Source organism: Leifsonia sp. 71-9 (genome assembly GCF_001898805.1).
Taxonomy (GTDB): Bacteria; Actinomycetota; Actinomycetes; order Actinomycetales; family Microbacteriaceae; genus Leifsonia.
Genome location: NZ_MKVJ01000019.1, coordinates 124,191 through 181,861, shown reverse-complemented (window position 1 = coordinate 181,861; position 57,671 = coordinate 124,191). Strand labels below are relative to the sequence as shown.

50 protein-coding genes, 1 tRNA gene, 1 other RNA gene and 1 pseudogene (2 of these 53 cut by a window edge) are annotated in these 57,671 nt (G+C 65.7%); 43 read left to right on the top strand and 10 right to left on the bottom strand.

Features of this window, described 5'->3' with window-relative positions:
* The 7 genes from BGO91_RS14900 to BGO91_RS14870 all read left to right on the top strand — a co-directional run.
* Window positions 1-685: the 3' portion of a complex I subunit 1 family protein gene (locus BGO91_RS14900; RefSeq protein WP_290473516.1), read on the top strand. It extends 278 nt beyond the left edge of the window; only the last 685 of its 963 coding nucleotides appear in the window; its start codon lies off the left edge, out of view; it ends in the stop codon at window positions 683-685.
* 6 nt (window positions 686-691) lie between these two features.
* Entirely contained in the window at window positions 692-1,255 is a 564-nt protein-coding gene (locus BGO91_RS14895) for an NADH-quinone oxidoreductase subunit J (RefSeq protein ID WP_290473515.1), read from the top strand.
* Window positions 1,252-1,557, top strand: coding sequence for an NADH-quinone oxidoreductase subunit K (locus BGO91_RS14890; RefSeq protein WP_290473514.1), 306 nt, complete (start codon window positions 1,252-1,254; stop codon window positions 1,555-1,557). Before BGO91_RS14895 ends, BGO91_RS14890 begins: the two co-directional genes overlap by 4 nt.
* Window positions 1,558-1,563: 6 nt before the next feature.
* Window positions 1,564-3,426 (top strand): proton-conducting transporter membrane subunit, encoded by a 1,863-nt coding sequence (locus BGO91_RS14885; RefSeq protein ID WP_290473513.1) that lies wholly within the window; start codon window positions 1,564-1,566, stop codon window positions 3,424-3,426.
* Window positions 3,423-4,961, top strand: coding sequence for a NuoM family protein (locus BGO91_RS14880; protein WP_290473512.1), 1,539 nt, complete (start codon window positions 3,423-3,425; stop codon window positions 4,959-4,961). The genes BGO91_RS14885 and BGO91_RS14880 overlap by 4 nt, the downstream gene beginning before the upstream one ends.
* On the top strand, window positions 4,958-6,397 hold the full coding sequence (locus tag BGO91_RS14875; protein WP_290473511.1) for an NADH-quinone oxidoreductase subunit N: 1,440 nt from the start codon (window positions 4,958-4,960) through the stop codon (window positions 6,395-6,397). Before BGO91_RS14880 ends, BGO91_RS14875 begins: the two co-directional genes overlap by 4 nt.
* Before the next feature lie 106 nt (window positions 6,398-6,503).
* Window positions 6,504-7,403 carry a fructose bisphosphate aldolase gene (locus BGO91_RS14870; protein ID WP_290473510.1) on the top strand — a complete coding sequence of 300 codons (900 nt, stop codon included), beginning with the start codon at window positions 6,504-6,506 and terminating at the stop codon, window positions 7,401-7,403.
* A gap of 181 nt (window positions 7,404-7,584) precedes the next feature.
* Here BGO91_RS14870 and BGO91_RS14865 read toward each other — a convergent pair whose 3' ends face one another.
* Window positions 7,585-8,301, bottom strand: a complete 717-nt coding sequence (locus BGO91_RS14865; RefSeq protein ID WP_290473509.1) for a hypothetical protein — start codon at window positions 8,299-8,301, stop codon at window positions 7,585-7,587.
* 1,481 nt (window positions 8,302-9,782) lie between these two features.
* Here BGO91_RS14865 and BGO91_RS14860 point away from each other — a divergent pair.
* The 20 genes and pseudogenes from BGO91_RS14860 to BGO91_RS14765 all read left to right on the top strand — a co-directional run bounded on the left by BGO91_RS14860 (window position 9,783) and on the right by BGO91_RS14765 (window position 31,550).
* A complete protein-coding gene (locus BGO91_RS14860; RefSeq protein ID WP_290473508.1) occupies window positions 9,783-10,145 on the top strand; it encodes a hypothetical protein in 363 nt (120 codons plus the stop codon).
* A gap of 823 nt (window positions 10,146-10,968) precedes the next feature.
* A complete protein-coding gene (locus BGO91_RS14855) occupies window positions 10,969-12,738 on the top strand; it encodes a F510_1955 family glycosylhydrolase (RefSeq protein ID WP_290473507.1) in 1,770 nt (589 codons plus the stop codon).
* Between the two features lie 68 nt (window positions 12,739-12,806).
* Window positions 12,807-14,036: a M23 family metallopeptidase gene (locus BGO91_RS14850; protein WP_290473506.1), complete on the top strand. Its 1,230-nt coding sequence runs from the start codon at window positions 12,807-12,809 to the stop codon at window positions 14,034-14,036.
* Window positions 14,037-14,094: 58 nt separating this feature from the next.
* A complete protein-coding gene (locus BGO91_RS14845) occupies window positions 14,095-14,661 on the top strand; it encodes a TlpA disulfide reductase family protein (protein WP_290473505.1) in 567 nt (188 codons plus the stop codon).
* A 57-nt stretch (window positions 14,662-14,718) separates the two neighbouring features.
* Window positions 14,719-15,687, top strand: coding sequence for a prolipoprotein diacylglyceryl transferase (gene lgt, locus BGO91_RS14840; protein ID WP_290473504.1), 969 nt, complete (start codon window positions 14,719-14,721; stop codon window positions 15,685-15,687).
* A 4-nt stretch (window positions 15,688-15,691) separates the two neighbouring features.
* Complete coding sequence (locus BGO91_RS14835) at window positions 15,692-17,374, top strand: cytochrome c biogenesis protein ResB (protein WP_290473503.1); 1,683 nt, start codon at window positions 15,692-15,694, stop codon at window positions 17,372-17,374.
* On the top strand, window positions 17,371-18,369 hold the full coding sequence (gene ccsB, locus BGO91_RS14830; RefSeq protein WP_290473502.1) for a c-type cytochrome biogenesis protein CcsB: 999 nt from the start codon (window positions 17,371-17,373) through the stop codon (window positions 18,367-18,369). Before BGO91_RS14835 ends, ccsB begins: the two co-directional genes overlap by 4 nt.
* Window positions 18,370-18,412: 43 nt before the next feature.
* Window positions 18,413-18,691 carry a hypothetical protein gene (locus tag BGO91_RS14825; RefSeq protein WP_290473501.1) on the top strand — a complete coding sequence of 93 codons (279 nt, stop codon included), beginning with the start codon at window positions 18,413-18,415 and terminating at the stop codon, window positions 18,689-18,691.
* Between the two features lie 46 nt (window positions 18,692-18,737).
* On the top strand, window positions 18,738-19,481 hold the full coding sequence (locus BGO91_RS14820) for a cytochrome c biogenesis protein CcdA (RefSeq protein ID WP_290473519.1): 744 nt from the start codon (window positions 18,738-18,740) through the stop codon (window positions 19,479-19,481).
* A gap of 35 nt (window positions 19,482-19,516) precedes the next feature.
* The gene (locus BGO91_RS14815; protein WP_290473500.1) at window positions 19,517-19,921 is read left to right on the top strand and encodes a DUF3566 domain-containing protein; all 405 of its coding nucleotides are present in this window, start codon (window positions 19,517-19,519) and stop codon (window positions 19,919-19,921) included.
* Window positions 19,922-20,622: 701 nt separating this feature from the next.
* Window positions 20,623-21,912: a hypothetical protein gene (locus tag BGO91_RS14810; protein WP_290473499.1), complete on the top strand. Its 1,290-nt coding sequence runs from the start codon at window positions 20,623-20,625 to the stop codon at window positions 21,910-21,912.
* A gap of 430 nt (window positions 21,913-22,342) precedes the next feature.
* Window positions 22,343-23,204 (top strand): annotated as a pseudogene (locus BGO91_RS14805) (IS5 family transposase).
* Between the two features lie 8 nt (window positions 23,205-23,212).
* Complete coding sequence (locus BGO91_RS14800) at window positions 23,213-23,395, top strand: hypothetical protein (RefSeq protein WP_290473498.1); 183 nt, start codon at window positions 23,213-23,215, stop codon at window positions 23,393-23,395.
* A gap of 74 nt (window positions 23,396-23,469) precedes the next feature.
* Window positions 23,470-24,126, top strand: coding sequence for a DUF305 domain-containing protein (locus BGO91_RS14795; RefSeq protein ID WP_290473497.1), 657 nt, complete (start codon window positions 23,470-23,472; stop codon window positions 24,124-24,126).
* Window positions 24,127-24,251: 125 nt separating this feature from the next.
* Complete coding sequence (locus BGO91_RS14790; protein ID WP_290473496.1) at window positions 24,252-25,766, top strand: multicopper oxidase family protein; 1,515 nt, start codon at window positions 24,252-24,254, stop codon at window positions 25,764-25,766.
* A 131-nt stretch (window positions 25,767-25,897) separates the two neighbouring features.
* Complete coding sequence (locus tag BGO91_RS14785) at window positions 25,898-26,107, top strand: heavy-metal-associated domain-containing protein (protein WP_115697591.1); 210 nt, start codon at window positions 25,898-25,900, stop codon at window positions 26,105-26,107.
* 204 nt (window positions 26,108-26,311) lie between these two features.
* Window positions 26,312-28,624 carry a cation-translocating P-type ATPase gene (locus BGO91_RS14780; protein WP_290473495.1) on the top strand — a complete coding sequence of 771 codons (2,313 nt, stop codon included), beginning with the start codon at window positions 26,312-26,314 and terminating at the stop codon, window positions 28,622-28,624.
* 39 nt (window positions 28,625-28,663) lie between these two features.
* The gene (locus tag BGO91_RS14775) at window positions 28,664-28,918 is read left to right on the top strand and encodes a YHS domain-containing protein (protein ID WP_290473494.1); all 255 of its coding nucleotides are present in this window, start codon (window positions 28,664-28,666) and stop codon (window positions 28,916-28,918) included.
* Between the two features lie 239 nt (window positions 28,919-29,157).
* Complete coding sequence (locus BGO91_RS14770) at window positions 29,158-31,221, top strand: heavy metal translocating P-type ATPase (RefSeq protein ID WP_290473518.1); 2,064 nt, start codon at window positions 29,158-29,160, stop codon at window positions 31,219-31,221.
* A 26-nt stretch (window positions 31,222-31,247) separates the two neighbouring features.
* Window positions 31,248-31,550 carry a metal-sensitive transcriptional regulator gene (locus BGO91_RS14765; protein ID WP_115697587.1) on the top strand — a complete coding sequence of 101 codons (303 nt, stop codon included), beginning with the start codon at window positions 31,248-31,250 and terminating at the stop codon, window positions 31,548-31,550.
* 53 nt (window positions 31,551-31,603) lie between these two features.
* On the opposite strand, the gene BGO91_RS14760 is transcribed toward BGO91_RS14765, so the two are convergent.
* From BGO91_RS14760 to BGO91_RS14745, 4 genes are all read right to left on the bottom strand, one after another.
* Window positions 31,604-33,091: a hypothetical protein gene (locus BGO91_RS14760; RefSeq protein WP_290473493.1), complete on the bottom strand. Its 1,488-nt coding sequence runs from the start codon at window positions 33,089-33,091 to the stop codon at window positions 31,604-31,606.
* A 117-nt stretch (window positions 33,092-33,208) separates the two neighbouring features.
* Window positions 33,209-34,093, bottom strand: coding sequence for a M15 family metallopeptidase (locus BGO91_RS14755; RefSeq protein WP_290473492.1), 885 nt, complete (start codon window positions 34,091-34,093; stop codon window positions 33,209-33,211).
* Between the two features lie 83 nt (window positions 34,094-34,176).
* Complete coding sequence (locus tag BGO91_RS14750; RefSeq protein ID WP_290473491.1) at window positions 34,177-34,893, bottom strand: glutamine amidotransferase; 717 nt, start codon at window positions 34,891-34,893, stop codon at window positions 34,177-34,179.
* Window positions 34,890-36,158, bottom strand: a complete 1,269-nt coding sequence (locus tag BGO91_RS14745) for a Mur ligase family protein (protein WP_290473490.1) — start codon at window positions 36,156-36,158, stop codon at window positions 34,890-34,892. Before BGO91_RS14745 ends, BGO91_RS14750 begins: the two co-directional genes overlap by 4 nt.
* A gap of 982 nt (window positions 36,159-37,140) precedes the next feature.
* On the opposite strand from BGO91_RS14745, the gene BGO91_RS14740 reads away from it, so the two are divergent.
* The 3 genes from BGO91_RS14740 to BGO91_RS14730 all read left to right on the top strand — a co-directional run bounded on the left by BGO91_RS14740 (window position 37,141) and on the right by BGO91_RS14730 (window position 39,318).
* Window positions 37,141-37,545 (top strand): four-helix bundle copper-binding protein, encoded by a 405-nt coding sequence (locus BGO91_RS14740; RefSeq protein WP_290473489.1) that lies wholly within the window; start codon window positions 37,141-37,143, stop codon window positions 37,543-37,545.
* Window positions 37,546-37,834: 289 nt separating this feature from the next.
* Window positions 37,835-38,209, top strand: a complete 375-nt coding sequence (locus BGO91_RS14735) for a metalloregulator ArsR/SmtB family transcription factor (protein ID WP_290473488.1) — start codon at window positions 37,835-37,837, stop codon at window positions 38,207-38,209.
* Entirely contained in the window at window positions 38,206-39,318 is a 1,113-nt protein-coding gene (locus BGO91_RS14730; RefSeq protein WP_290473487.1) for a cation diffusion facilitator family transporter, read from the top strand. Before BGO91_RS14735 ends, BGO91_RS14730 begins: the two co-directional genes overlap by 4 nt.
* A 947-nt stretch (window positions 39,319-40,265) precedes the next feature.
* Here BGO91_RS14730 and BGO91_RS14725 read toward each other — a convergent pair.
* From BGO91_RS14725 to BGO91_RS14715, 3 genes are all read right to left on the bottom strand, one after another.
* The gene (locus tag BGO91_RS14725) at window positions 40,266-40,556 is read right to left on the bottom strand and encodes a hypothetical protein (RefSeq protein ID WP_290473486.1); all 291 of its coding nucleotides are present in this window, start codon (window positions 40,554-40,556) and stop codon (window positions 40,266-40,268) included.
* Between the two features lie 113 nt (window positions 40,557-40,669).
* A complete protein-coding gene (locus BGO91_RS14720) occupies window positions 40,670-41,323 on the bottom strand; it encodes a hypothetical protein (protein WP_290473485.1) in 654 nt (217 codons plus the stop codon).
* Complete coding sequence (locus BGO91_RS14715; RefSeq protein WP_290473484.1) at window positions 41,316-41,501, bottom strand: hypothetical protein; 186 nt, start codon at window positions 41,499-41,501, stop codon at window positions 41,316-41,318. The genes BGO91_RS14720 and BGO91_RS14715 overlap by 8 nt, the downstream gene beginning before the upstream one ends.
* A 108-nt stretch (window positions 41,502-41,609) precedes the next feature.
* Here BGO91_RS14715 and BGO91_RS14710 point away from each other — a divergent pair, with 108 nt between their 5' ends.
* Window positions 41,610-42,797 carry a site-specific integrase gene (locus BGO91_RS14710; protein WP_290473483.1) on the top strand — a complete coding sequence of 396 codons (1,188 nt, stop codon included), beginning with the start codon at window positions 41,610-41,612 and terminating at the stop codon, window positions 42,795-42,797.
* A 68-nt stretch (window positions 42,798-42,865) separates the two neighbouring features.
* Here BGO91_RS14710 and BGO91_RS14705 read toward each other — a convergent pair.
* Window positions 42,866-42,953: transfer RNA gene (locus tag BGO91_RS14705), tRNA-Ser, on the bottom strand.
* Between the two features lie 99 nt (window positions 42,954-43,052).
* On the opposite strand from BGO91_RS14705, the gene ffs reads away from it, so the two are divergent.
* From ffs to BGO91_RS14655, 10 genes are all read left to right on the top strand, one after another.
* Window positions 43,053-43,149, top strand: an RNA gene (gene ffs, locus BGO91_RS14700) — signal recognition particle sRNA small type.
* Between the two features lie 100 nt (window positions 43,150-43,249).
* On the top strand, window positions 43,250-44,596 hold the full coding sequence (locus BGO91_RS14695) for a DUF1254 domain-containing protein (RefSeq protein ID WP_290473482.1): 1,347 nt from the start codon (window positions 43,250-43,252) through the stop codon (window positions 44,594-44,596).
* A 3-nt stretch (window positions 44,597-44,599) separates the two neighbouring features.
* Window positions 44,600-46,723 (top strand): phosphate acetyltransferase, encoded by a 2,124-nt coding sequence (gene pta / locus BGO91_RS14690; protein ID WP_290473481.1) that lies wholly within the window; start codon window positions 44,600-44,602, stop codon window positions 46,721-46,723.
* Entirely contained in the window at window positions 46,720-47,916 is a 1,197-nt protein-coding gene (locus tag BGO91_RS14685; protein ID WP_290473480.1) for an acetate kinase, read from the top strand. The genes pta and BGO91_RS14685 overlap by 4 nt, the downstream gene beginning before the upstream one ends.
* A 15-nt stretch (window positions 47,917-47,931) precedes the next feature.
* Complete coding sequence (locus BGO91_RS14680) at window positions 47,932-49,320, top strand: acyl-CoA thioesterase/BAAT N-terminal domain-containing protein (RefSeq protein ID WP_290473479.1); 1,389 nt, start codon at window positions 47,932-47,934, stop codon at window positions 49,318-49,320.
* Window positions 49,317-50,561 carry an acyl-CoA thioesterase/BAAT N-terminal domain-containing protein gene (locus BGO91_RS14675; RefSeq protein ID WP_290473478.1) on the top strand — a complete coding sequence of 415 codons (1,245 nt, stop codon included), beginning with the start codon at window positions 49,317-49,319 and terminating at the stop codon, window positions 50,559-50,561. The genes BGO91_RS14680 and BGO91_RS14675 overlap by 4 nt, the downstream gene beginning before the upstream one ends.
* A gap of 46 nt (window positions 50,562-50,607) precedes the next feature.
* Window positions 50,608-53,160 carry a DNA polymerase III subunit gamma and tau gene (locus BGO91_RS14670; RefSeq protein ID WP_290473477.1) on the top strand — a complete coding sequence of 851 codons (2,553 nt, stop codon included), beginning with the start codon at window positions 50,608-50,610 and terminating at the stop codon, window positions 53,158-53,160.
* Window positions 53,161-53,163: 3 nt separating this feature from the next.
* On the top strand, window positions 53,164-53,760 hold the full coding sequence (gene recR, locus BGO91_RS14665) for a recombination mediator RecR (RefSeq protein ID WP_290473476.1): 597 nt from the start codon (window positions 53,164-53,166) through the stop codon (window positions 53,758-53,760).
* A gap of 95 nt (window positions 53,761-53,855) precedes the next feature.
* Complete coding sequence (locus tag BGO91_RS14660) at window positions 53,856-55,142, top strand: aspartate kinase (protein ID WP_290473475.1); 1,287 nt, start codon at window positions 53,856-53,858, stop codon at window positions 55,140-55,142.
* 96 nt (window positions 55,143-55,238) lie between these two features.
* The gene (locus BGO91_RS14655) at window positions 55,239-56,309 is read left to right on the top strand and encodes an aspartate-semialdehyde dehydrogenase (RefSeq protein ID WP_290473474.1); all 1,071 of its coding nucleotides are present in this window, start codon (window positions 55,239-55,241) and stop codon (window positions 56,307-56,309) included.
* Window positions 56,310-56,382: 73 nt separating this feature from the next.
* Here the strand turns inward: BGO91_RS14655 and BGO91_RS14650 are convergent, their stop codons facing one another.
* Entirely contained in the window at window positions 56,383-57,024 is a 642-nt protein-coding gene (locus tag BGO91_RS14650) for a MerR family transcriptional regulator (protein ID WP_290473473.1), read from the bottom strand.
* Between the two features lie 86 nt (window positions 57,025-57,110).
* Here BGO91_RS14650 and BGO91_RS14645 point away from each other — a divergent pair, with 86 nt between their 5' ends.
* Window positions 57,111-57,533, top strand: a complete 423-nt coding sequence (locus BGO91_RS14645; protein ID WP_290473472.1) for a hypothetical protein — start codon at window positions 57,111-57,113, stop codon at window positions 57,531-57,533.
* A 63-nt stretch (window positions 57,534-57,596) separates the two neighbouring features.
* Window positions 57,597-57,671: the beginning of a DUF1801 domain-containing protein gene (locus BGO91_RS14640; protein WP_290473471.1), read on the top strand. 369 nt of this gene lie beyond the right edge of the window; only the first 75 of its 444 coding nucleotides appear in the window; the start codon lies at window positions 57,597-57,599; the stop codon falls past the right edge of the window.

The window sequence follows — 57,671 nt, the reverse complement described above, 5'->3', positions numbered from 1 at the left end:
ATTTGACAGTCAGCCGCGGGGTCCCCATGCGATCAGCGATCTTTCCATTGGCGTGGTCTGGTTCAACGCGATGGAGGTGCTTGCGTGGGTGGCGGTCTGGATGGTCGGTTGGGGTTCGAACTCGGCGTGGGGAGTGGTCGGCGCGAATCGTTTCCTCGCCCAGGGTCTCGCCTATGAGTTGCCGCACATGTTTGCCCTGGTTACGGTGGCTGTCGGCGCCGGCTCCCTGCGGGTCAGCGACATTGCCGCGGCACAGACCGGAGGACTCTGGTTTGTGGTGGTTATGCCGGTGGCCTTTATCGTGTTCCTGCTCTCGGTGATGGGGTTCTCCTTCTGGGGGCCATTTGATCAAGCTGTTGGTCGTGACATCGCCAGTGGAGTGGCGGCGCAGTTGTCCGGCGTCGATCGGTTGGTCTTCCTGGTCGGTCGGTATCTGATGTTGACGGTGGGCAGTGCGATGGCGGTTCCGCTTTTCCTCGGCGGTGATGCCGGACCGGTGCTGCCGGGGTGGGCGTGGCTGCTGGTGAAGACAGTGGCCGTACTGGCGGTGTTGGTGTGGGTGGGGCAGCGGTGGCCGACGATCCGGATGGAGCGGTTCACCGAGATCAGCTGGATTGTGCTGCTGCCTGCGGGGATTCTGCAGGCGCTGGTGGTCTCGATCTTCGTCTTAGTCGGATGGATGTGAGCGCTGATGGTCGAAGCGATTGTTTTCGGGGTGTGTGCTCTGGGGTCGGTGGCGTGCGGCGTCACGGTGTTTCGGGTGAATTCGATGGCGCGTGCAACGTTCGCGTTGCTGGCCTCGTTCGTTCTCGCGGCTGTGCCGATCCTGTTGCTGGGGCTGTCGTATCTGGGTGTGCTGGTCATCTTGATGATGGTGATGGAGATGATGATCATGTTGGTCTTCATGCTCATGTACATGATGAATCCGGCCGGTCTGATGCCGATGAAGATGGTCCACAACAACCGGATGTCACTGGTCATCGCGGCCGTCGTCTTTGTCGTCCTCGCTATGGGCGCGCTGATTACCCCGTGGCCGCGGACGGGCCGCGCGTCCGCGCTCGAGCCGACTAAGGATTTGGGGCTAGATATCATGGGCCCTCACATGCTGGTCATGGTAATCATCGGGATCGTCCTCTTCGCGACGATGGTTGCGGTGATCGTGCTCTCCTCCGCGCGCGGCCGGTACGACCGGTTTGGTGACGACCTGAGTATCCGGCCACCACAGGATCCGGTGAAAGGGGGCTTGGGCCGATGACGCTGCCCCTGTTCCTGATCTTTGCTGCCGCCCTGTTCGCGGTCGGCCTGTACGGGCTGCTCAGTCAGCAGTCGATCGTGATGATCATGATGGGTCTCGAGCTCACCATCAACGGCATCATTGTGGCGGCAGCGGCTGTCTGGTACTTCATTAGCCCGGGACGCCCGGACGCGCAGACCGTCATTCTGGTGGCGATGGCGGCGATGGCGGTGGAGATGGCGATGGGTTTCGCCGTAACGACCGCGATCTTCCGCACCCGGGACGTGGACATGGTCGACTCCGCATCCGATCTGAAGGGCTAGCCGCCGGTGATTCTTCTCATTCTCGCTGTGCTGCCCGCGACGATGGCGATTGTGCTGCTTCTCGCCGGTCGGCGGGCGGATGCGATCGCTCCGGCGGCCGCGGTCACGGTGGGGTTCGTCGAACTGGGCTTGGCGATCGATGCGGCGATTATGAGACCGACGTTCCACGTCGCAGCCCTAGACGGCGTACCGGCCGCTCTCGCGGTGGATGGGCTAGCTGCGATCGCCGTGATCACGGTCGCCGGTGTGTTCCTGGCTGTATCTGTTTTCGCGGTCGGGGACATTGGACGCGGCGAGGCTCGGGCCCGCTTCTTCGGCACGCTGCTGCTGTTCGTCGCCGCCATGTTGGTAACCGTGACCGCCACGAACGTGTTCACGCTGCTCGCAGCCTGGGAGATCATGGGCGCCACCTCCTACGCGCTGATCGGATTCTGGTGGCCCGACACAGATCGGGTGCGGTCGGGCGGAATCGCGTTCATCACGACACGATCCGCAGACGTCGGCATGTATGTAGCGGCCGGGGCTGCGCTGGCCGGTGGTGGGGCTGGCCTAAATCTGACGCAACTCGGAAGCATCCCCGGCGGCTGGCGCGATGTGATCCTGGCCGGTTTGGCCCTGGCGGCTCTCGGCAAATCGGCGCAATTGCCGTTCAGTTTTTGGCTCTCGCATGCCATGGCCGGCCCGTCCCCGGTGTCGGCCCTGCTCCACTCGGCCACCATGGTTGCCGCCGGAGGGTACCTCCTGCTACGGATCGAACCCGGCATGGCGGCCACCGGCTGGCTGGGCCCCGTGGTGGCCTGGGTCGGCGCGTTGACGGCACTGATGCTTGGGGCTGTTGCGGTGGCGCAACGCGACCTGAAGCAATTGTTGGCGGCATCGACCTGTTCCCAGATTGGCTTCATCGTGCTGGCTGCAGGCGTCGGTGGCATCGTCGGCGGGGCAGCCCAGTTCGTGGCGCACGCAGCGGTGAAGAGTCTGCTATTTCTGGTGGCTGGCGCCTGGCTTGCCCTGTTGGGCACAAAGGATCTGTTGCGGTTGCGCGGTGCTGCCCGCATGCATCCCGCAGCCGGTGTCACGTTTACGATCGGGGCACTGGCCTTGGGAGGGCTGCCGCCGCTGTCGATCTGGGTGGCCAAGGATCAGATTCTCGCCGCGACACTTCCGAGCTCCGCAGCCCTGTACATCATCGGTCTCGCCGCGGCCGGGTTAAGCGCGGCCTATGCGGCCAAGGCGCTGGCCGTCGTCTGGACGAAACCCGTAACCGATGATCCGCTGGCCTCAATCAGGGCGGGGCATATGCCGGTCAGTGAGCTGCTGCCGTTGCCGGGATTGGCCGCCGCGGCAGCCGTGCTCGGTGTTTCCGGTATCCCGTCGTTGTCCGCCGCATGGGCGCGGGCGCTCGGTCTACCACAGCCCATTGTGCCTGCCCCCTGGGAGCTAGTGGTGTCGGCGTTGCTGGCGGTGACGGTGATCGTCGTCGTGGCGCGGTGGCAGCATCGGCGGCTGGAGGGTGCGAACGAGCTGGTCGCCGAGTTCGGGTGGTTGCGAGATTGGCTCGGGCTTGAGGCTGAAATCAACGCCGTCATCGTCCGTCCGGTCACCGCGCTGTCCGTGTGGTGCGCCCGCTTCGACGACCGGGTCATCGCGCACGTCGGGGATGCCCTTGGCGCCGGCGCACTGCGCCTGTCTCGCTTTGTGGATTCCCGCCTTGAGCGCGGCCTCAGCGGGGCGGTCGGTGCTGTTGCCGGCGGCGCGCGCAAGCTTGCCGCATCCGCTGTTCGCCCGCAGACCGGGCTGATTTACCAGTATTACGTCCAGGCGATCATCATCCTGGTCGTGCTTGCCGCCGTCTTCGTTCTCGTGGGGTGACCGTGCTCTCTGGCCTCGTATTCCTGCCCACGGTCGTGGCTGCTCTGCTGATGGTGGTGCCGCGAACCCGGGTGCGGTTCTTCGCGTGGGCCTGGGTGGTGTTGGCGTCCGTTGAGCTTGCGCTGATCGTTCTGCTGTGGATCGGGTATATCGGCGGCGGGAGGACCGGGTTCGCTTACGAGGAGAACATTCGCTGGCTGCCGACGCTCGGCTCCGGTTATCACATCGGCGTCGACGGGTTTTCGCTGCCGCTGGTCGCGCTGACCGGGGTACTGTTCCTGGCCTGCGCCATCTACTCACTACGCGAACAGCGCAGGACCCGCGCCTGGGTGGTGTTGTTCCTGTTTCTGCAGACCGTCTCCTTTGGCCTGTTCGTGTCGCTGGATCTGCTGGTGTTCTTCGTCTTCTTCGACCTGTCGATCGTGGCCATGTACTTCATCATCGCCGGATGGGGTCACGCCGGCGCGGCGCGGGCGGCCCTTCAGTTCTTCCTCTATACCTTCATCGGATCTCTGGCGCTGTTGCTCGGTTTCATCGGCCTTTATCTGGCCAGCACACCGCACACCTTCGACATTCCGGAATTGGTGCGGCAAGACCCGCTGAAATCTAGTCCGGTGCTCGCCGGGGCCATCCTGTTCGCCATCAGCCTTGGGCTTGCCATCAAGACCCCGACGGTTCCGTTCCATACTTGGTTGCCGCCGGCGCACACCGAAGCGCCGACTGCGGGTTCGGTGATCCTTGCTGGCGTGCTCCTGAAGATGGGCACCTACGGCTTCGTGCGGATCGCGATGCCGATCCTCCCCAACGCGTGGCGCGCTTACGCGATGGTTTTTGTCATCGTCGGGGTGATCTCTGTGCTGTACGGTGCGCTGGTGGCGATGGCGCAGACGAACCTGAAACGCATGATCGCCTACACCTCGATCAACCATATGGGCTACATCATCCTCGGGTTGGGCGCTGCGGGACTCGCAACCGGATCAAACGTGCAAGCTTCAGTTCTGGCGGTCAGCGGTGCGGTGACACAGATGGTCAGCCACGGCCTACTGACCGGGGCACTGTTCCTGCTCGCCGGGGTGCTCTACGCCCGCGGGGCAACCTTCGATATCGACGCCTACGGCGGACTGGCGACACGGGCGCCGGTTTTCGCCGGGCTGATGGTGGTGGCCGTGTTCGGATCCCTGGGACTGCCTGGGCTCTCCGGCTTCATCGCCGAGTTCCAGATCTTCACTGGCAGCCTCGGGGCGGCGCCGATACCAACAGCTTTATCCGTGGTCGGGATCGTGATCACCGCCAGTTTGCTGCTACGCATGTTCCAGCGCATCTTCCTCGGCCACCAGCGGCATCCACTCGAAACCGATCGGGTGCTTACCACGTCGGATGGCGCCGACACACCCATCAAGGACGTCTTCTCACGCGAGTTCGCCTCCATCGCGCCACTGCTACTGCTGTCGGTGATCATCGGCGTGGTGCCCAGATTCCTGCTGGGCGTGATCGAGCCTGCCGCCCACGCCCTGATAGCTCTGGTCGGCCGATGAACGGTATGCAGGCCGGGCAGGAGATCGATCTGACCGTCCTCGTCCCGGAACTTGCGGTCACCGTGACAGCAGTGCTCGGTCTCCTGGTGGGCAGTTGGCTGCCCCGGCGAAGGCAATGGCTGGTCCGCGTCCTCGCGTTAGTCGGCATCCTCGTCGCCGTGCTCGCCACCGTTGTCGCGATGACACAGCCGCCCGTGGTCACGGCCGCGGGGACTTACACGATCGACATCGCACTGAACGCGGTACGCCTTGCGGTGCTTGTGGGCACAGCAATCGTGATCGGGCTCGCCAATGACCAGATTGCCGGCATGAAGCGAGAATCGGAGTTCTACGTGCTGCTGCTGCTCGGGGCACTCGGCACCACCGTGGTCGCTGGTGCCAGCGACCTGCTCGTGCTCGCGTCCGGATACCTGCTGGCCAGCATCCCCCTCTACGCACTGGTCGGGTTCGCAAAAGACCGCCTTGGCACCGAAGCCATGCTGAAGTACTACCTGATGGGCGCCCTATTCGGAATGCTCATACTGGTCGGTGTCGTACTGCTCCTAGCCACCGGCGGTAGCACCTCCTATGCGGAACTCGGCCGCAGCCTGCCACGCGGACCGATGGGAGCAACGGCGATCGGAATTCTCGCGCTGGCCGCCGGGCTGCTGTTCAAAGCCGGCGCCGTTCCCGCCCACTTCTGGGTGCCCGACGCCATCGAGGGCGCCACGCCGGCGGTCGCCGCGTTCATCGCCACCATCCCCAAGATCGGCGCGCTCGTAGCACTCTTCCGGCTCAGCACCGACGTCTTCGCACACGTCCCCCTGAACTGGACCCTCATCCTCGCCCTGCTCGCCGCGGTCACAATGACACTGGGTAACCTCGCCGCCTTCTTCCAAACCAGCGTCAGCCGGCTGCTGGCCTACTCAACCATTAGCCAAGTGGGCTACCTGCTGATGATCGTGGCCGCATATCAGCAACCCACGCGCGCTCTGCCGAGCCTGCTCTACTACCTCTTCGGCTACACAATCACCAACCTCGGCGCATTCGCCGTCGTTTCTGCATTCGCCAGCCGACGCGCCTTAGTCGACTACACCGGACTCTTCCGCCGCCACCGCTGGGCCGCACTCAGTCTGACCATCTGCCTTCTCGGGCTGGTTGGCACACCGCCGACCGCGGTATTCGTAGGAAAACTGACGGCCTTCACCACCGCATTCGAGGCCAACCTGGACTGGCTTGTGATCCTCGCGGCAGCCAACTCAGTGGCCAGCCTCTTCTACTACCTTCGCTGGATCTTCCCCCTGTTCCAGCGAGGCGTAACTGACATCGGGCAACCGAACACCGCGGCCGTGCCGGAATCCGTCGGCGCTCACAGCCTCCGCCTTACGATTGTGCTCGGCGCTGTGTCCCTCGCCATCGGTATCGCAGCAAATCCACTCCTACAACTCTTCAACTGACCGCACCCGGGGTTGGCAGTGAGCGCAGAGTCTGCTCTTTTGTCTAACCGCTCGGCAGCGTATAGGTGGTCTTGCACGGACTCCGGGGCCGGATCAGGATGAACGCATGAACGTGACGCAGTTGGAGCAGGTCCGTTCCGGTCGCGGTTTATTTGCCGCACTGGACCAGAGCGGCGGTAGCACTCCAAAGGCGCTGGCCGATTACGGCATCCCCGAGAGCCGATACGAATCCCAGGCGGAGATGTTCGACCTGGTCCACGAAATGCGCTCCCGCGTCATCACCAGCCCAGCGTTTGATGGAAGGCGCGTACTCGGTACGATCCTGTTCGAGCAGACCATGGAACGCGATATCGGCGGCGTCCCGACAGGGCGCTATCTCTGGGCCGAAAAGCGAGTCGTACCGTTTCTCAAAGTGGATAAGGGGCTTGCCGACGAGCGGCACGGGGTGTCGTTGATGAAGCCGATTGACACGCTCGATGACCTTCTTGAGCTGGCTAACCGGAACCACATGTTCGGCACGAAAATGCGCTCCCTGATCGACGACGCGGATAAGGGCGGCGTGAGCGCCATTGTCGACCAACAATTCGAGTACGCCGCAAGGATCGCGAGGGCAGGGCTCGTGCCGATTCTCGAACCCGAGGTCAGCATCCACAGCCCACATAAGAACGAGGCAGAGGCACTGCTTCACAACGCTTTGCTGGCTGGCCTGGAGGCGCTGCCAGACGACGCCGCGATCATGCTGAAACTGACGATCCCGACGCTAACGGGCCGTTACACCGATCTGGCCGCCGACCCGCGGGTGCTGCGAGTGCTCGCGCTCTCCGGTGGGTACAGCCGTGACGAGGCATGCGACCTGCTGGCCAAGGAACCGGGCATGATCGCAAGCTTCGCCCGCGCATTGCTCGAAGGGCTCGCCGCCGAACAAACCAGTGAGCAATTCAACGCGCGCCTGAACGCATCGCTCGCGCAGGTCTACGCGGCATCCGTGCACAAGTCGCCCGCCTAATGTCGATCTCCATGCACTCGTGCAGGGCGATCACATTCACGGGCCTGATCTTCAGGCCGTTCCCGCACACCGGAACAGCCAATCAGCGCCGCCTTCGCCCCTCACTTTGGCCTGAGGCGAGAGTCACTTCAGGGCTGGCACTCAGCTTCAAAGAAGCGCTGACCCAGGCTCGTTGTCCGGTCTAATACAGGGCTGTCTTGAGGAGGATCACGAGGATGCCGAAGAGCGCACTGGTGAGCGCTGCCGCGATGCGCGCCCACCAAGGTCGAGAGCGCACCGACAGGACGAGGTAGCCCAGCAACGCAAGCATCACTACTGCCAACCAGAGCGCGACTGATATTGCGGTGTCGATCGTCACTAACCCGAGCGCGGCCAGCAGAAGCGGAGCGGATGGAACGACGGCTGCCTCTGGCATCCCACTCGATTCCTGCAAGGCCTGCCTAAGTGAATCCCTCACTCTGTCCCGAAGGCGGTCGGCATCTCCTTGGAAACCGAGAGCGGTCGAGAAGACGTGCGCGACCCAGAACACGATGACGCTGACCACGGCGAAGATGAGCACCTGCCATGCCGCGCTTGACTCTTTGAGACCGATCGACGTCGCAGCGACCACGCTCGCGTAGACGATCGTGCCGTAGATCGCCGCAGGGGTACCAATGTGCCGCCACAGCGCGCGGTGCACATGATCGGTCGGCACCCCCCGGGGTTGACTCAGCGAGCCAGATCTAGTCATGTGCCACATCATCCGCACCTTGGGCCGTATCCGCAAGGAAACCACCGAGCCTGAGATCCCGAACGCGTGATGCACACGGGGTCTCACACAGTTCAACTGGATCGCTGAGCCCAGCAACTGGAGGTCGGGACTGCGCGCCGTGCGCGTCGTGCCGGTCGTCCTGCTCATTCTCGCCGCTGCGCTGATAGCAGGCGTTGGGGTTTGGTCACGCCTCCGACGCTGCACAAGCGACCATGCGCGAGTCGAAGACACGCGCTGCCCGACCCAGGGACGCCGAGTTCTGCGCGGCACTGTGCGCTACGGCAGGCGCATCGGCGCCGGTACACGAATCGACTGTCATGATCGGCTCGCTACGGCGTTGATCTTGCTCGGCCTCGTGGTCATCGACAATTTCATTGCTGACCGCGGCGGATTGGCTGATATGTGCGCCTCTCAGTTGACGATGGGCGAATCTGTCTTATTGGATTCGCGGCCCAATGGCTACTCGCGCACCTTTGCGCCGGTGGCCCGACCGTGCCGATTGCGGGACCGTTATGCCGATCCGCGCGGTCAACTGGCCGGCTACCCGCAGGCCGCCGGCCGACCCTCCAGACGATGCGCAACCGTTCGAGGTCAGCGGCACGAGGATGCCGATCTCGTTATTGCCCGTCCGCGACGAATGCGACGAAGATGGCAACGCGCCGGCTGCGGCTGTATCCGCTAGGGCGACGACCATGAACGGTGCGACAACGCCGTCGGCGGTTCCGGCCTGACTGCAGGCTCAGACACAGAATGTGACAAGTTGGTAACGAGCGCATACCATTACCGGGTATTCCCATTGCGAACTCTGGATCACCTGGTCCGTTCGCATCCCCCCCGGCGAAAGGCATTGCGTGGCACGCTCGAGCACGTCTGCTGGGGACTTCTCCCTGTCACAGGACGCCGTCGAGCCGGGCGGCCTGCCGCGATCCGAGCCGACGGAAAGGCGCTCGAACCATACGGCTGCAGTGGACGCTTTCTCGTCTCGACGCGAAAGACACGCGTTCGAACGCCGCGAAATCGAGTTGACTCCTCCCCAGACGCTGGATCGGCGAGCATCAAGCCGCGTATCCGCGTCGGTCCGGCAGGGCAAACGTCGGGTCGCGGCATCCCACGGGGTTCGAGAGGACTCATTTCGCGCCGTAGGCAACGACCCATCGGCGCCCACTTCGCGCCGACGTAGCAACGTGCGGCCGGCTTGTGCCCCATTTGCGTCTCGGTCCTCAATCGAAGACCGTTCGCAAAACCGGCGGCTGCGCTCGATCTGGGCGAAGGTTGTTGTGGTTGCAGCGGCGAGTGGGCTCGTCGGCACGGCGGCGTTGCCCGCGTATGCGACTTCTGCCGATGGCGCCGCTACTGCGTCTCGAGCGGGCGTCGCTGTACAGACGTTGCTGAGTGGCGGAGCTGCCGTTCCAGCGGCGGCCCGAGAAGCCTTTTCGATCACTGAGAACAGCGCGAAACTGGACTCCACGGTGGAGTCGACCGTATCGCCGACGGTACAGCGGTTGGCGCAGACTCTTATGGTCGCTGTTGGGCAAGGACGGTTGACGGGGTACACCCCCGACCACATCCCGGAGATCAGGAACCTGGCGGAGGGTCGCGCCGTTCCTGGATGTGGTGTGGACTATCGGGTGCTGCAGACCATCGAAGTCGCATTAGCGAACTTCAACACCGTCAGCGTCAGTGACATCAACCGACGGTGCACCGGTCAGATCGAAGGTGCGGGTAGTGCGTCCTCGCATTACGCCAATGGCGGAGGTCATGCCGTGGACTTTTACTTGCTAAATGGTCGCCCGCTCACGGGCGGAGATCCGGGGTCGCTGAAGCTAATTCGCGCGCTTGACCCTGTGATGCCTCCGAATACAGATCTGGGCCAGGTGGGCTGCCGGGGGAGCGTGGCCGTCACCAATTTCCTGCCGTTCGACGACACTTGCGATCACCTCCACATTGACTTTCGGCAAGCGCAGGGCACCACGCTCAAGCTCTCCACCTAACCTATAAACGCAGACACATCATCCGGTTTGCTGCTCCCGCCCATCACCCCTCGCTAAGATGCGGGTGCCCCAAACCATCAACCCAGGACTGAAACATGACGCTCCCGCGACTCGACCCGAACCGGGTCGTTGCTATGCGCCGGCATCGGATCCTGCTCGCAATTCTGTCGCTGATGGCGTTGGTGGTCGGGATGTTTGTGATGACATCCATGAACTCGGCACACCCGCATGAGTCCGTCGCGACTGCGGTTGGCAGCCAACCTAACGCCCACTCTGTCGCGACCCAACCACACATTGAGCCGCCCATTGTTCCGGTTTCGCCAGTCGCAAGCGCACCCGAAAGCCTTCAGAGCTCCCCGGGACCGCAGTGCGACACGGTCTGCGAGCTCAGTTGTGCGATCGCAGGCGCCGCGTGCGTTCTGGTCGTGATCGCCGTCGCCGTCTCGCTCTTCGCGGTAAGTAGAGGGCTCGCGCTTGTTGACCTTGTGCAGCGAAGCGCGCCTGTCGCCATAGCGTCAATTACGTCTGTTCGAGCGCATGGACCGTCGCTAGTCGCGCTCTCCATAAGCCGCACCTAGACCGGCACCTCTGGACCCCACGGCGCAACGCCGACTTGACTAGCAAGCACTAGCGGTTGGCTGGCGTGGGGTTTGCGCTCCCTGCTGTGACGTGATCGACGCTTCTCTTCGGATGGTCTCCGTCACAACACCCTCCCCAGTTTATTTGGCGATGAATGTGGCCTCCGGTCGGCATTTCTCGTCGTTACCCTTCTGAGCCGACCTACGGGTCTTCTCACGCCAAAACGTCGGAGCCTTTCGCCACGATGCCCGCACACTCTCGCCACCGACAAAGCGCGAACGCGCTTCCCGCGGCCGCCTACCAGCACGAATCACGCCGCGCCCGACGCGACGCCGAGCGGCGTCGACCGGTCACGCGTCCCGAGGCAAACACTCGGCAACGACGTACCCGCAAACGATGGGCGCCGATTGCTGCGCTGGCGCTGGCCGGAACCTTGTTCGGAACCTACGCCCTCCCGGCCTATGCGATCGTGCCCGGCGAACGGCAACAGATCGCAACGGCACGACCGGGAGAGCTGCAAACGGTAACAGTCGCCGCTACCGACCCGGCACCCGTCACACGCGAAGAAGTCGCTGTGACCGCGCCGCCGCCGCCGAAACCGAAACCAAAAGCCGCAGTCACTACTCCGAACACCTTCCTGCGGACAGCGAACACGTTCACAAACGACCCCGCCTCCCCGATCCAGTGGCCATTCGATGTCGGCGTGCCAATCAGCGACGGATTCGGCTACCGAGTCGCGCCGTGCTCTGGTTGCTCCTCCTATCACGAGGGCATCGATATGAATCCGGGCGCCGGAACCCCGATCCAGGCGATAGCGGACGGCGTCGTCCGCGAGGTGGGCAATCCGTCCGGAAGCCTGGGCGTGTACGCCATCATCGACCACCAAATCGAGGGACAAACTGTCAGCAGCCTCTACGCCCACATGGCCTACGGTTCGCTCGCGCTCAGTGTGGGACAAACCGTCAAGGTCCGACAACTGGTCGGGCCTGGTCGGCAGCACAGGGGCCAGCACCGGCGCCCATCTGCATCTCGGCATTTCCGTCAACGGAACCCCGGTCGACCCCTATGCGTGGCTTACGCAGAAAGTGAAATAAGCATGCCATCGCGCATCCGTCGGCACACCTCGGCCCTCATCGTCAGCACCCTCGCGGTCACTGTCCTGCTCAGCGGTTGCAGCGCCGCAACACCGGCGGCTCCGAGAATGAACGAGCTCGGACACGTGCATGGCCTGGATGCCACGCACGGTCGCATCTTTGCCGCGACCCACCAGGGGGTGTGGGCAATCGACGCGGCGAAACTAGGAGATGGTTTCGCCACCGATACCACCGCCCGGGTCGGCGTTAGTAGCCAGGACACAATGGGGTTTACTGTCGCCCGTTCCGGCGTCATGTTCGCATCCGGGCACCCCGACCCCGGCAACAACCCGCAGCAGCTACCCGCGAACCTAGGTCTGATCCAGAGCCTCGATGCCGCACAATCCTGGAAGCCTGTTTCGCTAGCCGGTCACACCGACTTCCACGACCTTGTTACCGCCCCGACAAGTGACGCCCGCGTGCGGATCTACGGCTACGACGCGGCCCAACAACGCGTCCGGATCAGCGATGATGGCGGTCACACCTGGCACGATGGCGCGACCCTCTCGTTGCGGAAGCTCGCGGTCAACCCAAACGCACCGGACACGCTCCTTGCCACAACCCAGGCCGGCGTGCAGATCAGCCGGGACGCCGGTTTGACCTTCACTGCCCTGCCCGGACGGCCGATCCTGTACTTGGTCGCCCCGGTGGACGCAGCACCGGGACAATTCGTCGGCGTCGACGTCAGCAAGAAGATCTGGGTAACCACAGACGACGGTTCCACCTGGGCGCGGAAAGGAACGTTTGACTCTCTGCCCGAGTCGCTGGCAACAGTGCAGGGCGCGTCAAAACTGTGGATCCTCGGTGCCCATGCCCGCGGAATCGTCGCAACCGCCGATCACGGCACCAGCTGGGTCACCTTGATCGAGGGCACCCTATGAGCGCAACACGGGGCTCGACGAAGAGCACGCGTCGAGTCCAACCAATTCGAGTGCGGTGGCCAGTGGCTGTGCTGATCCTGACCGTCCTACTCAGTAGCCAGCTGGTGGCAGCAGGCCCGGCACGAGGCGCCGACTATCCGTCCTGGGCGGAGGTTGAAGCCGCACGCTCAAGCGAGAGTGCGAAAGCAACCGAAATCAATCGGATCACCAATCTTCTGCGCACACTGGAAGACAACGTCCGCACCGCCCAGGCGGCAGCAGCCGACCGTGGCAGCGACTACGAGAAGGCGCAAGCACGACTCGATCTAGCAAATTACCGAGCACAAACGCTGCGTACTTCGGCCGATGCGGCGCAGGCGCGCGCGAACGCATCCCAAGCACGCGCCGGCCAACTGGTCGCCCAACTCGCACGCTTCGGCAACGGCGAACCGACCACCCTGTTCCTGCTGAACGGGCAACGAGCTGAGACGCTGCTGTTCCAACTCGGCACCATGAGCCAACTCACGCAACGCTCCAATCGGGCCTTCGCCGCCGCTACCACCAGCGCAAACACCGTCCGATCACTTACCCGCCAGGCGGATGCCGCCCAAGCCGCTCTAGCGAACCTTAGCCGCGCTGCCGAAAAGACGCTGCAGGATGCGGTCGCTGCCAGCCGTACTGCAGCGAACCAGCTGGCTGAACAGCGACAGACACAGGGAACCCTGCAAGCCCAACTGGCACTGCTGGTCGAGAACCGCAAAGCGACCGAAGCCGACTACCGCAAAGGGGAAGAGGCCCGACGTCAGCAAGAAGCGGCCGCCGCAGCCGCAGCCGCAGCCGCTGCTGCCGCGGCTGCGGCAGGTGGTGCACCGGTGCCCTCAGGGGACGGTGGGCAACTCGGTGGACAAGGTTGGGCGAAACCGGTGTCCGGATGGATCAGCGACCGGTTCGGGCCACGCCCGGACAAACCGGTCGCCAGCTCGGGCGCATTCCACTACGGCACAGATCTTGCCGCCGGGTGCGGCACCGCGATCTTCGCCGCCGCCCCCGGACGCGTCGTATACGCAGGCTGGCTTGGAACCTACGGCAACTGGGTGCTCCTTGACCACGGCTCCGGGGTGATGACCGGGTACGCGCACATCCGCGAGCGCGGAGTCCTGGTCAACGTGGGCCAAACCGTTCAAGCCGGCCAGAACATCGCCCAGGTCGGTACGACGGGCGGCTCCTCCGGCTGCCACCTGCACTTCGAAGTCCGCGTCAACGGTAACCGGATCGACCCGCAACCATTCATGAGCGCGAGAGGAATCACACTTGGCTAACCCCACCCCGCGAACCATCAGGCTCCGTACCGCCGTCACCTCGGTAGCGACAGCTGTCATGCTCGTCGTCACGCTGGCGGGGTGCAGCAGCAACAACGATGCCCTCGCTCAGCAGTACAAAGACGGATCCGGGAAGAACTACGTCGCCGGCGACGGCACCATCACCGAAATCAAACCCCAGAATCGTGCGGCACCTGTCGCATTCGCGGGAAAGCTCGAGGATGGCAAACCGACCACTTCAGCGATGTACGCCGGGAAAGTTCTGGTCGTCAATTTTTGGTACGCCGGATGCGCCCCCTGCCGGGCGGAGGCACCCGCACTCGAAAAGACGTACACAAAGTTCGCCGGACAAGGTGTTGAATTCCTCGGTGCCAACGTCAGGGACCAAGCCGAAACCGCCCGCGCGTTCGCCCGCACCTATGGAGTGACCTACCCCAGCGTGCTCGACGCCTCCGACGGTGCCATGCAACTGGCGTTCAGCGGGATTGTTGCGCCCAACGCGGTCCCCACCACACTCGTCGTCGACAAGGACGGACGCGTCGCCGCTCGCATCCTGGGCCAACTGCCGGACGCGTCCGTGCTCAGCGCACTAATCAGCACCGTTCTGACAGAACAGGGACCGTGACACCCTTCCTCGAAGTTAGGAGCCTCCACCCGCACACCCCTCACCGAAAGCCCTTTCATGAACCGCCACCTCAGCATTCCCAGCCCCGACCCCGTGTTCGCCCAGTTCGCGGTTGGTCCACTGACCATCCACACCTATGCGCTGTGCATTCTCGCCGGAATCGTCGCAGCCACGATGATCACCTCCAAACGACTCGCCCAGCGGGGCGCCCGCGGCCCCGTCGTTCTCGACATCATTCTCTGGGCGGTGCCGTTAGGCATCGTCGGTGCCCGGTTCTACCACGTCTTCACCCACACCGGCGACTACTTCTACCCCGGCGCGAACCTGTGGAAGGTGTTCGCCATCTGGGACGGCGGGAACGCCCTCTATGGATCCCTCATCGGCGGAGCCGTCGGCGCCTACATCGGGTGCCGGCAAACCAAAATCCGGTTCTGGTCCTTCGCAGACGCGCTGGCACCGGCCCTGCTCGTCGCGCAATCGCTTGGACGGTTCGGCAACTACTTCAACCACGAACTCTTCGGCCTGCCAACCACGTTGCCGTGGGGCCTGCAGATCGAAGCGAGCAATCCCAAATTCCCTGCCGGCCTCCCTGCTGGATCGCTCTTCCACCCGTTGTTCCTCTACGAGATCATCTGGAACCTGATCGGGGTCGGCATCATCCTGGTGTTGGAACGCCGCCTCAACTTGCGATGGGGGCGAGCCTTCGCCGTGTACCTGATCTGGTACGGCCTAGGCCGGAGCTGGCTGGAAGCAATCCGGATCGATCCCACCAGTAACACGTTCCTCGGTATCCCCGCCAACGTGTGGGCCTCCTTCGTCCTGGTCGCGCTCGGCGCGGCGCTATTCCTCGTGCAAACCAAACGCCACCCCGAACCCGAAGACTCGCCGTACCGTGACGGGCACCAACCCACACCTCTCGACGACCCGAACCCCGCCGTCACCACCACCCCAGCCGTCGACGATGCTGCAGGAGCCCCCGAAGACGTACCCCGGTCGAACTCGATGCGAAAGCGGTCCGATGTCTAGGCCCTTGGACCACATCGAGGTCGACGTCAGACCACCCGACCCGGGCAAAATCACCGAACCGGCACTCGGGTTCACCGGATGGATGCGCTGGATGTGGCGACAGCTGACCAGCATGCGCGTCGCCCTGTTCCTGCTGCTGCTGCTCGCTCTGGCCGCCGTCCCCGGATCCCTGGTCCCGCAACGCAGCTCCGACCCCAACGGTGTCGTTCAATACTTCAAAAACAACCCCGGCCTCGCGCCAGTGCTGGACAAACTCCAAGCCTTCGACGCCTACACCTCGTTCTGGTTCTCCAGCATCTATCTGCTGCTGTTCATCTCTCTGATCGGGTGCGTCCTGCCACGCACGGTCCACCACCTCCGCTCCCTCCGCGCGACACCACCAAAAACGCCCGCCCGACTATCACGGATGAGCGGCCACATCTCCATCGAGTTGTCAGCTGGTCGGGGAGCCGCCTCGGCGGCAACGGCCGCAACGGCAATCAGCACGGCGGCAACAATTCTCCGCAAACGCGGCTACCGGATTGCCGCCTTCTCCGGCACGCAGGCCGCTGGTCGGCGGGAGCTGTCGGTCAGCGCCGAACGGGGCTATCTGCGCGAAGCGGGCAACCTGACCTTTCACATCGCCTTGGTCGGGATCCTGATCACGGTGGGAATCGGCGGCGGGTTCGGGTTCAACGGCAACCGGGTGGTTGTCGAGGGGCAAAGCATGATCAACACCCTCGCCGCCTACGACTCGTTCAACCCCGGCCGCTTCTTCAGCCCCACAGAGCTGGCCCCCTATTCGCTCACCCTGAACAAGCTCGCGGTCACCTACGAAACCCAGAACAAGCGGGCACGCGGACTCCCAACCGACTACACCGCGACCGTCACGACCCAAACCCAAGGCTCGCCAGACAAGTCGAGCCGCACGATCAAAGTCAACGAACCCCTCACGATCGGTGGCACCGACGTCTATCTGCTCGGAAATGGGTATGCCCCCCGGATCACAGTCCGCGACCCGCAAGGCCACGCCGTGTTCAGCGACGACATCCCCTTCCTCCCACAAGACGCGAACCTCACCTCCCTCGGCGTCGTGAAAGTCCCCGACGGACTTGCCAAACAAGTCGGTTTGATCGGTTTCTTCTATCCCACGAAGTCCACCGCAAGCACCGGAGCGTTCTATTCCTCGTACCCCGACCTCACCAATCCCGTTCTGACGTTGAACGCATACTCCGGCGACCTCGGCATCAACACCGGGGCACCCAAGTCCGTGTACGCACTTGACACCACGAAGCTCACCCAACTCACCGGCGGCACGACCGGGGTCCGGTCAATTGAGCTCAAACTCGGTCAGACGCAGCAACTTCCCGACGGTCTCGGCTCGATCACGCTGGAGCGCGTGTCCCGGTTCGCGTCCTTTGAAATCCATCACGACCCGGCCCAGGGGTGGGTGCTGTTCTTCGCCATCGCCGCGCTCGGCGGCCTTCTCACCTCCCTGTTCGTGCCACGCCGACGCCTGTGGGTGAAAGCGATCGTCGACGAAGCCAAACCCGTCCGCATCGAGTACGCCGGACTCGCTCGAGGCGACGACCCCCAACTACACGACGCGGTAGCCGACTTGGCGTCCGCCCACCAAGCAGCCTTGCGCAGCACAAGTGAAGCCGATCAGGACTCACAACGAAACACCGACCTGAAGGGAACACCGTGACCGACTCTTTGTCACAGATCTCCGTCATCTTGCTGATCTGCTCGATGGTCCTCTACGCGGCAGCGTTCATTGCTTTCGCGCTGGACCTCGCCCGGCGCAGCGCTCACGCGACCGCCTCTGTTCCTAGTGCCGTCGCCCGGCGCGCGCAAGAAGCGGAGGCCAGCAACACGCCCGGTCCGGCACGAACGACAACCCTCATCCGCGGATTGGTGGACCAGGCCGACTCCTCGAGGTTGGGGTCGGCGAGCTTGCGCACCGGATACTCACTCACCGTTCTTGCCTTCATCGTTCAACTCGGCGCCGACATCTTCCGCGGCATCGCCGCCGGACGCGTGCCGTGGGCAAACATGTATGAATTCTCGATGACCGGCACCCTGCTGATCGTCGGCGTCTTCCTCGTTGTCACGCTCAGGTACGACCTACGATTCCTCGGCTCCTTCGTCACCGGGCTTGTGCTGATCCTCCTGGGGATCTCTAGCATGCGCTACTACGTCGAGGTTGCACCGTTACCGCCTGCGTTGCAGTCATACTGGCTCGTCATCCACGTGATGGTCGCGATCATCGCTACCGGCTTCTTCGCGATCGGCTTCGCGCTCTCCGCCGTACAACTGCTGCAGACACGCAGAGAGACGCAGATCGCCGACGGCCGACCGGCCCCGCTGCGGTTCCTGGCAACCCTCCCCAGCTCGGGCACCCTGGAGAACCTGGCGTACCGGATCAACATCGTCGGTTTCATCCTCTGGACCTTCACGCTCATGGCTGGTGCGATCTGGGCAGAAAAGGCCTGGGGGCGCTACTGGGGGTGGGACACCAAGGAAGTGTGGACCTTCATTATCTGGGTCGTCTACGCCGGTTACATCCACGCTCGCGCCACCCGCGGCTGGCGCGGATCCCGCTCGGCCTGGCTGGCGATCATCGGCTTCTCCGCCGTCATGTTCAACTTCGGCATCGTCAACGTCTTCTTCAAAGGCCTGCACTCCTACAGCGGCCTCTGAACCAAGCACCCGATCGACCACAACAGCAGCAGAAAGGCAAACCATGGCCCGCAAGAACGCAGAACCCCCTCGGCGACGTTCCACTCATGAGGACGCCAAACCAACCCCGGAGCAATTGCGTGCACGCTACCTACGCAAACGCCGGTTCCTGCGCGTTGGCCAACTGATCATGCTGATCGGACTCCTGGTCGGCCTGCAACATTGGCTCGCCCACCTCGGCGTCTTCGGCACACAGCCCCCCGGCTGGGTCGACCTCGCCGCCGGATACCCGATGGCCGCAGCCCTCATTCTCGCCGGTGCCATCACTGCTGGCCAGAAATGACCAGGCTCCTCCCGCAACCCAGTTGGCGCCGATCGGCGGCGACCTAGTGGGCGCACAATTCGCCTCCATCATCGCCAACGGTGGACTGCTACTGGCCATCCCGATCGCGATCTTCGCCGGCCTGGTTTCGTTCGCCTCCCCATGCGTGCTCCCCTTGGTGCCCGGGTATCTGGCCTACGTCGGCGGAGTCACCGGGTCCACGGGGCGCGTCAGCCGACGTCGAACCGTCACCGGAGTCGCGCTTTTTGTCCTCGGCTTCGCCATCGTGTTCATCGCCTACGGTGCCCTTTTCGGCGCCTTCGGGTCCTGGCTAGTGCGCTGGCAAGACCTCATCACCCGTCTGCTCGGCCTTCTAGTGATCGTGATGGGCCTGGCCTTTGTCGGCACCTTCTCGTTCTTCCAACGCACCCTGAAAATGCCCATCCGCCCCTCGACCGGCATCATCGGCGCACCCCTGCTCGGAATCGTCTTCGGGCTCGGCTGGACACCCTGCATGGGACCCACCCTCGCCGCCGTCCTCTCGCTCAGCCTGTCCAGCCAATCCGCCGCGCGCGGCGCCATCCTGACCGGCTTCTACTCAATCGGCCTCGGTATTCCCTTTGTCCTCCTCGCCCTCGGAATCGGTTGGGCGACCGGCGCCATCAGCTTCCTCCGCCGACACATCCGAGCCATCAACATCGCCGGCGGCACCGTCCTGATCGTGATCGGCCTCCTGATGGTCACCGGAGTCTGGACCGCGTGGATCTATAGCCTCCAAGCCCTCATCGGTGGGGTCACGCTCCCGATCTGATCAATCCGCCCGACAAATGCCCCGAAGGAGTTCCTATGAACAGACAACACAACATCGGCGAAAGCGCCGAACGCTACGACGCCCGACTTCACCTTGTCTACACGGGTGTGTGGCCGATGGCGAAGGTGTCCCTCCTTGTCGGCCTGATCATGGCCGCAGTCACCGTACTTGCCAGCGCCCTCCTCTGGACGATCCTTGACCAAATCGGCGCGTTCCAACAAATCGATTCCCTCCTCTCCGGCCCGGCGGGTGAAACCACGGCATCCTCCGCCTCAAGCGTTGCCAAAGTAATCAACCTCGGAACCGCGCTCGTCGGGTCGGTCGTGGTAGGGCTCGCCGGTGCGCTCGCCACCATGGTGGGCGGGATGTTTATCGCTCTGCTTTACAACCTCAGTTCCAAAGCGACCGGCGGACTCTTCATCGGATTTAGACAGGACTGACGCCCCAGGCCCCGCTAGACAGCTCGGCAAGAAGGAGAAAGGTGCCAGACGATCAAAATGAGCGGCCCTGGTGGGAAACCGGAGCTGCACCTGAACCCGTGCTCCCGGCGAAGGCCCGTAGACATCGCCTCCTTATCGGCGGTGCCGTAGTCTCTGTCGCCGCTAGCGCGCTCTACCTCTTCCTCTCTATGTTTTCAATGAGAATGTGACGACACAGTGCGCTTCCGCGGACACCGCAGAACAACGTTACGTCGTGTCGATGGTCAGGTGCCATCACGGGCCTACTCGATCCCGTGGTGGTGGTGCGGTGATTGAGCTGGCAGCAAATCACCCATTTTGCGGGCGGGGCCTCTCAGAGGACCGTCATCGCGCCGCCCGGGGGCAATGTTGATGGTGTCCACAGCAAACCGCGCCGACGGGGCAAGATCTCCCGGTCGTACGAGAGCACCCCAACGCGGCACGATGAATCGACGCTCCGTTCACTCGCAAGCAGTATTGGCGGGGCGTCGCCAACTCCTGCGAAAGAAGATCCCGCGTCGAACCTGCTCGAATTCGGTGACGGCGTGTTGCGGGGGAGGGAGAAGCGGTCACAGGTTAGCGTCGGGGAGCCAACGACCCATCTCTTTCCGAAGGCTACTTCTTCGCACATACGATTCGGACCTTGAATGCAACGACGTCACGTCTCAACTCTCACGCGCGGCATGGGCTCGTGGAGACTTTGGGCTGGACTGGTAATTGCAGTCCTTATCACCGCATCGGGCGGCATCACCGCCCCCAAAGCGATGGCCGATTCTTATCCATCGTGGGGTGACGTTCAAGCCGCACGTTCAAGCGAGGCGGCAAAACAGGCCCAAGTCAATGCGATCACCGCCCTGCTTTCGAATCTCAAGACGCAAGTAAAAGCGGCCGAGGACGCCGCAGTCGCCCGCGAAAGAGACAACGAAGCAGCCCAGCTCGCACTCACAGCGGGCCAAAACAAGGCAGATAGGCTCACGGCCGCGGCCGCCCAGCTGAAGGTCAAGTCCGAAACCTCCCACCAGCAGGCGGCGACAGTGATGGCGAAGTTCGCCCGCACGGGCGGTCCCAATCTCACCGGCACGCTACTGATCAGCAAGTCCTCAGACCGAGCGGGCCTGCTCTATCGCCTGAGTAGTCTGGGCAAGCTGGCGTCGACCATCAACCGGCTGTACTCGCAGGCAGCGCAGGACAGCAACAACGCAAATGCCGCCAGCGATCAGGCCGTTGCCGCGAAGGACGCTCTCGCCACGCTTGCCGTCACCGCGAAGACCGCGTTGGCCAAAGCGGTCCAGGCACAGAAGGACATGATTGCGTCGCTGGCTACACAAACCGCCCACGAGAACGAGCTGCAGGCCCAGCTTGCGTCGCTGACCAGCGCCACCGCTACGACGGAACAGCAGTATCAGGCCGGCGTTGCGGCACGAGCGGCAGCGGAAGCCGCCGCCGCGGCCGCCGCACGCGCTGCGGGATCCAGCGCCCCGGTGTCCTCTGACGCCCGCGCCCTCGCCCAAGAGCTTATGGGGTACGTCGCGGCTGGCCAACTTTCCGGCTCTTCCCCCGACCACATCATGGAGATCCGATGGATCGCGGAGGGCCGCTCGGTCCCGAACTGCGGGATCGACACCCAAGTTCTGCAGGTCATGGTGATCGCCTTGCACACCTTCGCAACCGTCGGCGTCAGTGACATCAACCGGCGCTGTACCGGCCAGATTGAAGGTGCTGGGATTTACTCGCAGCATTATGCCGGGGGCGGTGGCCACGCGGTGGACTTCTACCGCCTCGGCGGTAGCCTAGCGACCGGCGCAGACGGCAATTCCCTGGCGCTGATCCGCATACTCGACCCGAGGATGCCGTATGGTTCGGGCCTTGGCCAAAATAACTGTCGAGCGAGGGCGGGAAACGAACCTGCCCTGCGCAACTTTCAAGACTTCTACGACACCTGCAACCATCTTCACATCAACGACCCAATGTAACCAGCCCTGTCGACACAACGTCGACGAAGCTGGACAGAGCACCAGCAGTGCCGCAGAGGCCGGGTCTGAAGTACGGAGCTGAGAATGCCCCGCACCGGTTTCCCTGCGATACCACTGGTGGGTATTCTTGAGGAGATGGACAGGGACAGCGCACGGGTCGGGTACTGATGGTGCTCGCACTCATCTCCGGAATCGCTGCCATGCATACGGGAATCGACACGCCCATGACGGCCACTTCCACCGCAGACTTCGCCCATAGCGACCTAACGAGCATGGCCTCTTCTCTGGCGGGGCCCACCCCCCAACATCCCTCGGTCGCGGCGGACGTGGCACGCACCTCCACGACGGCCCTAGGGTGTGTTGATAAACGACTTTTGGTCTTCGTTCGGCGAGGCTGGGTGTTGTGTCGCGTGATGTGATCTCGGATGAGATGTGGGCGGTGATCGGGCCGCTGTTCCCGAAGGCCGCGGCCACGGGCCGGCCGCCGGTCGATCCGCGCCAGGTCGTGGAGGCGACGGCCTGGCGGTATCGAACGGGGGCGCCGTGGCGGGATCTGCCGGAGCAGTTCGGGAAGTGGAACACGGTCTATAAGGTGTTCGACCGGTGGGCCAAGTTGGGTGTGTGGGCGAGGGTCCTGGAGCAGGTGCAGTCACAAGCGCACGCCTCTGGCGAGTTGGACTGGGTGGCCTCGATCGATTCCACGATCGTGCGTGTGCACCAGCACGGCGCCACGCTGCCGCGCCCAAAAAAGGGCCCGATCGAACTACACGAAGTTCGGGACGGAGCCGCCTGATCATGCGATCGGCCGCTCCCGCGGGGGCCTGACGACCAAGTCCCACCTGGTCTGCGACGGCCGTGGCCGGGCGTTGGCGTTTGTGCTCACCGGCGGCCAGGTCGCCGACACGATCATGCTCCCGGCCACTCTGAGTGAGATCCGGGTGCCGACCGCCGGGCGCCCCAGGCTGCGGCCGGAGCGCGTCCTGGCGGACAAGGGCTACCCCTCCAAAGCAAACCGGGCCTGGCTGCGGCAGCACCAGATCGCGGCGACCATCCCCGAGCGAGACGACCAGATCGCGCACCGCCGCCGGAAGCCGGGCCGGCCCATCGACTTCGGGCCCGAGCAGCGGGAACGCTACCGCGGACGCAACGTCGTCGAACGCTGCTTCAACCGGCTCAAACAATGGCGGGGCCTCGCGATGAGATCAGACAAGACCGCCCGCAACTACCACGCCGCCCTCTGCCTCGCCGCCACCCTCCACTGGCTCAACACCGGGTTTATCAACACGCCCTAGTCGCACCGATGAGCCACGACACCATGCACGCCTGCCTCTTCTTGCTCGGCGCCACCCTGCTTTTCCTGCCCGCTTCCCCGTTGGGGAACAAACTTTCCTTCGGCGCGCCTCGATTGATCGCGCAATGGCGACAAGAGATCGCGGTGCGTGCTAGCGATCGCCCGCTGGTTCTCCAGGTTTTGCGGATTTAAAGGCTCCTGGGGAGAGCTCTGCTTCTCTCATCGGATACAACCTCGAAATCCCAAACCAATCCTTTGGAGTACTGATGAAAATCGCACCTCGTCTTGTCCTTGCCGGCGTGGTCTTGGCCGCTGGTGGCCTCCTCACCGCCTGCACCGGTTCCGGCATGGGAGACATGTCCGGCATGTCCGGTATGTCCTCGACACCCACCGCGGCGCACAACGCGCAAGACGTCACATTCGCGCAGATGATGATCGTGCACCACGAAGGCGCCATTGAAATGGCCGACCTCGCCCCATCCCGTGCCGCTTCAACTCAGGTCAAGGACCTGGCCGAGAAGATCAAAGCCGCCCAGCAGCCCGAGATCGAACAGATGAAGTCCTGGTTGAAGTCTTGGGGTGAACCGGTCACTATGCCCGGAATGGGCTCGAGCTCGCCGACCCCCGACGACATGTCCGGAATGAATATGTCCACGCCGATGCCTACCGATTCCTCCAGCATGGGTTCGATGCCTGGGATGACCGCGCAGGACATGGACAGCTTGAAGGCCGCAACCGGAACTGCGTTTGATAAGCAATTCCTCACCCTGATGATCCAGCACCACGAAGGTGCGATCACCATGGCCAAGCAGGAACAGTCGGGTGGCAAGGACGGTGCCGCCGTGAAGCTCGGCGACAACATCGTCAACTCCCAAACTGCGGAGATCGCCGATATGAAAGCCATGCTGGCGGCCCTCGGCTAGCGTGCGCGGGTCGCGATCTTTGACTCACGCCTGCATTGACCCCGGTGGGGTGGGATCCACATTCCCCCTGCGCCACCTCACCGGGCCCCTCTCCTTTTGCTCTGCTCTGCCTCATGAGGTCTGCCATGCCGCTTTCTGCCCAACCCCCACGCCCACTCAGCCGACGTACCTTCCTCAGCGCGAGCATCGGTGCCGCCACCCTGGCCGCGCTTGCTGCGTGCACCCCGGCAACACCCGCTCTGATATCCCCAACGTCCGCTGCAGTTGCGGCGGCGGAGAAGGCGCGCCGGCGGACCGGCCGGGTCACTGCTGTGGCGTTGGATGCCCAGCCCTCGCAACTCGATCTTGCGGGTCGGATCGCTGACACGTGGACGTTCGGGTCAACACCGGCTCCCGTCATCCGCGCTCGTGCCGGTGACACTATCCAGGCGAACGTCTCGAACCGGTTACCTGCGTCCACCTCGGTGCATTGGCATGGCGTTGCTCTGCGCAACGACATGGACGGTGTGCCTCCGCTGACCCAGAACCCGATCGCTGCCGGAGACGCCTTCCGCTATAGCTTTACTGCCGAGCACCCGGGCACCTACTGGTTCCACCCGCACGTCGGCGTGCAAATCGACCGGGGCCTCTATGGAGCGCTAATCATCGACGATCCGCGAGAACCCCTGAGCTACGACCAAGAATGGATCGTCATCCTCGACGACTGGCTCGATGGAGTAACCAGCACACCGGACCAAGTGTTGAACGATCTCTCCAAAGGGATGGGGGCAATGGGGATGAACGGAATGCTCATGAGGATGGGAAACATGCTGATGGGCACCAACTCGGCATTGCTCGGTGGTGACACCGGCGACGTCTACTACCCGCTCTATCTGATCAATGGCCGGCCCGCTGCTGACCCGGAAACCTTCACAAGCAAGCCTGGATCGAAAATCCGGATCCGGTTCATCAACGCTGGCGCCGATACTGCATTCCGGGTCGCTATCAGCGGCCACACCCTGACAATCACCCACACCGACGGGTACCCCGTCCGGCATAGCGAGGTCGATAGTCTCCTGATCGGGATGGGGGAGCGCTACGACGTCATCGTCACCGCCGGCGACGGAGTTTTCCCACTCGTTGCCTCCGCTGAGGGCAAGGACGCCGCCGCATACGCCATCCTCCGTACCGGCACTGGCGCCGCGCCAGCGCCCCTGAAGACGCTGCCCGAGCTGAACTCGCCGCGGGTGGGGGTGGCCGAAGATCTGATCGCGGACGACGCGGTGCAGCTGAAGTCACGCGCCGTCGACCGCACCGTGCAAATGAAGCTGTCCGGCAGCATGAACTCGTACAAGTGGGCAGTCAACGGCCGGCAGTTCAATCCGGACCGGCCCTTGCAAGACGCCCTCGCGGTTCACGAGGGGGAGCGGGTGCAACTGGAATTCGTCAACGACACCACCATGTGGCATCCGATGCACCTGCACGGGCACACCTATCAACACCCCGGCCGCGGTCCCCGCAAAGACACCTCGATCGTCCTTCCGGGCAAGACTCTTCGTGTCGACTTCGACGCCGATAACCCCGGCCTCTGGCTAAGCCACTGCCACAACATCTACCACGGCGAGTCGGGCATGATGACCGTGCTCGCGTACCAGAAATAGCAGCCGCGTCGACTGTCCGCACGAACATCGGGCACATTCGTGGCGCATGCTCACTTTGGTGGAATACGGGCAGGGGGTATCATGTTGTTGAGGGAAGGATACCCCTTGCCCGTATTTCTGGAGGAATGACAATGTCGACGACTGAGTATGAAGTCACCGGGATGACCTGCGGTCACTGTGAGATGTCGGTCCGCGAAGAAGTGGAACAGATCGCAGGTATCGAAAACATCGACGTGTCCGCAACAACCGGCAAGCTGGTTGTGACCAGCGCGACCGACCTTGATGACGCACAAGTCTTCGCCGCGGTCAAGGAGGCGGGCTACTCAGCCGTTCGTGTCTGAGCTGAGCTCACCCATCAAACAGGTTGGAGTGGGGCTGGATGCCTCCTTTGGCGCCAGCCTCACCATCGTCCGGCTGCTGTTCCCGGCAGACGCGGTGGGATGTTCACCCACTCACGCTGAGCAGTCGCCCGTGAGTTACACCGGCCCCTCGCACCGCCAATCCATTCATCCGCCTGTTGGCGCTGCCCGATCCCGGAGGATCACATGGCCACAAACGAAGCGCTCGTACCACCTCCTGCCGCGAACATCGAACTCGAAATCGGGGGAATGACCTGCGCATCGTGCGCGATGCGAATCGAGAAGAAGCTGAACAAGCTCGACGGGATCAACGCGACGGTGAACTACGCCACCGAGAAGGCGCGGGTGAGCGCCCCGGCCGAATTCGATCCGCAGACGCTGATCGCCGAGGTGGAGAAGGCAGGATATAGCGCCACGCTTCCGGTCGTGGCTCCGCAAAACGCAGCGCCCGAGGACGCCCCCGACGCGGAGCACATTGCGCTGCGACAGCGACTGGTCGGGAGCATCGCGCTTTCTGTTCCGGTGATCGCGCTGGCAATGGTTCCGGCGTTCCAGTTCACCGATTGGCAATGGTTGTCATTGACGCTGGCCGCCCCGGTGATCGTGTGGGCCGGTTGGCCGTTCCACAAGGCCGCGTTCATCAACCTCCGGCATGGGGCAGCGACGATGGACACGCTTGTCTCCGTCGGCACGTCCGCTGCCCTGCTCTGGTCTCTATATGCCCTGTTCTTTGGCACGGCCGGAATGCCAGGGATGACCCACGGTTTTGAATTTTCGGTCGCCCACAACACCGGCGCCGGCAACATCTATCTCGAGGTCGCTGCCGGAGTGACGATGTTCGTCCTAGCCGGCCGATACTTCGAGAAACGTTCGAAGCGCCAGGCTGGTGCAGCATTGCGCGCCCTTCTGGCGCTCGGCGCCAAGGACGTGGCCGTGCTCCGTAACGGCATCGAGACGCGCATCCCCACCGATCAGCTCGCCGTCGCGGACGAGTTCGTGGTGCGCCCAGGGGAGAAGATTGCCACCGACGGTGTCGTCGTGGACGGCACGAGCGCGGTCGACGCGTCCATGCTGACCGGCGAATCTGTCCCAGTCGAGGTTGGTGTGGGCGACAGCGTGGTGGGCGCAACCGTGAACGCCGGCGGACGGCTTGTCGTCCGCGCGACGAGAGTCGGAACAGATACCCAGTTGGCACAGATGGCGGAGCTCGTTGAGGATGCACAATCGGGCAAGGCCGAAGTGCAGCGCCTGGCGGACAAAATCTCCGGCGTGTTCGTCCCCATCGTGATCGCAATCGCCGTCACCACACTCGTCGTCTGGCTGGCAAGCGGATTCCCGATCGAAGCCGCCTTCAGCGCCGCTGTCGCTGTCTTGATCATCGCCTGCCCGTGCGCGCTCGGGCTGGCGACACCGACCGCGCTGCTGGTCGGAACCGGCCGTGGCGCCCAGCTCGGCATCCTCATCAAGGGACCGGAAGTACTCGAATCCACCCGCAAGGTGGACACGATCGTGCTCGACAAGACGGGCACGGTCACCACCGGCAAGATGACCCTCGTGGCCATTCACACGGCCGAAGGGGTCGAGGAGGCCGAACTACTGAGACTGGCAGGCGCCGTCGAAGACGCCTCTGAGCACCCCATCGCGCAAGCCGTCGCCAAGGGAGCCACGCAACGCGTCGGAACCCTTCCCACGGTCGAGTCGTTCGCCAACATTGAAGGAATGGGCGTGCAGGGCGTCGTCAACGGTCGCCTCGTATTGGTCGGGCGTAATTCGCTGCTGACAGAATGGTCGGTTCCGGCCGATTCGACGCTTGTCACTGCCAAGGAAGCTGCCGAAGAGGCAGGGCAAACCGCGATCGTCGTCGCCTGGGACGGAACCGCGCGTGGCGTTCTCGTCGTAGCGGATGCGATCAAAAACACCAGCGCCGAGGCGATCACACAATTCAAACGACTGGGCCTTACGCCCGTACTCCTCACCGGCGACAACGAGACTGTCGCCAACCAGGTTGCCGCACAGGTTGGGATCGAGCAGGTCATCGCCGAGGTATTTCCCAGGGAGAAAGTCGCTATCGTGACCCGGCTGCAGGCCGAAGGCAAAGTCGTTGCGATGGTCGGTGACGGCGTCAACGACGCCGCCGCCCTGGCCCAGGCCGATCTCGGCTTGGCGATGGGTACCGGCACGGACGTCGCCATCGAAGCCGCGGACCTCACCCTGGTGCGCGGCGACCTCCGCTCCGCCGCAGACGCAATCCGTCTCTCCCGGCGCACCCTCAGCACAATCAAAGTCAACCTCTTCTGGGCGTTCGCCTACAACGTGGCAGCCATCCCGTTGGCTGCTCTGGGCCTGCTGAATCCCATGCTCGCGGGCGCCGCGATGGCGTTCTCCAGCGTCTTCGTCGTAAGCAACAGCCTCCGCCTCCGCTCGTTCGAGTCGAACGCAAGCAACACAGAGAGGCTCGTACAGCGCGCGACCGCCAAGCAGGCCCCTCAAAGCGCCTGAACCCACCCACCAACCCAACCGTCGAAGGAAGAAACTGCCATGACCGACAACCACCACCACACCCCCAGCGCACCCGATCACCATCACGGGGCGCCCACCGGGACCCAGAACCTGCTCGGACCGGCCGCCACCGACCTGGCAGAATGCCCGGTCATGAAGGGCAGCCTGGTCGTCAAGGCGGACGCAGAAGCGGCTGGCCTTTACCGCGACTACGAGGGCACCCGCTACTACCTCTGCTGCGCCGGATGCGGACCCAAGTTCGACGCCGACCCCGCCCGCTACGCCACCGCCTGACGCAACCGCGACTGGCATTAGGCGTCGTCTCGACGCCAGAGCTGATCTCGACAGAAACCTGCAACCGTTACAGGGTAGGAACCATGACCAATCACGCCGGGCGGGACAACCACTCCGTCCCCGCGCACACCGTGCAGACCGGTCCGGATGCGCACGCCCACCACGACACGACCCGACCGGAGGAACCGAAGACGTCCACCCACGCCGGCCACGACATGGCGGGCCACGACGGTCACGATATGGCTGGGCATAGTGGGCACGACATGACTGGGCATGCCGGTCACGGCGACCACGTCGGGCAATTCCATCGCCTGTTCTGGGTCATGCTGGTCGTGGCCGTGCCGGTCGTCGTCTTCTCCCAAATGTTCGCGATGATCCTCGGCTACCACCTCCCCGACGCTGCATGGATCGGCTGGATCTCGCCGGTCCTGGGCACGGTCATGTACGTGTGGGGTGGGAGGCCTTTCCTCATCGGTGCCGCCGCTGAACTTCGTTCCCGGAAACCCGGGATGATGCTGCTGATCGCTTTGGCCATCACGGTGGCGTTCTTTGCATCGTGGGGCGCGAGCCTTGGGATCCTCGACCACCAGCTCGACTTTTGGTGGGAACTCGCCCTGCTGATCGTGATCATGCTTCTCGGGCACTGGATCGAGATGCGTTCCCTCGCCCAGACAACCTCCGCCCTCGACTCCCTGGCCGCGCTCCTACCGGACGAGGCCGAACGGGTCGACGGCGAGCGGACCATACCGGTACCACCGTCCGAGTTGCAGGTCGGGGACATGGTCGTGGTCCGGCCCGGTGGCCGCGTCCCGGCCGACGGAAAGATCGTGGACGGTTCGGCGAGCATGGACGAGTCCATGATCACCGGTGAATCGCGCACCGTCCGACGCGGTTCAGGTGACATCGTCATCGCCGGGACGGTCGCCACCGACTCCGGCCTGCGGGTAGAGATCACCGCTGTCGGCGATGACACCGCCCTGGCCGGCATCCAACGCCTGGTCACTGAAGCCCAGAACTCTTCCTCCCGCGCCCAACGGATCGCCGATACCGCTGCTGGATGGCTTTTCTGGTTCGCTCTCGGCTCCGGCATCATTACAGCGATCGTCTGGACCCTGATCGGGCTCCCAGACGACGCGGTCGTGCGTACCATCACCGTTCTGGTGATCGCCTGCCCGCACGCACTCGGCCTCGCGATCCCGCTCGTCGTGTCGATCGCGACCGAGAGAGCGGCGCGTGGCGGCGTGCTGATCAAGGACCGGCTGGCGCTGGAGAGCATGCGGACGGTGAACACCGTCTTGTTCGACAAGACTGGAACGCTCACCAAGGGCGAACCGACCGTGTCCGCGATCGAAGCGACCGACGATTACGACAAGGCTCGTGTGCTCGCTCTGGCCGCCGCTGCAGAGAGCGACTCCGAACACCCACTCGCCCGAGCGATCGTGAACGCGGCAAACGACTGGCAACTCACTGTTCCGAGAGCCACCGGGTTCGAATCGTCCCCGGCGATCGGTGTAACTGCAATTGTTGACGGTTCTCGAGTCCAGGTCGGCGGCCCGCGCCTCCTGGAGCAGGAGAACGGCTACGAACTCGATGTCGCCTATGACTGGCGCGAAGAGGGAGCGATCATTTTGCACGTACTGGTCGACGGGCAGGTCGTCGGCGCGCTCAAACTCGCCGACGAAGTGCGCGAAGAGTCCAGGCAAGCCGTCGAAGCGCTTCACGCCCAAAACGTAGACGTCGTCATGATCACCGGTGACGCTGACGCTGTCGCCAAATCCGTTGCCACCGAACTCGGAATCGACCGCTACTTCGCTAGCGTCCGCCCGGAAGACAAAGCCGCCAAGGTGAAAGAACTGCAGGCCGAAGGCCGCAAGGTGGCGATGGTGGGTGACGGTGTCAACGACGCGCCCGCGCTGGCCCAGGCCGACGTCGGGATCGCGATCGGCGCCGGCACTGATGTCGCGATCGCGTCCGCTGGCGTCATTCTCGCCAGCGACGATCCCCGCTCGGTGCTCTCGGTCATCCAGCTGTCCCGAGCCAGTTACCGCAAAATGAAGCAAAACCTGTGGTGGGCGGCCGGCTACAACTTGATCTCGGTGCCGCTCGCGGCGGGTGTTCTGGCTCCCATAGGATTCGTGTTGCCGATGTCGGTCGGCGCGATCTTGATGTCGCTGTCCACGATCGTCGTCGCACTGAACGCGCAGCTGTTGCGTCGCCTGGACTTGCGACCAGAAGTGAGCACCCGTGCCATGCTCGATCGAACCGATCAACCTGCTCCGCCAGAGCTGGCGCGACAAGCGTAAAAAAGGCAACCGAAGAAAGACAGACGATGGACACCGCTACCGAATCAACGCATGGCTACATCACCGATAAGGACAAATACCTCAACCGTCTGAAGCGGATCGAGGGCCAGACCCGTGGGGTGTATCGGATGGTCGACGAGGAGCAGTATTGCATCGACATCCTCACCCAGATTTCCGCGCTCACCTCGGCGCTGCAATCGGTGGCTCTTGGACTCGTCGACGACCACCTCAAACACTGCGTCACAGACGCGGTCAAGCTGGGCGGCGCGGAAGCGGACGCCAAGATCAAGGAAGCATCGGACGCGATAGCGCGGTTGGTCCGGTCGTAAGCACCCGGGCAGGCGGCCTAGACGAGGGCGACCGGGAGCAGCTTCAGTCCTCATCAACCAGGCAATGATGGGGGAGGGCCGCTCGTGTAAGACCGCCGCGTGGCTCCCGAGGTCGGGACTCGGCGTACGCAGACGATCAACCAGACCACGAGCACCGCTCCGATCGCGACAAGTGACACGGCAAAGAGGTATTGCGGCGGGGACCATTCACGAGTTTCCGTCGGTTGATATAGGGGCCGAGTTTGGTTGATGGTTCCAGTGAAGTCCTGGGAGATCGGAAGCCACACCTCAAGCTTCCCGACAGAGGATGAAACGTCGGCGTAGACGAACCACAGGCCTGGACGTGGAAGTGAGATTCGACCGGTCGCCCGACCGGACCTGCTCACCGACCCGGCCGCCAGCGGTGCCGTAATCGTTTGGCCGGCCCGCCGGGCAACCAGCCACGCCCGACCCGCCATTGTCGCCGTGGTGCGGAAGTCGTCCACGGTAACGGTAAGCTCGCCCCACCCGTCACCCTGGACCGAAAGGGCCGCCGTTCCGAAGGACGGCCCCTGCCCGGGATCATGCGCGCTAGCCGGCTCCGGTGTGAGCAGCGCAAAACTCAACCCGAGCAGGAGAACGATCGTCGCTGTAACAGCGCGATTCCTGACGCCGACCACAAAGACAGCGACGAGAGCCGCGCCCACCACTGCCATCGTCCACGGCAGAATCGACTCTATCTCCACGCTGCTGAGCCCGATTGCAGAGAGGAAGGATTCAAGGGCGGCCACGATACTGGCGGCGACCAACCATCGCAACCGTGGCAGGCTCTGAAGAAGATCAACGGCCGCCAGCCCGAGAAGCGCAAGCGGCAGGTCCGGCGCCAACCAACCCGCCCCGGTGAGCCCGGCGGTCAGCGCCGCGCGCAACAGGAAATACGCGACGATCGCCGTTGTGAGGGCGAATGGGAACCCGGTCGTGCGAATGATCACCCACCCAGCGCTCAGCAACGAGAGCAGAGCAACAGGCAGATAGAGCTTCTCACTGAACTGAGGGACATCCGTGTCGTACTCCATCACAAGGATCTGAGCTGCAGCCAGCACGACGGCGGATAGCCCGATCTGCAACTGGCGCCACGGTCGATCCGAAACGCTGACCAGCATCGCACCCAAGAGGACCGTCGTTGAAATCACCGACAGCAGGTGCGGAGGCGACCACAAGACTGCGTCGCGACCAAAAGTACTGTGCCAAAAGGCATCAGCGGGAGCGGCGATCGCTGTGGCAGTAGCGCTTGCCGCGGCGAGGATTAGCCCCGGCGCGCGAACAAGGGCATTCAAGGAACGAGTAACGCGAAGTATCCGCACCGCCCAGAGACCCAAGATTAAGCCAACCGCGACGATCGATGCGTACAACAGAAGATGCGGAGGAATCAGGGCACTATCTCGGCCGAGCGTGGAATGCCACGAGTCGTCCCAATACGCCGACGCGAGCCCCAGCCCGCTCGCGCCGACAATCATCCACCCACTCGGGCGCCCAACACCGGTCGGCAAGGCGGGATCCATAACTGGATGATATACCCACCCGGGGTATACCGGAAGGTTGCCTGGGAGTAGTCACAGCGGACCTACTCGCGCTGGTGTCTGTTCCCCGGGTCGAAGAGAGCGTGAGACAGCGTTTAGCTAGTGTGCGGTCATTTCTGGTTGGTCAGAATAGTTGGGCGCGGGAGCAAGCCCGAAGAGCTCTTCCAATGTCTGCTTTCCGCTGTCGCGGAGCTGGGACGCCAACGCTGTGCCGACCCACCGAAAGTGCCATGGCTCGTAAGCGAACCCCGTGACCATCGATTTTTTGGGCGGGTAGCGAAGGACCCATCCGTATCGGTAGGCGTTTGCAGCAAGCCACACCCCCGTGGGCGACCTTCCGAAACAATCGTCCTCGAGCCCGCAACCGCTTTGCGTGTCGAGGATGTCGACAGCCATCCCCGTCTGATGTTCGCTGTAACCGGGTCGTGCGCTCGTTGCGTCCGCGTTCGAAGCTCCTCCGTCGGACTTTGTGTAGGAGGCGTAGACATCGGTCTGGTATTTGAAGGAGCGGTATCCGCTTTGGGCGACGAGAGTCGCTCCGGTTTCAGCTTTCGCGGCGGCGGCGAGCTGGACGAATGCTGCTGCTGCAGCCCGGCGGAGGGATTGACCATTTGGGTTGGGGATATTCGGGGGGAGGGTTGTCAGGTCACCGGGTTCATAGGTGGCAGCGCCGGGGATGGGGCGGAGCTTGTTGACGAGGAACCAAGGGCTACCGGGGTCAGTCAGCGAGTACACTCGCAGCTGCACCGGAGTGGGCGCGATGCTGGGGACCGGTCGCGTCTCTGGGGGAGAGGTAGCGGTCGCAGGTTCGCTGAGGCCGCGGTCGATAGTGCCGGCGGGAGCGATGATGCCGTAGACCGCTCCAAGGCTCACCGTCACTGCTGCGATGAGAATTGCGCCGGTAATAATTGACCACGCGAAGGTCAGGCGCTCCTGGTAAGGCCTTAGCGCCAGCGGCCGCAAGTGCGTATAGTCAGCCCACATCGAGCGCAGCAGAGCGAACGTTTCGCGACTAGCCCTTCGGGCTTGCGCGATTCGAGTTTCCAGCCCTCGGGCATGTCGGGGCGTCACCGACGCCGACTTCCGGAGGCCCGCGCCAGCTGTTCGGCAGCGTGGCTGAGATCAGGCAGCTCGACCTGGCCGAAGCGACGTTCGAGCGCGACGCGGATGAGGTGATCGGCGAAGGAGGGATTGCGTGGCAGGAGGGGCCCGTGGAGGTACGTGCCGAAGGTGGTCCACCTGCGTGCGCCTTCTGTGCGGTCTTTGCCGTTGTTGCCTTGGCCGGCCGCTACTGTGCCCAGGGGTTGAGTGTCTGGGCCGAGAGTGGTCGCTCCGGCGTGGTTTTCGTATCCGATGAGCGTTCCAAAATCCGACGTTTCGGCGGTGATGTTGCCGATGCTGCGCTGGGGCGCTGGCCGGGTCTCTAGGTCCAGGATCCCGATCCCGGCCAGTCGGGTGCCGTCGTTTACTTGCAAGGAATGGCCAAACAACTGGTACAACCCGCACACCATCAGCATTGGGGTGCCGTCTTCGGCCATTGCCCGCAAGTCGTGACGGTGTCGAAGAAGGTCCGGTTGAATTGCGACCTGTCCGCGGTCCTGGCCGCCTCCGCCGACGACGAGATCGACGTCTCGGGGGAGCGTTTCGCCGGGATGGAGTTCGTGCACGTTGGCTCGGTAGCCTCGCCACTCCAGGCGACGCCGGAGGACGAGCACGTTGCCGCGGTCGCCGTAGACGTTCATCTGCGCGGGGTAAAGCGACAGGATTGTAAGCGTGCGCTTCATGCTGCTTCTCCAAGGATTCCGGGACGGAGCGTGCGTCTGATCGCGAGCATCGCCGTGTACGTGCAGTAGATGCGCTTGAGAGTCGGCGTTGGAGTCTTGACGAAGAGGTCCAATGCGCGTCGAATATCAGGTTCGCGGATGGCCACCGCTATGTCGTCGTAGTGAAGCCGCAGCTCAAGATCGGGCGCGCGTGTTCCGGTCACGAGCTGCACTTTGTCGGATTTGAGGGGGGCGAAATCGACATCCCAAATCCAGGAGACGTCTTTCCCGTCGGCGTCATGATCATTGAGCGCGATCATCGTGTGAGCGCCGTCGCCCGAGTACGATTCCAACGCTGCCCGGAATGCGCCGGGATTCTTAACCAAGACCAGGTGGATCGTCTGTCCCTTGAACGTGATGAGTTCGCCGCGCCCGAACGCGGGCGCTGCGTGGGCTAGTGCTTCGGAAGCGCGGTGTGGATCGAAATCGCTACCGAGAACGGCACGACTGATCGACAGGGCAGCGACCGCGTTGAGGGAGTTGTACGAACCTCCGAATGGGAGCGTGAATGGAAGCGAAGCGCCGTCAAATGATGCGACAGGAGTTGGCTCAATCCGCTCAAGCGTGGTCTGGTCGAAGATTGCGATCTTTGCCCGTTGATCCGTCTCAAGCAGCTCGTCGTCCCCGGGAAATAGGGGTTGAAGTTCAGGGGATGCGCTGAAGGTTGATACGGCAGCGTCGACATCTTGCAGAAAGCGTTCACTGTGTAGCCGGGGATCTAGATCGTTGACGATGACATCGTGCGTAGTTGCCACAGCGACTTGATGTAGCAAATTCGTCGTGTGGTCGATCTCGCCATATCGATCCATTTGATCTCGCATCACATTCAAAATGAGAGAGTGTCGTGGCGGCACCGCGCTCACAAACGCGGCCGCGTGTCCCTCGTCGAGTTCAAGCACGGCAATGTCTGCATCGAGTCGGCCTGAGAACGAGATTTGTCCCAAAAGCGACGAGAGGATGCCGCGGCTGTAATTGCTGCCACTCGGGTTTGAGAAGACCTTCAGGTCGTGCGCTCGAAGAACTTCAACGATGAGTTTGGTTGTCGTGGTCTTCCCGTTAGTTCCGGCGACCACCACCACGCCGCGGGGTAGGGAGGCCAGCACGTCCGGGAGGAGCGCACCATCGATTCGTTCGACTATCAGGCCGGGGAGCGCAGATCCGCGGCGGGCGAGTCGCAGCAGAGATCGAACAGTCTTTCCTAGACAAATGGAGAGGAAGTGTTTCATGGTTGGGGCTTTCAATGAGTCGGCGAACCGTGGCGCGCAGGGGATGACGCGAGAACATGCCGCGCCTGGCGGCTAGTAGGTACATCGGATCGGGACGCGACGGTCCCGGGAAGATGATTCCTAGGTTCGACTCACTGAAATTTTGACCACTGCGACAGACCAGTCCGGCGAAGCGACTAGTCGTTCATTGGGTGCACGCGTCGGAACGCGTCTGAGGTCGACGGGCGCCGTGGCGGCGCTTCGAACGGCCACCACGTTGGCTAGGGGGAGAGGTGTGTCGCTGTGGCGAGAACGAAGGTACGAATGGTCTTCTGATTCCGCGGAGGAGCTATTGTCGCTGTGGCTTTCGGACGGGTCATGCACAGCGTCAACCGGACTCGGCTGCGCCGCCACCACGGCATCCGCAGGGAAGCCGCCAACGGCATGGCGAGGACTTGAATGGACCCATGCCATGGTCACCAGAACTGCGACAAACAACATGGCCAATGCCAGCAGAAACGCGCGCGTGCGAGGATGCCCATTGGCATCGTGTGCGCGATTCATGTTCATCCCCTACTAGCTCGATCAGGATCATTCTCGCAAACTGTCCTGAACGGTCGCTTCGCCCGCGCTCCGCGTGCGTTGCGTTGCCCGCGAGGACCCGGAGCAGTGCTGAGCAACGACCGAGCGGACATCGTCGGAAGAAGTTGAGTGATCCAATTGCCCGGCTTCTCCCAAAGCTCGTGGAGCCGTCGCCCGAACTACGCCGCTGATCAGGACGATGCGCTCACCTCGTTGGCGTCGCGGCCTGCCGCTCGGAAAGGGTCCGTCTGTCGGGGGGATCGATTGCCGCTAGGGGGTACGGATGTGCAGCCTTGCGCCTGCACTCCATTCCGAGCCCGCAATGGATCGGCAATCAATCGCGTCGAGCAAGATCGTGCGGCCTGCACTTTCGGCGTACCCTCGCCCATGTAGGGGCTGCTGATCGTGAAGGAGAAGCACTATGTCCGCCGTTGAACAAATGCTCGACAGCTACCCCGCCGACTTCGGCGACGTCGACCGGCAGAAGCTCGTGGCCTGCATCGAAGCGTGCATCGAGTGCGCGCAAACCTGTACCGCTTGCGCGGACGCGTGCCTTAGCGAGGAGATGGTCGCAGACCTGGTCAAGTGCGTGCGCACTGACCTCGACTGCGCCGACATCTGCGCCTCCACCGCCAACGTGCTCTCCCGACACACCGGCTACGACGCAAACGTCACCCGAGCGGCACTGGAATCGTGCCGCGCGGCCTGCAGCGCGTGCGCAGACGAATGTGACAAGCACGCCAGCATGCACGAACACTGCCGCATCTGCGCCGATGTATGCCGGCGCTGCGAACGGGCCTGCGCCGACCTCATCGCCAGTCTCTAACCAGCCTGCGGGTCTGAGTGGTCGCGGCCGTCATGGCTGTGATCGCCCGAGTGGTTGTGCTCAAACCGGGTCAGAATGTGCTCCCTTGTCAGTGCCGGGCCCACGTGGCCGTGCCCGCGAGCATGTTTTCGAGCGTTCTCCACGAAGTCGTCGTCGGTATCACCCACAATGACCTCGCCACACGCCTTACACGTCAGACTGCGCGCCATCAGTTTCCTCCATCGATGTCCCGGCCCTTCTCACGCGACTCTGGGACCTCAGTCCCGACAACCTATGCCATAATCTGCGTATGGATGCAGATAACGCGATATGTGGGCGCTTGCCCGACAGCCAGTACGTCGAGTTGGCCGTGGAAGTGTTCGGCATGCTCGCCGATGCCACCCGGGTGCGGATTATTCTCGCCCTCCGCGACCAGGAACTCTCGGTCAACCATCTCGCCGACATCCTCGACAAGACACCCGCGTCAGTCTCCCAACACCTGGCAAAACTTCGCCTCGCCCGAATCGTCTCCACCCGGCAGGAAGGCACCCGCGTCTTCTACCAGCTGGCCAACGAGCACGCCCGACAGCTGGTTTCGGACGCCATCTTCCAAGCCGAACACGCCCTCGGCGGAAGTCCCCGGCACCACCACAACCAGACCGAACCCGATGTGGCGACAGCGTGACCACTCCGCACCGGCACCACGACCACGGAGTCATCGGCGAGCACAACCACGACGATCGCCGCCCCCACGGCGATCACGAGCATGATCACCCGCACGGCGAGCAGAAGCACGACCACGCGCATGACCACGGTCACCACCACGACCAGGACCACCACCATAGTCACCCGACCGGGTTCAAGGGGTTCCTCTACAACCTGTTCGTGCCGCACTCGCACGACGCCGCCGAATCCATCGACGACGCGCTGGAAGCCAGCCGCGAGGGGGTTCGGGCGCTGAAGATCAGCCTGTTCCTGCTGCTGGGAACAGCGATCCTGCAGTTCGTTGTCGTGCTTCTCAGTGGTTCGGTGGCGCTGCTGGCGGACACGGTCCATAACTTCTCGGACGCGCTGACCGCGGTGCCGCTGTGGATCGCGTTCATCCTCGGCCGTCGCGTCGCCACCCGTCGCTACACCTACGGGTTCGGTCGGGCTGAAGACCTTGCTGGTCTCTTCATCATCGTTGTCGTCGCTCTCTCGGCGATCGTCGCCGCCTGGCAGTCGATCGAGCGCTTCATTAACCCGCAGCCGCTGCACAACCTGTGGTGGGTTGTTGCTGCCGGTTTCATCGGCTTCGCCGGCAACGAGGCGGTCGCTATCTACCGGATCCGGGTGGGGCAGAAGATCGGCTCAGCCGCCCTCGTCGCCGACGGCGTCCACGCCCGGATGGATGGATTCACCTCCCTCGCCGTCGTGCTCGGAGCGTTTGGGGCGATGCTCGGCTTCCCGATCGCTGACCCGATCGTTGGCCTGCTGATCTCCATCGCAATCGTCATCCTCCTCTGGGGCACCGTGCGTAGCGTCGGCCGTCGCCTGATGGACGGCATCGAACCCGAACTCGTCCACAAGGTCGAACACGCCCTCGCCGACACCCCCGGCGTGCACGGCGTCAACCGAGTACAACTGCGGTGGGTCGGTCATCGTTTGCAAGGCGCAGCAGAGATCGAGGTCGACGATGGCGCCCTGGCTGCAGCTGACACAATCCGGCTGGATGCTCTCGCGCACCTGCGCAGCACGGTCGGGAACGTCGACGACTTCCACCTCCGTCCGGTCCCCGCGCATTCGACCCGATGACCGGACGGACCGCTGATTCGGTTCACGAAACGGCCTGAGGCGCGAGTGCTAGATGAGAAGCTCCCGCCGTGACTGGATCAGCGCAAGTTGTCCAAGGCCGCTTTCGGCTCGCACTGGCTGGAGCTCCGGACTCGGGCATCCGGGCCGGCGCGGCGGGAATACATTCGGCCGTACACCATGTCGTGGTCCGGCATGCACGTCAGCTGCGCTATCGGCAGGCAACGCCAAGCGACACTCTACGGCGACGCTAATCTCCGCGGCTCAAGAGAGGCTGACCAAGCGGCGGGTTTGCATCCGGGCGGGTGCCGGAGACGTGGCATATCTACCCGGCGGCAGAAAGCCTCCAAAAGCGTTACCTTAAACCGGTCGCTATGACAGTTTGCAATGGTGCGTACGAGCAGCATTTGCTGATGCACCCTCCACTGAAGCCAGATCAAGCATTTCCAAACCCATGGAACGTACTTGACGTCGCCCGAGCGGTCACCTCGGGGGCGGATCTCAGCCGGTTCAGCGAGCCCGATTGCGTGACAACATTTTGACAACATTTGAGGAGAATCCAAGCGCATCGGGTAACGTTCTTGAGCACTCCATGATGCCGACTTTCCGCGGACTTTGGCAGTAGTGCGGGGGGTTGAGCGGGCCGTGGCTAGAGTTCGAGTCCCACGCTCTCACCGACTCCCTCTCTCCTTAGGTTCGCGCTCTTTTGTAAGCGCGCAGCCAGACCACGCTTGTTGCCCGTCGCTTGTCGCGGTTCTTCGCCGTGAAGAAGGCCAGGAGTCCAACTGCGACGAAGCAGATTGCGAAGCAAACGATCGCGGGTGCGATCCCACCGACGACGGAGTTGGACTCGGTGGCGGTTATGCCATGTACCTGTCCGGTCGAAGGATCGGTGAGAGCGGTCACAAGCCCGAACCAACCGTTGTAGATCGCCAGAAAGATCGCGCCTATCAGCGTGATGGTCGTCCCGAAAACGGCGACGAGTCCTGAAAGGGCGGGGAAGCGTTGCCAGACTTGCGAACCTCGATCTGATGTTCTAGTTCGCGGATGACTTGCCGTTGCACTGCTTTGGGAGCTGACGCAAAGCTTGATGTTCGGGCTTCCACGAACGTCAGATCGTCATGAAGGTGGGCTTGCGCTTGCCGTTGAATAGGATCTCGATACCTGAGCTGGAGGTAACCGAGGTACGCACGCCGCATGGCCTCTTGCCACGCAGGTGCTTCGTCGACGTTGTCGCTCATGCGCCGAATCAAATCACGAACGTGCGACATCCGTGCTCCGCCGGCCTGGTGGGCTGCGGCAAACGCCGGCGCTGGGAGGTGCTGGTGTGCCCAATGACGGTCAGGCACAGCGGTCATCGCACGCGTCCACGTTTCTTGCGGGTCTTCTCGGGCACCCGCGCGGCCTCTTCGGCCTCCCATCTCAGTCGCTGCTCCTCCATGTCCTTCTTGATTAGGTCGCGATTGCGGTTTGTGAAAAGGAAGTGATACATCCCTGCCCTCGTCTTGCCGTACTTCCGGTACCACTTGTTCACCTGACTCTTGCCGATGTACTTGTTCGTGTTGACGTCCCGGAGCCATGTCTGACCCCTTGCATCTCTGAACTGGATGAGCAGCGGAGAGTCGTACCAGATGTTGTCAAAGCCGATCTTCGAGACGACTTCGGTCTGCGGAGGAATCGGTTTGGTGGACATCGTCTGTAGCGCATGCTGCGGACTTCCCGGCCGCACCATCACCATCGTGTACAGGATTGGTTTATCCCCCGCGTTGTAGGCGTGGAGTTCCACGGCGTAATCGGGAAGGTCTGGCACGGCGTGCGTGCCCATGAAAACCGGCCAGGTAGAGAAGGCGTCGGCTTCGGCTCGCTTAGCACGACGTCTATCTCCTAGGAGGATCATTACTGCGAGGAACAGGGTTGCCGCGGTGAGGAGCCCAGTTACCCAGTCCGGCACCGTCCCCCAGTTGATCGAGCTGAACCAATCAACGGGCTTCGTCGAGGCTTCAATCATCGGCAACGCCGTATTCCTCCTGAATTGCGACTACACCATTGCGGCGCAAGCCAGCAGAGGCGCGACTCGAAGCAGCTACGCCAATGTGCTCCGACGGTACCAACCACTCCCGACCAATCGCGACCGGTTCCCGGCTTTGCTGGTTCCACCAGTGGGTGCCGCTCCACCAGTCATCCATGCGTGCAATTTAGCGGTTCTTCTGAGCGCGTCTCATTCACAAGACACGCTTCGCGGGTAGCGCGCCAAATCGCGGCTATGTCCGGAACGTGTGAGTGAGGAGGTAGTCATGGGAACCGTTACGCCATACGAAACAACTGCTGGCCGCCGCTGGCGCGTCCGATATCGCACCCCCGAGCATCGGCAAACCGACAAACGCGGCTTCAAGACCAAGCGCGACGCCGAGTTGTACCTGGCAAATGTCGAGATTTCTAAGGCAGCGGGGTCGTTCGTCGATCCGCAAGCGGCACGAATCACCGTGGGCGAACTCGCTCCGGGGTGGCTCGCGAACAAGCGACAGGCGATGAAACCCTCGAGTTTCCACTCGATCGAGACGTCGTGGCGCGTTTACGTCGAACCGCGTTGGGCAACCGCCGCCGTCGGTGCCATCCGGCCTAGCGCCGTCGCGCAATGGATCCGAGAGCTCGGCCAAGGGTCGGCCGCGTCGAACCCACGTGCCGCGTGGACAGCTGATGCGTCGAGGCCGCGATCAGCGACCGTCGTGCTCCGCGCAGTTGGTGTCCTCGCCGGCATCCTCGACGTCGCGCTCAAGGACGGCCGAATCACTAAGAACGTTGCCCGAGGCGCGGACGGTTCACCGCGCAAGCACTCGAACAAAGCACGCCGATACCTCAGCCATGAAGAGGTCATCCGCTTCGCCGAGGCCGCCGACACCGACATGCAGGCGACGCTCTTGATGGTCCTCGCCTATTGCGGACTCCGCTGGGCAGAGGCCACCGGCCTCCGTGTCCGAGATGTCTCACTGGAGCGGCGCCGGCTGGAGATCAACCACACCGCCACCGAGGTAGACGGCAACATCATCGAGGGTTTCCCCAAGTCCTGGGAGCGACGCTCCGTCCCGTTCCCCGGTTTCCTCTCCGAGCCGCTCGCTCGACTCTGCGGAGGAAAGGGCCTCGACGACCTCGTCTTCGCCGATCGCTTCGGCGGCTTTCTTCGCCGCCCGAGCGCCAGCAAGAACAAGCGCTCCTGGTTCCTGACAGCGCTCGCAGCAGCAGACCTCGAGCGACTCACGCCTCACGACCTCCGACACACAGCCGCGAGCCTGGCCGTCAGCTCGGGGGCGAACGTCAAAGCCGTCCAGCGGATGCTCGGCCACAAGTCCGCCGCGATGACCCTCGATACCTACGCCGACCTCTTCGACGACGACCTCGACGAGGTCGCGATGCGCCTCAATGAGGGAGGTCATCAGAAAAGTGTGGGCAAAGTGTGGGCACGGAGAGCTAAATCGGCTGGCTGAGGAAAGGGCAAAGGCCCCGACTTCCGCGTAACCACGCGGATCTCGGGGCCCTCATCAGCTCTGGAAATTGGCGGAGAATGGGGGATTCGAACCCCCGAGGGCTTGCACCCAACACGCTTTCCAAGCGTGCGCCATAGGCCACTAGGCGAATTCTCCTGGGTTGCCACCGCCTTGCGGGCGACGGCTCACAATATCCTAGCGGACGCGAGGAGGGGGTCGGTGCACGAGCCCTCAGATCGACCCGCTAGACTGTTCGACGGCTCCCCACGTGGCGCCATCCAGGCCAACTCCCCCAGGGCGGAAACGCAGCAAGGGTAACCGGGCTCTGGCGGGTGCGTGGGGGGTCTTTTTTCATTCCATCGTCGCGGGGCGCCCGCGTAGAGTGAGGGCAGCATCGCCCGCTCTTCTACAGTCTGTAGAATGGGCATCCCGCCGAAGAATGGAATGGTGGAGTGACCGAGCAGATGGCCGAGCTGGCCTCCGAAGCGTATGTCGTGGGCTTCCCCCTCGTGTTCGACCTGGAGCAGGTCGAGCGGTTCGTGAGCGCCGGGATCGGCGCCGTCCCTCCCACCCCGTACAACGTGTTCGGGCACGGTCGCACGCTCGCGGGGCCGGACGACACCTTCGTGTCGATCAACAACGACACGGTGTACTCGATGGCGCAGGTCGATCTGAGCGTCGGCCCGGTGCTGCTCAGCGTCCCGGAGGCGGGGGAGCGGTACTACGTGCTGCAGTTCGTCTCGGCGTGGACGGAGAACTTCGCCTATGTCGGCACGCGCGCGACGGGAGGCGGAGCGGGGGACTTCCTGCTGCTCCCGCCCGAGTGGGAGGGTCCGGAGGCCGACCCGGCCGACGCCGCTGCCGGCCCGACGCGCATCCACTTCCCGACGCGCATCGCGTCCATCGTCGGCCGCTGGGCCGTGGACGGGGAGGACGACCTGCCCGCCGTGCACGCCCTCCAGGACGCCCTGACGCTGACGCCGCTGCGCCGGTCGCTGACGCCTCCTGAGGGCGTGCCACCGGTGGTGCCCGGCGCGAGCGAGGCGCTGACCTTCTTCGAGCGGATGCGGGTGTGGTCGCAAGCGTTCCCGCCGGCCGAGCGCGATCGCGCGGCGCTGGCGACCTACGCCGAGCTCGGCCTCACGGGCGACGTCCCGGTCGGCGAGCTCCCGGCGGAGGTGCAGGCCGCGCTGGAGACCGGCTACGCGGTCGGCAAGGAGGCGCTCGAGGCCTCGCTGCGCACCGGAGCGCCGGTCGTCGACCACTGGCAGCTCACCCTGCACTCGTTCGACTACAACCTCGACTTCTTCGAGGTCGGGACGCTCGACGACCCGGCCTGGACGCTCGACGACCCGCGCACCCGCTACGCCGTCCGCGCCGGTGCCGCGCTCGGCGGCCTGTGGGGCAACCACGGCTACGAGGCCGTGTACTCCGCGACGTACGAGGACGCCGACGGCAACGCGCTCACGGGCGAGCACGTCTACCGGCTGCGCCTCGCGCCGACCCCGCCGGTCGGCGCCTTCTGGTCCCTCACCATGTACGACCTCCCGGGGTACTTCCTCGTCGCGAACGCGGCGGACCGGTACTCCGTGGGCGACCGGACGAGGGGGATCGTGTACGACGACGACGGAGGATTGACGATCACGATGAGCACCACCCGACCGACCGATCCCACCCAGGCCGCCAATTGGCTGCCGACGCCGGAGGGGGAGTTCCGCCCGCTGATGCGGATGTACGCGCCGGGAGCCGCCGTGCTCTCGGGCGAGTACCGCCTGCCGGCCATCGAGCGGATCGGCTGAGACGTGGTCCGTTCGCTGTACATCACCTCCGCCGAGGGGCACACCGGCAAGTCGACGGTGGCGCTCGGCGTCATCGAGGCGCTGCGGCACTCCGTGGGGCGGGTCGGCGTGTTCCGCCCGATCGCCCGCTCGACGGTCGAGCGCGACTACGTGCTGGAGCTGCTGCTGGAGCGCGTCACGGCCGATCTCTCGTACGAGGAGGCCATCGGCGTCACGTACGAGGACGTCCATGTCGACGCGGATGCGGCGCTCGCCGAGATCGTGCACCGGTTCCGGGCGGTGGAGACGCGGTTCGACACCGTCGTCATCCTCGGGTCCGACTACACCGACGTCGGGAGCCCGACCGAGCTCGGCTACAACGCCCGCATCGCCGCCAACCTGGGCGCTCCCGTGCTGCTCGTGCTCGGCGGCCGGGTCGGGCAGGGCTTCGGCGAACGGCTCGGTCAGGCCGAGCCGCGCTCGCCCGAAGACCTGCAGCACCTCGCCGAGCTGGCACTGGTCGAGATGCGCGCGGAGCACGCGAGCCTGCTCGCGGTCGTCGCCAACCGCGCCGACGCCTCCCGACTCGACGAGATCGTCGAGACCATCTCGGAGATCGTCCCCGCCGAGCGCGGCGGCGACCGTCCGCCGGTCTGGGCCATCCCGGAGGACGAGTTCCTCGTCGCGCCGAGCATCCGCTCCATCGTCGAGGCGACGGGCGCGACGCTCATCGCCGGCGACGAGACCCTGCTCGGCCGGGAGGCGCTCGACGTGGTCGTCGCCGGCATGTCGATGGACAACGTCCTGCCCCGGCTCGTGGAAGGGGCGGTCGTCGTCGTCCCCGGCGACCGCACCGAGGTGCTCCTGGCCGTGCTGATGGCGAACGCGTCGGGGACCTTCCCGTCGATCGCCGGCATCGTCCTGAACGGCGGCTTCGACCTCCCGGAGCCGATCGAGCGGCTGCTCGCCGGTCTGCGCTCGCCGCTGCCGATCGTCCGCACGGGCCTCGACACCTACGACACCGTCGTGCGGATCACCCACGCGCGCGGCCGGCTGGCCGCCGACTCGCAGCGCAAGTACGACACGGCCCTCGCGCTCTTCGAGCGGCACGTCGACGCGGACGCCCTGTTGGGCCGCCTCGACGTGACGCGCCACGACGTCGTCACGCCGCTCATGTTCGAGTACGACCTGATCGAGCGGGCGCGTGCGGCGAACAAGCACATCGTGCTCCCGGAGGGGGAGGACGACCGCATCCTGCGCGCGGCAGGAACGTTGCTCGCGCGCGGCGTCGCCCGGCTCACCATCCTGGGCGAGCCTTTCGAGGTGCGGTCGCGCGCCATCGAGCTCGGCCTCGACCTCTCGCGGGCGGAGGTCATCAGCCCGTTCGACGACGTGCTGCGGTTCCGCTTCGCCACGGAGTACGCCAAGCTGCGCGCCCACAAAGGCATCACGGTCGACCAGGCGTCGGACACCGTCACGGACGCGTCGTACTTCGGCACGATGATGGTGCACCTCGGCCTCGCCGACGGGATGGTGTCGGGAGCCGCCCACACGACGGCGCACACCATCCGGCCGGCCTTCGAGATCATCAAGACCACGCCCGGCGTGTCCGTCGTCTCGAGCGTGTTCCTGATGGCGCTCGCCGACCGGGTGCTGGTCTACGGCGACTGCGCCGTCATCCCGGACCCGACCGCCGAGCAGCTGGCCGACATCGCGGTGTCGTCTGCGCGCACTGCCGACCAGTTCGGCATCCAGCCGCGCGTCGCCATGCTCTCGTACTCGACCGGCGACTCCGGAGCCGGCGCGGACGTCGACAAGGTGCGCGCGGCGACGGCGCTGGTGCGGGAGCGGGCGCCGCAGCTGGCGGTCGCCGGCCCCATCCAGTACGACGCCGCCGCGGACGCCGCGGTGGGCGCCGCGAAGATGCCGGGCTCCGACGTCGCCGGGCGCGCCACCGTCTTCGTGTTCCCCGACCTCAACACCGGCAACAACACCTACAAGGCGGTGCAGCGCAGCGCGGGCGCCGTCGCGATCGGGCCGGTGCTGCAGGGCCTGCGCAAGCCGATCAACGATCTGTCGCGCGGAGCGACCGTGGAGGACATCGTGAACACCGTCGCCATCACCGCGATCCAGGCGGCCCTCGCATGAGCGCCGTCCTCGTGGTGAACAGCGGCTCCTCGTCGCTCAAGTACCAGCTCATCGACGCCGGTTCCGAGGAGGCGTTGGCGAGTGGCCTCATCGAGCGGATCGGGGAGGCGTCCGGGCACATCCGCCACCGCGGACCGGGCGGGACGACCGAGCGCTCCCTCCCCATCCCGGATCACACCGCCGGATTCCGCGCGATGCTCGACCTCTTCGCGAGCGAGGGGCCGAGCCTCGACGAGAACCCCCTCGTCGCGGTCGGCCACCGCGTCGTCCACGGCGGCAAGCGGTTCTTCGAGCCGACCATCGTGACCCCGCTGGTCGAGATCAACATCGAGGACCTCGCCGATCTCGCACCGCTGCACAACCCCGCCAATCTGCAGGGCATTCGGGCGGCCGAGAAGGCGTTCCCGGACGTGCCGCACGTGGCCGTCTTCGACACCGCGTTCCACCAGACCCTCCCGCCCGCCGCGTACACGTACGCGATCGACGCGGAGCTGGCCGACAAGTACCGCGTCCGCCGCTACGGATTCCACGGGACGTCGCACAAGTACGTGTCCGAGACCGCCGCGGAGTTCCTCGGGCGCCCGCTCGCCGAGCTGAAGCAGATCGTGCTGCACCTCGGCAACGGCGCCTCGGCCTGCGCGGTCGACGCCGGCCGTTCCGTGGAGACCTCGATGGGGCTGACCCCGCTGGAGGGCCTCGTCATGGGCACCCGATCGGGCGATCTCGACCCGGCGGTGCTGCTCCATCTGGCGCGGCGCGCGCACCTCGACACGGATGCGCTCGACGAGCTGCTCAACCGGCGCAGCGGCCTCCTGGGCCTGGCCGGGCGCGGCGACATGCGCGACGTGCGCCACGCGGCCGACAGCGGGGATGCCGCCGCACGGCTCGCGATCGACACGGTGGTGCACCGGCTCCGCCACTACATCGGCGCCTACACGGCGCTGCTCGGCGGCCTCGACGTGCTCACGTTCACCGCGGGCGTCGGCGAGAACGACGAGCAGCTGCGGGCGGAGGCGCTGCGCGGCCTCGAGGTGTTCGGGATCCGGCTGGACCCCGAACGGAACGCATCCACGTCGAGAGACGCCCGCGTGATCTCGGCGGACGATTCCGCGGTCACCGTGCTGGTGGTGCCGACGAACGAGGAGCTGGAGATCGCCCGGCAATCGCTCCAGGCGGTCGCGGGCGAGGGTTAGCAGGCAGGATCCACGATGCGGCGATGGGGCGGCGACGGGGACGGACGGCGACAGCCTCCCGCCCGCTCCCGGCCGCGCCGCCCCGTCGCCGCCCTGACGGCGGTGGTGGCGACCGTCGCCGCTCTCGCCCTCGCCCTCGGCGGATGCGCGACCGCGGCGGACGGCCCCGTCGGCCCGCGCTTCGTCACGCCGCCGCTCATCCACTACACGTCGGTGCTCTGGCCGGTGCCCCTGCAGCTCGTCGGCGGCGAGCCCGGCAGCCGCCTGCGGATCACCGCGACGCTGACCGACGGGCGCGGCACCTGGCGGTCGTCGGCGACGTACACCGTCCCGGCCGGCGGGATGCTCGACCTCGCGACCGCCCGGCCGCAGCTCGCCCCCTTCGCCGAGCCGGACTCGGTCGGCCTGTTCTGGTCGCTGGACGGGCCGGAGCTCTCCGGAACCGCGCTCGCGACGCACTGGATGCACGACACCCTCCCGGTGACCCTCGCGGCCTTCGACGCCGATCGGCTCGTCGCGTCGCGGACGTTCGACCTGCAGGGGCTGGCGGACGACCTGCGGCCGCACACGCTCTACACGCGCGACCTCGAGGGCGCCGGCACGTCCCGCTTCCCGCGCGAGACCCACGAGGACCAGCCCGTGGCGCAGTTCTGGAAGGCGACGTCGCAGGAGCGCCCGATCACACCCGCGGTTCTGATGTTCGACGACCCCGCGCCGGGAGCCTCGGCCGCGTTCGCCGCGCCTCTGCTCGCCCGCTTCGGGGCGTCGGTGCTGGTGCTCCCGGTGTCGTCCGCACCGGACGGCGTGCGCGCCTCCAGCGTCGTCGACAGCACGACGGTCGAGCACGCCCTCGCCTGGCTCGCGGCGCAGCAGGGCATCGACGCGCGGGACGTCTTCGTCTACGGCACGGGCGTCTCCGAGCCGCTCGCGCTGTGGGCGGCGACCCGGTTCCCGACCCGGGTCCACGGGCTGTTCGCCGCGGGAGGCGCGCCCCAGCTCCTCTGCCTGCCCTCCGGGTCCACCGCTCCGGCGTTCGAGGACGGCGCCGGTCTGCCCTGCCGCGTCGGGCCCGGTCCCGACTCAGCCTCATCCGTGATCCCGCTCGGTGGCGTGGACGGGCCGGTGGTCCTCGCCTGCGGTGGGCGCGACACGGTGCTCGCCTCGGCCTGCTCGGGACAGGCGGCCCTCGCCGCGGCGCGCGGGAGGCGGGCCGGCGACAGCATCCAGAACGCGCCGCGGGCGGGTCACGCCGTGACGGTCCCGCCGGGGCTGCCCGTGGCGCTCCCGCGTGGTCGTCCCGGCGCGCCGGCGGGATCGGGGGCCGACGCGCAGGCGACGGAGCAGGCGCGCGTCGCCTTCTGGAACGCGGTCGCCCAGATCGTCCTGAGAGCGACGCGATCGTGAGGGCCGCCCGGATCGTCGCCGCCCTCGCCGTCGCGGCCGTCGGCCTCGCCTCGCTGGCCGGCTGCACGACCGCGCGTGCGGGAGGGCCGCGCTTCGTCGTCGAGACGAATCCGACCGGGGTCTGGGAGCCCGCGCGGATCAGCCTCGCGGGGCTCCCGCCGGGCGGCCGGGTGACCGTCTCCGCGGTGACGCAGTCGGGCGGCACCTGGTCGTCGACGGCCGTGTACGCGGTGCCGCCGGACGGCGAGGTGGACCTCGCCCGGCAGGCGCCCGTGGAGGCTCCGTACTCCGGAGCCGACCCGATGGGACTCTTCTGGACCATGCGGAGCGCGAAGGGGGAGGCCGCGACCTCGGACCAGACCTGGGGCGGGGCGACGGTCTCCGTGGCGCTCAGCGCGACGGTCGGTGGCCTGCGCGTGGCGGCCACGCACGTGCAGCGGGTGGGCCTGACCGCGGCGGCGCCGGCGGCGGCGGTGTTCGACGACGGCCTGAGCGCCGACTACTTCGCCCCGGTGCTGCGCTCGGAGGGCCTCCGTCCCGGCGTCCTCGTGCTCGACGGCACCGACCCCGGCACGCCGACCGGGGTGCTCGCCGCCGCGACCCTGTCGGCGATGGGGTACCCGGCGCTCGACCTCTCGACCTTCGGCAGCGCGGGCCAGCTCGAGCCGCGCCGCACCGTGCCCGCCGAGCGGCTGCTCGCGGCCGTCGACTGGCTCAAGGCGCAGAAGGGCGTCGACGACCAGCGCATCTTCGTGATGGGCACGTCGCGCGGCGCTCCGCTCGCCCTCTGGCTCGCGGTCGCGCACCCGGACCTCGTCTACGGCGCCATCGCCCCGGGCGGCACCACCGGCCTGGTGTGCCCGTCCCCGGTCCCGAGCCCGGCGATCACCGTCGACGGCGCCTGGGTCCCCTGCATGACCGGGACGAACGACGTCGAGCCGGCATCGGTGCTCGATCTGAGCGGCATCCGCGGGCCGGTCGTGCTCGGCTGCGCCGGCAGCGACGAGCAGCTGAACAACGGATGCGCGTGGATGGACGAGGCCGCGCGCCAGCGGCCCGCGCGCCCCGGCGACACGTACGTCAGGGCGGCGGGTGCGGAGCACCTCTTCTACACGCCGCCGTACACGCCGCTGAACCTCCCGGAGGGGGCGGCGGCGCAGCCGACGGAGCGGGGGAGGGAGGCCGTGTGGCGGGCGATCGCGGCGGCACTGACGGCACCCTCCACCGTCCCCGGCCGCTGACCCGCCCGCCCGCCCGATTGTCAGCGGCGGCAAGTAGCATGTGGGAGTGGTAACCGCTCTCTATCGCCGATATCGGCCCGACACCTTCGCCGACATGATCGGCCAATCGCAGGTGACGGAGCCGCTGATGACGGCGCTGCGCACCAACCGCGTGAACCACGCCTATCTCTTCTCCGGCCCGCGCGGCTGCGGCAAGACGACGTCCGCCCGCATCCTGGCCCGCTGCCTCAACTGCGCGGAGGGTCCGACCGACACCCCGTGCGGAAAGTGCGCGAGCTGCGTCGAGCTCAGCCGCGACGGCAGCGGATCGCTCGACGTGGTCGAGATCGACGCCGCCAGCCACAACGGCGTGGACGATGCGCGCGACATCCGCGAGCGGGCGATCTTCGCTCCGGCCCGCGACCGCTACAAGATCTTCATCCTCGACGAGGCGCACATGGTGACGCCGCAGGGCTTCAACGCGCTGCTCAAGATCGTCGAGGAGCCGCCGGAGCACGTGAAGTTCATCTTCGCGACGACGGAGCCCGAGAAGGTCATCGGCACCATCCGCTCCCGCACCCACCACTACCCCTTCCGGCTCGTGCCGCCCGCGCAGATGCTCGAGTACGTCCAGAGCCTGTGCGACAGCGAGGGCATGACGGTCGCCCCCGGCGTGCTGCCGCTCGTGGTGCGCGCCGGCGGCGGTTCACCGCGTGACACGCTCTCGCTGCTCGACCAGCTGATGGCCGGCTCCGAGGGCGAGGCCATCGAGTACGAGCGCGCCGTCGCCCTGCTCGGCTACACCCACGCGGCCCTGCTCGACGAGGTCATCGACGCGATCGCCGCGCGGGATGCCGCCGGTGCGTTCGCCGCCGTCGACAGGGTGATCCAGACCGGTCAGGACCCGCGCCGGTTCGTCGAGGACCTGCTGGAGCGCCTGCGCGACCTGATCGTCGTCGCGGCGACCAGTGTCGACGGCGCCGCCGCCGTGCTCCGCGGCGTGCCGCAGGACGAGCTCGACCGCATGGGCATGCAGGCCATGAAGTTCGGCGCCGCCGAGCTGAGCCGCGCCGCCGACATCGTGAACGCCGCCCTCACCGAGATGACGGGCGCCACGTCGCCGCGACTGCACCTCGAGCTCCTCCTCGCCCGCGTGCTCGTCCCGTCGAGCGACGCCTCCGAGCGCGGCGCCCTGGCCCGCGTCGAGCGGCTGGAACGCCGCGTCGGCGTCAGCGACGGCGACGGGGGAGCGGCGGCCGCCGCCTCCCGAGCCTCGGCAGCCCCGGCTCCGACGCGGACGCCCGCTGCAGCGCCCGCGCCCGCCGCCGCGTCCGCTCCTGCGGCCGCGCCCGCGGCTCCGGAACCGGCCGCCGCGCCGACGGCGGCAGCACCGACCGCGTCCCCCGAGGCGCTCCCCGCCGAGACGGCACCCGCCGGGGCGACGGAGGTGGAGGCCGCTGCTGCGGCTCCCGCCGAGGCCGCTCCCACGGACGCCGCTCCCGCCGAGAAGGCCACCCCGCCCGCCGAGAAGCCCGCGCCGGCGGCAGCACCTCCCGCCGCTGCGGCGCCCGCGCCGGTCGCACCGGTCACCACGCAGCAGGTCAAGGACTCCTGGACGCAGATCCTGGATGCCGTCCAGCGCGCCAAGCGCAGCGCCTGGATGGTCGTGTTCACCGCCCAGGTCCGCGCGCTCGACGGGGACGTGCTCACGCTGTCGTTCCCGAGCGACAACGACGTGCAGAGCTTCCGTCAGTCGCAGGCCCCCGGCACCCCGGGTGTCAGCGAGTACCTCCGCCAGGCGATCGTCGACATCCTCGGCATCCGCGTGAAGTTCATCGCGCGCGCCGATGGCGGCCCGGGTGGAGGCCAGCGCCCCGGCGCCGGTGCCCCGACCGCTCCGGTCGCCGACACCTGGCCGGGCGACGCCAATGGCGCAGGTGCCGCCGGTCAGCCCGCTGCCGCCCCCGCTGCGGCCGCTCCGGCTCCGGCTTCGGCTCCAGCGAACGCCGCGCCGACCGCTGCCGCGCCCCGGACCGAGCAGGCCGCCGCCGCGACCCCCGAGGCGTCCGCGCCGACGGGGCCGGTCACCGACTGGGCGATCGTGAGCATCCCCGGTGCCGGTGCGGCTCCCGCCGCCGCCGCCGTGGCCACGATGGAGCGCCCCGCTGCTCCGGCCGCCGCCCCCGCGCCGACCCGCCCGTCCGCAGCCCCGGCCGCGCCGACGCCTCCCGCTCCGACCGCTCCCGCGGCCGACGAGCCTCCCTTCGACGACGTGCCGCCGGACGAGACCGAGCCGCCGTTCGAGCCGCCGACCCCGGACGAGCCGGCCGGCGACTGGGCGGTCGCCCCGGCCCCCGCCGATCGAGCCGCGAGCGCACCCGCCCGTCCCGCCTCGGCGCCCGCGCCCGCTACTCGCCCGGCCGCGCCCGCAGCCTCGGCGCCTGCCGCGTCGGCGCCTGCCGCGTCGGCGCCCGCCGCGCAGCGTTCCGCCGCCGCCAGCGGAGCCCGCACGCCCACCTTCCAGGAGCCGCAGCGCTACGGCGAGGCCGTCGTGCGCGAGCTGCTCGGAGCGACCTTCATCGAGGAGATCGACGCTCCGCCCACGATGGGGATGAGGTAACCGGTGTACGAAGGCATCGTCCAGGAGCTGATCGACGAGCTCGGCCGCCTGCCCGGCATCGGCCCCAAGTCGGCGCAGCGCATCGCGTTCCACATCCTCCAGACCGAGACGTTCGACGTCACCCGGCTGGCGGAGGTGCTGCTCGAGGTGCGCGACAAGGTCCGGTTCTGCGAGATCTGCGGCAACGTCTCCGAGCAGGAGACCTGCACCATCTGCCGCGACCCGCGCCGCTCGCCCGAACTCATCTGCGTCGTGGAGGAGGCGAAGGACGTCGTCGCCATCGAGCGCACCCGTGAGTTCCGCGGGCTGTACCACGTGCTCGGCGGCGCGATCAGCCCGATCGACGGCGTCGGACCGGACGACCTGCGCATCCGCCAGCTGATGCAGCGACTGGCGGACGGCACCGTGCAGGAGGTCATCATCGCCACCGACCCCAACCTCGAGGGCGAGGCGACCGCCACCTACCTCAGCCGCCTGCTGACGACGCTCGAGATCCGGGTCACCCGGCTCGCCTCCGGCCTCCCGGTCGGCGGCGACCTCGAGTACGCCGACGAGGTCACCCTCGGCCGCGCCTTCGAAGGCCGTCGCCAGGTCTCCTGACCGTACGGAGCACCTCCCGGCGCCGTGTCGTCATATGGGGATCGGGGCATGCACCCGGACGGTAGGATGGGAAACCCGTCAGTCCAGGAGTGTCCGTGGCCCTTATCGTGCAGAAATTCGGCGGTTCGTCCGTCTCGAACGCCGAGAGCATCAAGCGCGTCGCGAAGCGCATCGTCGAGACCCGCAAGGCCGGCAACGAGGTCGTCGTCGCCGTGTCCGCCATGGGCGACACGACGGACGAGCTGGTCGACCTGGCGCACGAGGTCACGCCGATCCCCGCGCCGCGCGAGCTGGACATGCTCCTCACCGCGGGCGAGCGCATCTCGATGGCGCTCCTCGCGATGGCGATCAAGAGCATGGGCTACGACGCCCGTTCGTTCACCGGCAGCCAGGCGGGCATGATCACCGACGCGCAGCACGGCGCGGCGCGCATCGTCGACGTCACGCCCGGCCGCATCCAGGACGCACTCTCGGAGGGCGCGATCGCGATCGTCGCCGGCTTCCAGGGCTTCAACCGCGACACCCGCGACATCACGACTCTCGGCCGCGGCGGCTCCGACACGACCGCCGTCGCCCTCGCCGCAGCACTCGGCGCCGAGGTGTGCGAGATCTACACCGACGTGGACGGCGTCTTCACCTCCGACCCCCGTCAGGTGCCCCTGGCGCGCAAGATCGACCGCATCACCAGCGAGGAGATGCTGGAGCTCGCCGCCGCGGGCGCGAAGGTCCTGCACATCCGCGCGGTCGAGTACGCCCGCCGCCACAACGTGACCCTGCACGTGCGCTCCTCGTTCTCGAACAAGGAGGGCACGTACGTCCTCAACGAAGCAGCTGCGGCCGAGGCCGCGAAGAAGGATGGAACCGTGGAAGAGCCGATCATCTCCGGAGTCGCCACCGATCTGAGCGAAGCGAAGATCACCGTCGTCGGGGTTCCCGACGTGCCGGGCAAGGCGGCGCAGATCTTCAAGATCGTCGCGAAGGCCAACGCCAACGTCGACATGATCGTGCAGAACGTGTCCGCGGCCGCCACGAGCCTCACCGACATCTCGTTCACCCTCCCGAAGTCCGAGGGTCAGCGCGTGCTCACCGCTCTCACCGCGGAGCGCGACGAGGTCGGCTACCAGTCGCTGCAGTACGACGACCAGATCGGCAAGCTCGCGCTCGTCGGCGCCGGGATGCGCACCAACACGGGCGTCTCCGCGCGGCTGTTCGAGGCGCTCTACGACGCGGGCATCAACATCGAGATGATCTCCACCAGCGAGATCCGCATCTCGGTCGTCACCCGCGCCGACACCGTGGCCGAGGCGGCCCGCGTCATCCACACGGCGTTCGGCCTCGACGGCGACGAGAAGGCCGTCGTCTACGCCGGAACCGGCCGCTAGGGGATCCCGGCCCGTCGGCCGCCGCCCGCGAGGGAATGGCGGCGGCGGACATCACGTTCGACCCTCCAAGACCACCGACCCGAAGGGGCCACCACCATGAGCGAGACCACTGGACTCAACATCGCCGTCGTCGGCGCGACCGGCCAGGTCGGCAGCGTGATGCGCCGCCTGCTGGAGGAGCGCGCCTTCCCGGCCGCGTCCGTCCGCTTCTTCGCATCCTCGCGTTCGGCGGGCACGACGCTGCCGTTCCGCGGCGAGCAGATCACGGTCGAGGATGTCGCCACCGCCGACGTCTCCGGCGTCGACATCGCGCTCTTCTCCGCCGGGGCGACCGGCTCGAAGGCCCACGCCCCGCGCTTCGCCGAGGCCGGCGCCATCGTCATCGACAACTCGAGCGGCTGGCGCATGGACCCGGACGTCCCGCTCGTCGTCTCCGAGGTGAACCCGGAGGCGATCGCCGACGCGCGCAAGGGCATCATCGCCAACCCCAACTGCACCACCATGGCCGCGATGCCGGTGCTGAAGGTCCTGCACGACGAGGCGGGACTCGAGCGCCTCACTGTGAGCACCTACCAGGCCGTCTCGGGCTCCGGGCTCGCCGGCGCCGAGGAGCTCGCGACCCAGGTCCGCACCGCCGTCGCCGACGAGAACCTCCTGCAGCTCGTGCACGACGGCTCCTCCGTCGCCCTCCCGGAGCCGGTCAAGTACGTGCGTCCGATCGCCTTCGACGTCATCCCGCTCGCGGGCTCGATCGTCGACGACGGCCTGAACGAGACCGACGAGGAGAAGAAGCTCCGCAACGAGAGCCGCAAGATCCTCGGCCTCCCCGGGCTGCTCGTCAGCGGAACGTGCGTGCGCGTCCCGGTCTTCACCGGCCACTCGCTCTCCATCAACGCGGAGTTCGCCGAGCCGATCAGTCCGGCCCGCGCGGAGGAGCTGCTCGCGTCGGCTCCCGGCGTGGTGCTCACCGACGTCCCGACCCCGCTCGAGGCCGCCGGCAAGGACCCGAGCTTCGTCGGCCGCATCCGTCAGGACGAGGGCGTGCCCGCCGGCCGCGGCCTTGCGCTGTTCATCAGCAACGACAACCTCCGCAAGGGCGCCGCGCTGAACGCCGTGCAGATCGCCGAGCTGGTCGCCGAGCGGCTCTCCACTCCCGTTCAGGCCTGAGCCCACGCCACATTCGTCACAAATGTCGGGATAGCGCTGCGCTTTCCCGACATTTGTGACGAATGTCGCTGCGTCAGGCAGAGCCTTCGGAGAGCTGACGTGCCGCGATGTCCTGGTGGGCGAGCCTGCGGAGCGCGGCGATGACGGGCTCGTAGAGCGCGGTTCCGAGCACGGCGTATCCGAGCTGTTCCTCCCGGCCCTCCTCGGGCATCCGGGCGAGGTCGAATTCGGCCATCGCGCGCACGTGCGCGCCGTAGACGTCGAGGCGATCGGCGGTCATCGGGATGCCCGCCGTCTCGACACCCGCCAGGGCGCGCTCCAGCTGGGCGACGGCGGCGAAGCGCGGGTCGTACACCTGGCCGAGCGCCGTGATGGCGGCGTGAGCGCGCGGATACTCGGGGGCCGACGGCTCCGTCTCGTCGGCGCGGACGTCGTCGGTGTAGGGCGGGAGCGCCGCGACGGCACTGCCGAGGGACTCGAAGAGGGAGGCGGTGGGGGAGTCGATCAGGCCCAGCACGGTCTTCACCCGCTGCAGCGGCAGCCCGGCGACGTCGGACAGCGCCCGGATCAGCGCCACGCGGCGGACGTGCTCCTCGCCGTATTCGGAGCGCGTCGCGGTGCGCGCCTCGCCGGGCATCAGCATCCCCTCGCGCAGGTAGAACTTGAGGGTGGCGAGCGGGACGCCCGTCCGCTCGACCAGTTCGGAGATCCGCACGCCGCCACCGTTCCTTCGTCGACTCTTGACATGGATAGTAGCACTATCTAGTCTTTGGATACTTCAACTATCCAAGGAGGCGGACCATGCTGCTCCAACCGGCCAGCGCCATCATCGCGGGCGTCGTCCTGCTCACCGTCATCGGCATCGCCTACGGCGGGACCTTCCTGCTGCGCGTCGTCACGGGCAAGCAGGGTGCGAACGCCCTGCAGAAGAGCTTCTTCCGCGCCGGCCACGCGCACGCCGGCGTCCTCGTCATCCTGGGCCTCGTCGTGCTCGTGCTGCTGGATGCGGCGGGCGTCACGGGATGGATGCACGTCGCGGCGATCGGGGTGCTGGCGACGGCCATCCTGATCCCGGCCGGCTTCTTCCTTTCGGTGCTGGGACGCGATCCGCAGCGGCCCAGCGGAGTGATCGCGCTCGTCTGGGTGGGGTTCGGGGTGCTGACCGCCAGCATGATCGTCGCGGGCATCGCCCTGATCGTCGCCGGGGCGGCCGCGGTCGGCTGAGGATCGACGCGGGAACGCGACCCGCCCCTCCACGCGGCGGTCGCCGACGGCTACCATGATCCCATGCGCGCCGAACCCCTGCCCGCCGAGGTCGCCGAGTACCTCGAAGCGCTGCCCCCGAAGCGGCGCGAGGTCTTC

What these genes read in the sequence shown, in the direction of transcription:
- BGO91_RS14785 (WP_115697591.1), top strand. Translation starts at nt 25,898, where the DNA reads ATGTCGACGACTGAGTATGAAGTCACCGGGATGACCTGCGGTCACTGT.
- BGO91_RS14810 (WP_290473499.1), top strand. Translation starts at nt 20,623, where the DNA reads ATGGGCTCGTGGAGACTTTGGGCTGGACTGGTAATTGCAGTCCTTATC.
- BGO91_RS14825 (WP_290473501.1), top strand. Translation starts at nt 18,413, where the DNA reads ATGGCCCGCAAGAACGCAGAACCCCCTCGGCGACGTTCCACTCATGAG.
- BGO91_RS14865 (WP_290473509.1), bottom strand. Translation starts at nt 8,301, where the DNA reads ATGAGCAGGACGACCGGCACGACGCGCACGGCGCGCAGTCCCGACCTC.
- BGO91_RS14745 (WP_290473490.1), bottom strand. Translation starts at nt 36,158, where the DNA reads ATGAAACACTTCCTCTCCATTTGTCTAGGAAAGACTGTTCGATCTCTG.
- BGO91_RS14645 (WP_290473472.1), top strand. Translation starts at nt 57,111, where the DNA reads ATGCTGCTCCAACCGGCCAGCGCCATCATCGCGGGCGTCGTCCTGCTC.
- BGO91_RS14855 (WP_290473507.1), top strand. Translation starts at nt 10,969, where the DNA reads ATGCCCGCACACTCTCGCCACCGACAAAGCGCGAACGCGCTTCCCGCG.
- BGO91_RS14815 (WP_290473500.1), top strand. Translation starts at nt 19,517, where the DNA reads ATGAACAGACAACACAACATCGGCGAAAGCGCCGAACGCTACGACGCC.
- BGO91_RS14800 (WP_290473498.1), top strand. Translation starts at nt 23,213, where the DNA reads ATGAGCCACGACACCATGCACGCCTGCCTCTTCTTGCTCGGCGCCACC.
- BGO91_RS14895 (WP_290473515.1), top strand. Translation starts at nt 692, where the DNA reads ATGGTCGAAGCGATTGTTTTCGGGGTGTGTGCTCTGGGGTCGGTGGCG.
- BGO91_RS14780 (WP_290473495.1), top strand. Translation starts at nt 26,312, where the DNA reads ATGGCCACAAACGAAGCGCTCGTACCACCTCCTGCCGCGAACATCGAA.
- BGO91_RS14770 (WP_290473518.1), top strand. Translation starts at nt 29,158, where the DNA reads ATGGCTGGGCATAGTGGGCACGACATGACTGGGCATGCCGGTCACGGC.
- BGO91_RS14890 (WP_290473514.1), top strand. Translation starts at nt 1,252, where the DNA reads ATGACGCTGCCCCTGTTCCTGATCTTTGCTGCCGCCCTGTTCGCGGTC.
- BGO91_RS14760 (WP_290473493.1), bottom strand. Translation starts at nt 33,091, where the DNA reads ATGGATCCCGCCTTGCCGACCGGTGTTGGGCGCCCGAGTGGGTGGATG.
- BGO91_RS14750 (WP_290473491.1), bottom strand. Translation starts at nt 34,893, where the DNA reads ATGAAGCGCACGCTTACAATCCTGTCGCTTTACCCCGCGCAGATGAAC.
- lgt (WP_290473504.1), top strand. Translation starts at nt 14,719, where the DNA reads ATGAACCGCCACCTCAGCATTCCCAGCCCCGACCCCGTGTTCGCCCAG.
- BGO91_RS14740 (WP_290473489.1), top strand. Translation starts at nt 37,141, where the DNA reads ATGTCCGCCGTTGAACAAATGCTCGACAGCTACCCCGCCGACTTCGGC.
- BGO91_RS14875 (WP_290473511.1), top strand. Translation starts at nt 4,958, where the DNA reads ATGAACGGTATGCAGGCCGGGCAGGAGATCGATCTGACCGTCCTCGTC.
- BGO91_RS14795 (WP_290473497.1), top strand. Translation starts at nt 23,470, where the DNA reads ATGAAAATCGCACCTCGTCTTGTCCTTGCCGGCGTGGTCTTGGCCGCT.
- BGO91_RS14720 (WP_290473485.1), bottom strand. Translation starts at nt 41,323, where the DNA reads ATGATTGAAGCCTCGACGAAGCCCGTTGATTGGTTCAGCTCGATCAAC.
- BGO91_RS14715 (WP_290473484.1), bottom strand. Translation starts at nt 41,501, where the DNA reads ATGGATGACTGGTGGAGCGGCACCCACTGGTGGAACCAGCAAAGCCGG.
- BGO91_RS14845 (WP_290473505.1), top strand. Translation starts at nt 14,095, where the DNA reads ATGCTCGTCGTCACGCTGGCGGGGTGCAGCAGCAACAACGATGCCCTC.
- BGO91_RS14775 (WP_290473494.1), top strand. Translation starts at nt 28,664, where the DNA reads ATGACCGACAACCACCACCACACCCCCAGCGCACCCGATCACCATCAC.
- BGO91_RS14735 (WP_290473488.1), top strand. Translation starts at nt 37,835, where the DNA reads ATGGATGCAGATAACGCGATATGTGGGCGCTTGCCCGACAGCCAGTAC.
- BGO91_RS14725 (WP_290473486.1), bottom strand. Translation starts at nt 40,556, where the DNA reads ATGAGCGACAACGTCGACGAAGCACCTGCGTGGCAAGAGGCCATGCGG.
- BGO91_RS14765 (WP_115697587.1), top strand. Translation starts at nt 31,248, where the DNA reads ATGGACACCGCTACCGAATCAACGCATGGCTACATCACCGATAAGGAC.
- BGO91_RS14790 (WP_290473496.1), top strand. Translation starts at nt 24,252, where the DNA reads ATGCCGCTTTCTGCCCAACCCCCACGCCCACTCAGCCGACGTACCTTC.
- BGO91_RS14710 (WP_290473483.1), top strand. Translation starts at nt 41,610, where the DNA reads ATGGGAACCGTTACGCCATACGAAACAACTGCTGGCCGCCGCTGGCGC.
- BGO91_RS14655 (WP_290473474.1), top strand. Translation starts at nt 55,239, where the DNA reads ATGAGCGAGACCACTGGACTCAACATCGCCGTCGTCGGCGCGACCGGC.
- BGO91_RS14755 (WP_290473492.1), bottom strand. Translation starts at nt 34,093, where the DNA reads ATGTGGGCTGACTATACGCACTTGCGGCCGCTGGCGCTAAGGCCTTAC.
- BGO91_RS14680 (WP_290473479.1), top strand. Translation starts at nt 47,932, where the DNA reads ATGCGGCGATGGGGCGGCGACGGGGACGGACGGCGACAGCCTCCCGCC.
- BGO91_RS14870 (WP_290473510.1), top strand. Translation starts at nt 6,504, where the DNA reads ATGAACGTGACGCAGTTGGAGCAGGTCCGTTCCGGTCGCGGTTTATTT.
- BGO91_RS14685 (WP_290473480.1), top strand. Translation starts at nt 46,720, where the DNA reads ATGAGCGCCGTCCTCGTGGTGAACAGCGGCTCCTCGTCGCTCAAGTAC.